The 56069-nt window shown below is 47.6% G+C and carries 66 protein-coding genes (1 of these 66 running past the window's edge); 12 read left to right on the top strand and 54 right to left on the bottom strand.

Annotated elements, in window-relative coordinates:
- The 7 genes from H9L42_RS10600 to H9L42_RS10570 form a co-directional block, all read left to right on the top strand.
- Positions 1–569, top strand: the 3' portion of a protein-coding gene (locus H9L42_RS10600) for a PDDEXK family nuclease (protein WP_187303383.1). It extends 259 nt beyond the left edge of the window; only the last 569 of its 828 coding nucleotides appear in the window; the start codon falls outside the window, past its left edge; its stop codon occupies positions 567–569.
- 608 nt (positions 570–1177) lie between these two features.
- Complete coding sequence (locus H9L42_RS10595) at positions 1178–3097, top strand: aconitate hydratase (protein ID WP_187303382.1); 1920 nt, start codon at positions 1178–1180, stop codon at positions 3095–3097.
- A 13-nt stretch (positions 3098–3110) separates the two neighbouring features.
- Positions 3111–4238, top strand: a complete 1128-nt coding sequence (locus H9L42_RS10590; RefSeq protein WP_187303381.1) for an isocitrate/isopropylmalate family dehydrogenase — start codon at positions 3111–3113, stop codon at positions 4236–4238.
- A gap of 12 nt (positions 4239–4250) precedes the next feature.
- Positions 4251–4931 (top strand): GntR family transcriptional regulator, encoded by a 681-nt coding sequence (locus H9L42_RS10585; RefSeq protein WP_187303380.1) that lies wholly within the window; start codon positions 4251–4253, stop codon positions 4929–4931.
- Between the two features lie 51 nt (positions 4932–4982).
- The gene (locus H9L42_RS10580; RefSeq protein ID WP_187303379.1) at positions 4983–5435 is read left to right on the top strand and encodes an NfeD family protein; all 453 of its coding nucleotides are present in this window, start codon (positions 4983–4985) and stop codon (positions 5433–5435) included.
- 33 nt (positions 5436–5468) lie between these two features.
- On the top strand, positions 5469–6449 hold the full coding sequence (locus H9L42_RS10575) for an SPFH domain-containing protein (RefSeq protein WP_187303378.1): 981 nt from the start codon (positions 5469–5471) through the stop codon (positions 6447–6449).
- A 131-nt stretch (positions 6450–6580) separates the two neighbouring features.
- Positions 6581–7393, top strand: a complete 813-nt coding sequence (locus H9L42_RS10570; protein ID WP_187303377.1) for an EcsC family protein — start codon at positions 6581–6583, stop codon at positions 7391–7393.
- Between the two features lie 423 nt (positions 7394–7816).
- On the opposite strand, the gene clpB is transcribed toward H9L42_RS10570, so the two are convergent.
- Complete coding sequence (clpB, locus tag H9L42_RS10565; RefSeq protein WP_187303376.1) at positions 7817–10408, bottom strand: ATP-dependent chaperone ClpB; 2592 nt, start codon at positions 10406–10408, stop codon at positions 7817–7819.
- Positions 10409–11000: 592 nt separating this feature from the next.
- Between clpB and H9L42_RS10560 the strand changes: the two genes are divergently transcribed.
- The gene (locus H9L42_RS10560) at positions 11001–14879 is read left to right on the top strand and encodes a fibronectin type III domain-containing protein (protein ID WP_187303375.1); all 3879 of its coding nucleotides are present in this window, start codon (positions 11001–11003) and stop codon (positions 14877–14879) included.
- A 605-nt stretch (positions 14880–15484) separates the two neighbouring features.
- Here H9L42_RS10560 and H9L42_RS10555 read toward each other — a convergent pair.
- From H9L42_RS10555 to H9L42_RS10535, 5 genes are read right to left on the bottom strand one after another with little or no spacing between them, the layout of a single operon-like run.
- Positions 15485–15910, bottom strand: a complete 426-nt coding sequence (locus H9L42_RS10555; RefSeq protein WP_187303374.1) for a DUF3842 family protein — start codon at positions 15908–15910, stop codon at positions 15485–15487.
- 26 nt (positions 15911–15936) lie between these two features.
- The gene (locus tag H9L42_RS10550) at positions 15937–16098 is read right to left on the bottom strand and encodes a hypothetical protein (protein ID WP_187303373.1); all 162 of its coding nucleotides are present in this window, start codon (positions 16096–16098) and stop codon (positions 15937–15939) included.
- An 11-nt stretch (positions 16099–16109) separates the two neighbouring features.
- Positions 16110–17405 carry a PH domain-containing protein gene (locus H9L42_RS10545; protein WP_187303372.1) on the bottom strand — a complete coding sequence of 432 codons (1296 nt, stop codon included), beginning with the start codon at positions 17403–17405 and terminating at the stop codon, positions 16110–16112.
- Positions 17402–17899: a PH domain-containing protein gene (locus H9L42_RS10540; RefSeq protein WP_187303371.1), complete on the bottom strand. Its 498-nt coding sequence runs from the start codon at positions 17897–17899 to the stop codon at positions 17402–17404. Before H9L42_RS10540 ends, H9L42_RS10545 begins: the two co-directional genes overlap by 4 nt.
- A 6-nt stretch (positions 17900–17905) precedes the next feature.
- Positions 17906–18433: an FmdE family protein gene (locus H9L42_RS10535; protein ID WP_187303370.1), complete on the bottom strand. Its 528-nt coding sequence runs from the start codon at positions 18431–18433 to the stop codon at positions 17906–17908.
- 484 nt (positions 18434–18917) lie between these two features.
- Between H9L42_RS10535 and H9L42_RS10530 the strand changes: the two genes are divergently transcribed.
- Both H9L42_RS10530 and H9L42_RS10525 read left to right on the top strand, forming a co-directional pair.
- A complete protein-coding gene (locus H9L42_RS10530; RefSeq protein ID WP_187303369.1) occupies positions 18918–19709 on the top strand; it encodes a PDDEXK family nuclease in 792 nt (263 codons plus the stop codon).
- Between the two features lie 55 nt (positions 19710–19764).
- Complete coding sequence (locus tag H9L42_RS10525; RefSeq protein WP_187303368.1) at positions 19765–21120, top strand: aspartate aminotransferase family protein; 1356 nt, start codon at positions 19765–19767, stop codon at positions 21118–21120.
- Between the two features lie 94 nt (positions 21121–21214).
- Here the strand turns inward: H9L42_RS10525 and H9L42_RS10520 are convergent, their stop codons facing one another.
- Entirely contained in the window at positions 21215–21574 is a 360-nt protein-coding gene (locus H9L42_RS10520) for a zinc-binding metallopeptidase family protein (RefSeq protein ID WP_187303367.1), read from the bottom strand.
- A gap of 203 nt (positions 21575–21777) precedes the next feature.
- Here H9L42_RS10520 and H9L42_RS10515 point away from each other — a divergent pair, with 203 nt between their 5' ends.
- The gene (locus H9L42_RS10515; RefSeq protein WP_187303366.1) at positions 21778–25038 is read left to right on the top strand and encodes a hypothetical protein; all 3261 of its coding nucleotides are present in this window, start codon (positions 21778–21780) and stop codon (positions 25036–25038) included.
- A 313-nt stretch (positions 25039–25351) separates the two neighbouring features.
- Here the strand turns inward: H9L42_RS10515 and bioA are convergent, their stop codons facing one another.
- From bioA to H9L42_RS10310, 41 genes are all read right to left on the bottom strand, one after another.
- Complete coding sequence (gene bioA, locus H9L42_RS10510; RefSeq protein ID WP_187303365.1) at positions 25352–26704, bottom strand: adenosylmethionine--8-amino-7-oxononanoate transaminase; 1353 nt, start codon at positions 26702–26704, stop codon at positions 25352–25354.
- 10 nt (positions 26705–26714) lie between these two features.
- Positions 26715–27389, bottom strand: a complete 675-nt coding sequence (gene bioD, locus H9L42_RS10505) for a dethiobiotin synthase (RefSeq protein WP_187303364.1) — start codon at positions 27387–27389, stop codon at positions 26715–26717.
- On the bottom strand, positions 27386–28354 hold the full coding sequence (bioB, locus tag H9L42_RS10500; RefSeq protein WP_187303363.1) for a biotin synthase BioB: 969 nt from the start codon (positions 28352–28354) through the stop codon (positions 27386–27388). The genes bioD and bioB overlap by 4 nt, the downstream gene beginning before the upstream one ends.
- A complete protein-coding gene (locus tag H9L42_RS10495) occupies positions 28351–28941 on the bottom strand; it encodes a biotin transporter BioY (RefSeq protein ID WP_187303362.1) in 591 nt (196 codons plus the stop codon). The genes bioB and H9L42_RS10495 overlap by 4 nt, the downstream gene beginning before the upstream one ends.
- A gap of 146 nt (positions 28942–29087) precedes the next feature.
- Positions 29088–29528, bottom strand: a complete 441-nt coding sequence (locus tag H9L42_RS10490) for a hypothetical protein (protein ID WP_187303361.1) — start codon at positions 29526–29528, stop codon at positions 29088–29090.
- A 61-nt stretch (positions 29529–29589) separates the two neighbouring features.
- The gene (locus H9L42_RS10485) at positions 29590–29910 is read right to left on the bottom strand and encodes an MGMT family protein (RefSeq protein ID WP_187303360.1); all 321 of its coding nucleotides are present in this window, start codon (positions 29908–29910) and stop codon (positions 29590–29592) included.
- 64 nt (positions 29911–29974) lie between these two features.
- On the bottom strand, positions 29975–30316 hold the full coding sequence (rplQ, locus tag H9L42_RS10480; RefSeq protein WP_187303359.1) for a 50S ribosomal protein L17: 342 nt from the start codon (positions 30314–30316) through the stop codon (positions 29975–29977).
- Positions 30317–30402: 86 nt separating this feature from the next.
- Positions 30403–31350: a DNA-directed RNA polymerase subunit alpha gene (locus H9L42_RS10475; protein WP_187303358.1), complete on the bottom strand. Its 948-nt coding sequence runs from the start codon at positions 31348–31350 to the stop codon at positions 30403–30405.
- 59 nt (positions 31351–31409) lie between these two features.
- Positions 31410–31997: a 30S ribosomal protein S4 gene (gene rpsD, locus H9L42_RS10470; protein ID WP_187303357.1), complete on the bottom strand. Its 588-nt coding sequence runs from the start codon at positions 31995–31997 to the stop codon at positions 31410–31412.
- Positions 31998–32015: 18 nt separating this feature from the next.
- The gene (rpsK, locus tag H9L42_RS10465; RefSeq protein WP_187303356.1) at positions 32016–32414 is read right to left on the bottom strand and encodes a 30S ribosomal protein S11; all 399 of its coding nucleotides are present in this window, start codon (positions 32412–32414) and stop codon (positions 32016–32018) included.
- A 12-nt stretch (positions 32415–32426) separates the two neighbouring features.
- The gene (gene rpsM, locus H9L42_RS10460; protein WP_187303355.1) at positions 32427–32795 is read right to left on the bottom strand and encodes a 30S ribosomal protein S13; all 369 of its coding nucleotides are present in this window, start codon (positions 32793–32795) and stop codon (positions 32427–32429) included.
- Between the two features lie 294 nt (positions 32796–33089).
- Positions 33090–33203, bottom strand: coding sequence for a 50S ribosomal protein L36 (gene rpmJ, locus H9L42_RS10455; protein ID WP_160220258.1), 114 nt, complete (start codon positions 33201–33203; stop codon positions 33090–33092).
- Positions 33204–33228: 25 nt separating this feature from the next.
- Positions 33229–33450: a translation initiation factor IF-1 gene (infA, locus tag H9L42_RS10450; protein WP_187303354.1), complete on the bottom strand. Its 222-nt coding sequence runs from the start codon at positions 33448–33450 to the stop codon at positions 33229–33231.
- Positions 33451–33467: 17 nt separating this feature from the next.
- Complete coding sequence (gene map / locus H9L42_RS10445; RefSeq protein WP_187303353.1) at positions 33468–34214, bottom strand: type I methionyl aminopeptidase; 747 nt, start codon at positions 34212–34214, stop codon at positions 33468–33470.
- A gap of 2 nt (positions 34215–34216) precedes the next feature.
- Positions 34217–34861, bottom strand: a complete 645-nt coding sequence (locus tag H9L42_RS10440; RefSeq protein WP_187303352.1) for an adenylate kinase — start codon at positions 34859–34861, stop codon at positions 34217–34219.
- 12 nt (positions 34862–34873) lie between these two features.
- Positions 34874–36151, bottom strand: coding sequence for a preprotein translocase subunit SecY (secY, locus tag H9L42_RS10435; RefSeq protein WP_187303423.1), 1278 nt, complete (start codon positions 36149–36151; stop codon positions 34874–34876).
- 6 nt (positions 36152–36157) lie between these two features.
- Positions 36158–36601, bottom strand: coding sequence for a 50S ribosomal protein L15 (gene rplO / locus H9L42_RS10430; RefSeq protein ID WP_187303351.1), 444 nt, complete (start codon positions 36599–36601; stop codon positions 36158–36160).
- Positions 36602–36621: 20 nt separating this feature from the next.
- Positions 36622–36804, bottom strand: a complete 183-nt coding sequence (rpmD, locus tag H9L42_RS10425) for a 50S ribosomal protein L30 (protein WP_187303350.1) — start codon at positions 36802–36804, stop codon at positions 36622–36624.
- A gap of 13 nt (positions 36805–36817) precedes the next feature.
- Positions 36818–37321, bottom strand: coding sequence for a 30S ribosomal protein S5 (gene rpsE, locus H9L42_RS10420; protein ID WP_187303349.1), 504 nt, complete (start codon positions 37319–37321; stop codon positions 36818–36820).
- A 15-nt stretch (positions 37322–37336) separates the two neighbouring features.
- Positions 37337–37702: a 50S ribosomal protein L18 gene (gene rplR, locus H9L42_RS10415; RefSeq protein WP_187303348.1), complete on the bottom strand. Its 366-nt coding sequence runs from the start codon at positions 37700–37702 to the stop codon at positions 37337–37339.
- Between the two features lie 18 nt (positions 37703–37720).
- The gene (gene rplF, locus H9L42_RS10410) at positions 37721–38263 is read right to left on the bottom strand and encodes a 50S ribosomal protein L6 (RefSeq protein ID WP_187303347.1); all 543 of its coding nucleotides are present in this window, start codon (positions 38261–38263) and stop codon (positions 37721–37723) included.
- A gap of 10 nt (positions 38264–38273) precedes the next feature.
- On the bottom strand, positions 38274–38672 hold the full coding sequence (rpsH, locus tag H9L42_RS10405) for a 30S ribosomal protein S8 (protein WP_187303346.1): 399 nt from the start codon (positions 38670–38672) through the stop codon (positions 38274–38276).
- A gap of 26 nt (positions 38673–38698) precedes the next feature.
- Positions 38699–38884: a type Z 30S ribosomal protein S14 gene (locus H9L42_RS10400; RefSeq protein ID WP_187303345.1), complete on the bottom strand. Its 186-nt coding sequence runs from the start codon at positions 38882–38884 to the stop codon at positions 38699–38701.
- A 12-nt stretch (positions 38885–38896) separates the two neighbouring features.
- Positions 38897–39439 carry a 50S ribosomal protein L5 gene (gene rplE, locus H9L42_RS10395; protein WP_187303344.1) on the bottom strand — a complete coding sequence of 181 codons (543 nt, stop codon included), beginning with the start codon at positions 39437–39439 and terminating at the stop codon, positions 38897–38899.
- 17 nt (positions 39440–39456) lie between these two features.
- Positions 39457–39762 carry a 50S ribosomal protein L24 gene (rplX, locus tag H9L42_RS10390; RefSeq protein ID WP_187303343.1) on the bottom strand — a complete coding sequence of 102 codons (306 nt, stop codon included), beginning with the start codon at positions 39760–39762 and terminating at the stop codon, positions 39457–39459.
- 11 nt (positions 39763–39773) lie between these two features.
- Positions 39774–40142 (bottom strand): 50S ribosomal protein L14, encoded by a 369-nt coding sequence (rplN, locus tag H9L42_RS10385; RefSeq protein ID WP_187303342.1) that lies wholly within the window; start codon positions 40140–40142, stop codon positions 39774–39776.
- 12 nt (positions 40143–40154) lie between these two features.
- A complete protein-coding gene (gene rpsQ / locus H9L42_RS10380) occupies positions 40155–40415 on the bottom strand; it encodes a 30S ribosomal protein S17 (RefSeq protein WP_148396183.1) in 261 nt (86 codons plus the stop codon).
- A gap of 18 nt (positions 40416–40433) precedes the next feature.
- Positions 40434–40637, bottom strand: a complete 204-nt coding sequence (gene rpmC, locus H9L42_RS10375) for a 50S ribosomal protein L29 (protein WP_187303341.1) — start codon at positions 40635–40637, stop codon at positions 40434–40436.
- A complete protein-coding gene (rplP, locus tag H9L42_RS10370) occupies positions 40637–41068 on the bottom strand; it encodes a 50S ribosomal protein L16 (RefSeq protein ID WP_187303340.1) in 432 nt (143 codons plus the stop codon). The genes rpmC and rplP overlap by 1 nt, the downstream gene beginning before the upstream one ends.
- 23 nt (positions 41069–41091) lie before the next feature.
- Positions 41092–41982: a 30S ribosomal protein S3 gene (gene rpsC, locus H9L42_RS10365; RefSeq protein ID WP_187303339.1), complete on the bottom strand. Its 891-nt coding sequence runs from the start codon at positions 41980–41982 to the stop codon at positions 41092–41094.
- A gap of 18 nt (positions 41983–42000) precedes the next feature.
- A complete protein-coding gene (rplV, locus tag H9L42_RS10360) occupies positions 42001–42333 on the bottom strand; it encodes a 50S ribosomal protein L22 (RefSeq protein WP_187303338.1) in 333 nt (110 codons plus the stop codon).
- A gap of 18 nt (positions 42334–42351) precedes the next feature.
- Positions 42352–42630 carry a 30S ribosomal protein S19 gene (gene rpsS, locus H9L42_RS10355; protein WP_187303337.1) on the bottom strand — a complete coding sequence of 93 codons (279 nt, stop codon included), beginning with the start codon at positions 42628–42630 and terminating at the stop codon, positions 42352–42354.
- A gap of 18 nt (positions 42631–42648) precedes the next feature.
- Positions 42649–43482 (bottom strand): 50S ribosomal protein L2, encoded by an 834-nt coding sequence (gene rplB / locus H9L42_RS10350; RefSeq protein WP_187303336.1) that lies wholly within the window; start codon positions 43480–43482, stop codon positions 42649–42651.
- Positions 43483–43499: 17 nt separating this feature from the next.
- Positions 43500–43790: a 50S ribosomal protein L23 gene (gene rplW, locus H9L42_RS10345; protein ID WP_187303335.1), complete on the bottom strand. Its 291-nt coding sequence runs from the start codon at positions 43788–43790 to the stop codon at positions 43500–43502.
- A complete protein-coding gene (rplD, locus tag H9L42_RS10340; protein WP_187303334.1) occupies positions 43790–44413 on the bottom strand; it encodes a 50S ribosomal protein L4 in 624 nt (207 codons plus the stop codon). The genes rplW and rplD overlap by 1 nt, the downstream gene beginning before the upstream one ends.
- Before the next feature lie 27 nt (positions 44414–44440).
- Positions 44441–45076: a 50S ribosomal protein L3 gene (rplC, locus tag H9L42_RS10335; RefSeq protein WP_187303333.1), complete on the bottom strand. Its 636-nt coding sequence runs from the start codon at positions 45074–45076 to the stop codon at positions 44441–44443.
- Positions 45077–45407: 331 nt separating this feature from the next.
- Entirely contained in the window at positions 45408–45719 is a 312-nt protein-coding gene (gene rpsJ / locus H9L42_RS10330; protein WP_160220281.1) for a 30S ribosomal protein S10, read from the bottom strand.
- Positions 45720–46511: 792 nt separating this feature from the next.
- Positions 46512–47045, bottom strand: a complete 534-nt coding sequence (locus H9L42_RS10325; protein ID WP_187303332.1) for a hypothetical protein — start codon at positions 47043–47045, stop codon at positions 46512–46514.
- 95 nt (positions 47046–47140) lie between these two features.
- The gene (locus tag H9L42_RS10320; protein ID WP_187303331.1) at positions 47141–47767 is read right to left on the bottom strand and encodes a lactate utilization protein; all 627 of its coding nucleotides are present in this window, start codon (positions 47765–47767) and stop codon (positions 47141–47143) included.
- Positions 47768–47865: 98 nt separating this feature from the next.
- Positions 47866–48774, bottom strand: coding sequence for a carbohydrate kinase family protein (locus tag H9L42_RS10315; protein ID WP_187303330.1), 909 nt, complete (start codon positions 48772–48774; stop codon positions 47866–47868).
- Between the two features lie 31 nt (positions 48775–48805).
- Entirely contained in the window at positions 48806–50479 is a 1674-nt protein-coding gene (locus H9L42_RS10310) for a nucleoside kinase (protein ID WP_187303329.1), read from the bottom strand.
- Positions 50480–50566: 87 nt separating this feature from the next.
- Between H9L42_RS10310 and H9L42_RS10305 the strand changes: the two genes are divergently transcribed.
- Positions 50567–50764: a DUF378 domain-containing protein gene (locus tag H9L42_RS10305; protein ID WP_243235752.1), complete on the top strand. Its 198-nt coding sequence runs from the start codon at positions 50567–50569 to the stop codon at positions 50762–50764.
- A gap of 40 nt (positions 50765–50804) precedes the next feature.
- On the opposite strand, the gene H9L42_RS10300 is transcribed toward H9L42_RS10305, so the two are convergent.
- The 6 genes from H9L42_RS10300 to H9L42_RS10275 all read right to left on the bottom strand — a co-directional run.
- The gene (locus tag H9L42_RS10300) at positions 50805–50951 is read right to left on the bottom strand and encodes a hypothetical protein (RefSeq protein WP_187303327.1); all 147 of its coding nucleotides are present in this window, start codon (positions 50949–50951) and stop codon (positions 50805–50807) included.
- Between the two features lie 68 nt (positions 50952–51019).
- Entirely contained in the window at positions 51020–51256 is a 237-nt protein-coding gene (locus H9L42_RS10295) for a YdbC family protein (protein ID WP_187303326.1), read from the bottom strand.
- 68 nt (positions 51257–51324) lie between these two features.
- Positions 51325–53340 carry a thioredoxin domain-containing protein gene (locus tag H9L42_RS10290; protein WP_187303325.1) on the bottom strand — a complete coding sequence of 672 codons (2016 nt, stop codon included), beginning with the start codon at positions 53338–53340 and terminating at the stop codon, positions 51325–51327.
- Between the two features lie 60 nt (positions 53341–53400).
- Positions 53401–54144 (bottom strand): TraX family protein, encoded by a 744-nt coding sequence (locus H9L42_RS10285; RefSeq protein WP_187303324.1) that lies wholly within the window; start codon positions 54142–54144, stop codon positions 53401–53403.
- A gap of 113 nt (positions 54145–54257) precedes the next feature.
- Positions 54258–55055, bottom strand: coding sequence for a M55 family metallopeptidase (locus H9L42_RS10280; protein ID WP_187303323.1), 798 nt, complete (start codon positions 55053–55055; stop codon positions 54258–54260).
- 295 nt (positions 55056–55350) lie between these two features.
- The coding region (locus tag H9L42_RS10275) for a C39 family peptidase (RefSeq protein ID WP_207734961.1) at positions 55351–56069 on the bottom strand (719 nt) is incomplete at its 5' end.

Genomic DNA, 56069 nt, shown 5'->3' with positions numbered 1-56069 from the left:
AAATGATAAAGATCTGCCGCCACAACCTCCCCATTCTGGAAAAGACCGCCAACACTTACCAAGCGCTGGACTGCGATTCCCTCATTTCCTCTTTGCCGAAGAAATATGGAGATGTGCTTGCTCTCAGAAAAAAGCAGCAAATTGCCAGACACCAGTCCGCCTTTTACCACAAAGCTCCTTTTGATCCGGAAAAACATATCCATGAAACGCTGGCAGGTATTCTGGTGCGCTCCAAATCCGAAGTGATTATCGCCAACGCGCTGTACAGCTATGGGATTCCTTTTCATTATGAGGAGCAATTCCCCTACCCGGACGAAAACGGTTCTTTTTATTATCCGGATTTTACCATTCCTCTGGCGGATGGCTGCCGTCTCATCTGGGAACATCTCGGCATGCTGAACGATTTGTCCTATTGCACCCACAACGCGCGAAAACTGCACACCTATCAGAAGCACGACTTTTTAATTGGGAAAAATCTGATTCTGACCCAGGATGACAGCCGGGGTAACTGTAGCAGCGTTTTCATTTACCAGGTGATTGAGAAGAATATTGTGCCATACTTTAAATAAACCGTACAAAGCTGGGGGGCGGAAAGCCTGCCGTAACTGCTACCGCTTCCCCCCCTCCCGCGCCCGGCGCGAACATTTCCCCGCCGGGTACTCCCCCAACTGCGCCAGTCCAATTTCCCCTTACCCCTTGCGCGAACATTTCCTCCCGCACATCAATTCTATTGCGTATTCTTTGAAAATTCTCCCTTCAATCCGCTTTAATCCCCTGTAAAATCTGTTTTTGCCGCACCATTTTCCGATATTTAAAGGAAAAGTTCGCGCTAGACGCGAACAACTGCTTTTCCTGTTGCAAATGTTCGCGGGGACCGCAGCAACTTGTGCTTTCGAATTCAAATGTTCGCGGGTCCCGCCTTTTTTTCCCTTTCTCCCCCAAATGTTCGCGGAGCCCGCCACTGGCTGCCGTTTCGCACTTCCATGTTCGCGGTTCGCGCCGGAGCCAGTCCAGTCCTATCCTAACCGACTATCCTGCCGCGCCAGAGCCTCCTTCCCCCTCCCATTGGCCCAGCCCGTCGGCAGCCTGATTCCTGGAAAAACCTCCTTGATCTATCTTCCGCATACTGGTATACTTGTATACAATAGACGTGTTTATTTTAAGGAGGTCAAATAGAATGGGAAAAACACTTGCATATAAGATTCTGGAAAACCACCTGGTGGAGGGCAATCTGACGCCGGGGGAGGAAATCACGATTAAAATCGATCAGACGCTGACGCAGGATTCCACCGGCACGATGGTTTACCTGCAGCTGGAAGCCATGGACATCGACAAGGTTCAGACAGAACTTTCCGTCGCTTACATCGACCACAACACCCTGCAGACGGGATTTGAAAACGCCGATGACCATGCTTTCATCAAGAGTGTGGCTCAGAGACACGGCGTACTGTTTTCCAAGCCGGGCAACGGAATCTGCCACCAGCTGCATCTGGAAAACTACGGAAAACCGGGAAAAACCCTGCTGGGTTCTGACAGCCACACTCCGACCGGCGGCGGGCTGGGCATGATCGCCATCGGCGCGGGCGGACTGGACGTGGCGGTTGCCATGGCCAAAGGCACCTACAGCCTGGTAGCTCCAAAAGTAATTAAGGTAGAATTAAAAGGAAAATTAAACCCGTGGACTTCCGCCAAGGACGTAATCCTCTACGTTCTACAGCAGCTGAGCGTAAAGGGCGGAGTCGGCAAAATCGTGGAATACACCGGCGAAGGCGTAAAATCCCTTTCTGTTACCGACCGGGCGACCATCACCAACATGGGCGCGGAGCTGGGGGCGACCACTTCCGTGTTCCCAAGTGATGAAAACACAAAGGCTTACTTAAAATCCCAGGGCAGAGAAGAAGATTACACGCCCCTGGCAGCCGATCCGGACGCGGTTTACGACCAGGAGCTGATCGTGGATCTGGACAAGCTGACGCCGCTGGCAGCGCAGCCCCACAGCCCGGACAATGTAGATACGGTTGCCAACATCGGCGAAATCAAGGTGGATCAGGTGGCCATCGGAAGCTGCACCAACTCCTCCTACACCGACCTGATGAAGGTTGCCGCGATCCTCAAAGGGAAAAAAGTGCATCCGGATGTAAGCCTGGTTATTTCTCCGGGTTCCAGCAAAATCCTCACCAAGATGGCGGAAAACGGAGCGCTGGCGGACATCATCGCTGCCGGCGCGAGAATCATCGAAAACGCCTGCGGTCCGTGCATCGGCATGGGACAGTCCCCGAAATCCGGCGCGGTTTCCCTGAGAACCTTCAATCGGAACTTCAAAGGAAGAAGCGGCACCCTGGACGCGGATGTTTACCTTGTCAGCCCGGAAACTGCCGCTATTTCCGCGATCACCGGCGTTCTGACCGATGGAAGCAAAACCGGACAGCCGCTGCCTGAAATCGCGGACACGGATTTTGAATTCAACGATAACTTCATCGTTTATCCGGAAGGAACCAACACGGAAAACACGCCGGTAGCCATGGGACCGAACATCAAGCCGTTCCCGAGAAACACCGCTCTGCCGGAAAAAGTGGAAGCCACGGTAACTCTCCACGCGGGAGACAACATTACAACCGACGATATCATGCCCTCCGACTCCAGACTGCTGCCTTACCGCTCCAACATTCCGCACCTTGCCAATTACTGTTTTGAAAAGATCGACAAGGACTTTGCCGGAAGATGCAAGGAAGTGGGAAGCTGCGCCATCATTGGAGGCGACAACTATGGACAGGGATCCAGCCGGGAACACGCCGCTTTGGCTCCGCTGTATCTGGGCGTAAAATTCGTGGTAGCCAAATCCTTTGCCAGAATCCACAGATCCAACCTGATCAACAGCGGAATCATGCCTCTGGTATTTGAAAACCCTGCGGATTACGACGACTTCAAACTGGGAGACAAGCTGGTCATCGAAAACGCTCAGGAGCAGGTAAAATCCGGCGTCATTGAAATCAAAAATGAAACAAACGGCAAAACTTATCGGACAGCCACCAACTTCTCGGATCTGGAGATCGCGCTGATCTTAAAAGGCGGAAAAATCAACTATATGAAAGGTTAATCGGTAATCAACTATGAGCTATATGGAAGCATTTGAAACAATCGTAAAGGATCAGCTCGCGCGTGTAAAGCGCCTCGCGGAAACCTCCGAGCTGACCGACTACAGCAAACTGGATAAAATCATCATCGGAACCATTGACGGCGACGGCATCGGCCCCATCATTATGGATTCCTGCCGCAAAATCCTGGAAAAGCTGCTGGCGGACGAGCTGGCAGCGGGAAAAATCGAAATCCGGGAAATCCCCGGCCTGACACTGGAGAACCGCATCGCTAAGATGGAAACGGTTCCCGCGGATGTGCTGGCGGCAATCAAAGAATGCCATGTCCTCCTCAAGGGACCGACCACCACGCCGGGAAAAGGGGACAATTTGCCGAACATTGAAAGCGCCAACGTGACACTGAGAAGAGAGCTGGATCTCTTCGCCAACGTGCGTCCGGTGGTCATTCCGGAAAAGAACATCGACTGGATCTTCTACCGGGAAAACACTGAGGGTGAATACGCTCTGGGAAGCCGGGGCGTGGACATTAACGACGACATTTCCATCGACTTTAAAGTCACCACAACCCTGGGAACCACCCGCCTTGCTCGCGCGGCTTTTGAATACGCCAAAGCAAACGGAAACAAGAACGTTTCCATCGTAACCAAGGCGAACATTATGAAAAAGACAGACGGAAAATTCCTCAGCCTCTGCTACGACGTGGCCAGGGATTATCCGGAAATCAAGACCGACGACTGGTATGTGGACATTATGGCGGCGAACCTGGTAAACGATCAGATCAACAGCAATTTCAACGTTGTGATCCTGCCCAACCTGTACGGCGATATTATCACTGACGAGGCGGCCCAGATTCAGGGCGGCGTCGGAACCGCGGGAAGCGCCAACGTGGGCGGCCGCTACGCTATGTTTGAAGCTATTCACGGTTCCGCTCCCCGCATGATCGCCGACGGCATCGGGGAATACGCCAACCCGTCCAGCATCTCCCGCGCCGCGGTTATGATGCTGCGCCACATCGGATACAGCGAAAAAGCCGCTCAGCTGGAAGATGCTCTGGACAAAGCGCAAAAGGCTCTGGATCTCCCCGGCGACGGAACGGGCAATACCGCTTCGGACTTTACGGATTTTGTAACGGAGAATCTCTAAAAGGAGCAGGCTATGGTACTTTATAAGCATTCGGACGAACCGAAAGGGAACGCTCCCATCTCCAGCAGTCTCTTTTCGCAGCTACAGAAAGACATTCTGACCGGGAAATTGAAACCCGGTCAGAAGCTGACGGAGCAGGCGATCTGCAAGGAATACAAGGTGAGCCGGACTCCGGTGCGGGAAGCTCTGCGTCAGCTGGAAATGGACGGGCTCGTGGAAAATATCTTAAACCGCGGCTCGTTTGTCATCGGCCTGTCCCAACAGGACTTTGTCGATATGTTCCAGCTGCGCAAAATCTATGAGATCCAGGCAGTCAAATGGGCCATCGAACGGATTACGGACGACGAAATGGACGCTCTGGAGGAAACCTTTGAATTCATGGAATTTTACACGCTGCGCAATGATGTGGACAAAATGCTCACCATCAACGCGGGATTTCACCAGATCATCTATGAAGCATCCCACAACCGGATGCTGCGGCAGCTGCTTTCCTCTTATCAGACCTATTTCAAATACCGGTCGGAAGAAGATATCTACGCGAACAATTACCTGACGGAAGTTCTGGAAGAGCACCGGCTGATCTTCAAAGCCTTTACGGAAAAGGACGTGGAAGCGGGGGCGGAAGCCATGGAGCGCCACATCGACAACTCCAAAAAAAGACGGTGTAAACAGATCGATAATATGATAAAATAAACTCGAAACGTTATTGTATTGTGTATCACTGAAAGAAAGGTGCAGATTCTTATGACGATTTTTGGAATCACCCTGAGCGCGGCTGTTGTATGGCTCATTGCCGCCGCGGTTTTGGCGGTTATCGAGGCCGCGACCCTCGGTCTGACGACCATCTGGTTCGCGGGAGGCGCGGTTGTCGCCGCCATCAGCGCCATGGCGGGCGCTCCTATCTGGCTCCAGGGACTCCTGTTCCTCGTCGTTTCCATCCTGCTCCTCTATTTTACCCGGCCTATTGTGAAAAAAAAGCTGAAAGTCGGCGGAGAAAAGACAAATGTCAACGCTCTGATTGGTAAAGAAGGACTCGTGCTTGAGACCATCCGGCCTTTCAGCGCCGGTCAGGTAAAGCTGGACGGACTGGAATGGTCCGCGGCGGCGGCAGACCCGCATATGACGATTGAAAGGGGCACTGCCGTAAAGGTGGAACACATTGAAGGGGTAAAACTGATTGTCACTCCCTGCGCGTAAGCTCCGGGAGAGGCCAGAGAAAAGGAGAGAACTATGAGTTTTATGTCAATACTTGCTCCGATCATCCTGATTATCATCATTATCTGGCTGATCGTAACCAACATCCGCATCGTTCCGCAGGCGAACGCTTACGTTGTGGAACGGCTCGGCGCCTACCACTCGACCTGGCAGGTGGGGCTTCATTTTAAAATACCACTCATCGACAAGGTGGCGAAGAAAGTTTCCTTAAAGGAGCATGTCATCGACTTCCCGCCGCAGCCGGTTATCACCAAAGATAATGTAACCATTGAAATCGACACGGTTGTCTATTTTCAGATCACCGATCCCAAACTCTACGCCTATGGCGTGGAAAATCCCATGGCGGCCATTGAAAACCTGACAGCCACCACCCTGCGAAACATCATCGGCGAGCTGGAGCTGGACGGTACCCTTACCAGCCGGGAACACATCAATTCCAAGATCCGCCTGGTACTGGACGAAGCCACCGACGCCTGGGGAATCAAAATCAACCGGGTAGAAGTAAAAAATATCAATCCGCCGGAAGATATCCAGATGGCCATGGAAAAGCAGATGCGCGCCGAACGAGAGCGGCGTGAAGCCATTCTGCGAGCGGAAGGAGAAAAGAAATCCGCGATTCTGATCGCGGAAGGAAATAAAGAGGCGGTCATTCTGGAAGCGGAAGCCGCCAAACAGTCCGCCATCAAGGAAGCCGAAGGTCAGGCGGAAGCCATCCGCATGGTGCAGCAGGCGGAAGCGGACGGGCTGCGCATGCTGACCGCGGCCAACCCGTCCCAGGAGATCCTCACCATCAAAAGTCTGGAAGCGTTCCAGGCCGCCGCGGACGGAAAAGCCACGAAGCTGATTATTCCATCGGAAATTCAGGGCATCGCGGGTCTTGCCAGCGCCCTTACGGAGATCGTCAAAGATCCCCAGACACCTGCCGTGCCGAAAATGCCTGCCCAGGCGCCATCGGCACCCCGCCGTGAAGCGCCGCCGCAGGGTCCTGCCAAATAACTTCAAAAGGAAAAGCTGTCTTCAGCAAGGCCTTTATCGTCGCTGCGCCTGAGGACAGCTTTCTTTTATGTGATCGGTTCGGGCAGTTCGCCTGCTCCGATTGCCTGGATACAGAAAGGGGAAATTCTGATATGAGAAAAACTCCGTACGAGAAAGAATGGGACGCGCTGATGCGCAAAGAAACCCGCTATCTGAAAAACAACTCTGAAAAGCAGGAATTTATCCTGAACCGCAAGCTGGAGGAGCGTGTCCCTGATAAGCTGCAGGAAAAGCTGGATCTTGCCTTTTATAAAGGGTTTCAGATTGTGTTTGAAAAGGGGACGGCGGTAATCGAAAAAACCTATTCTAAAGAGAAGAAAGATCATGCTCATAAAGTGGACGCTTATGCCCTGGAGCTTTCCGCAACCCGTAAAAATCTGCGGGCCTTTTCCCGCCGCAGCCGCCTTTCCAACGCGCGCAACCTGGCCATTTCTCTCGGCGAAGGCGTTGCCACCGGAATTCCGGGCATCGGGCTTCCCGATATTCCTCTTTTCATCGGCATGATCCTGAAAAGCATTTACGAAATCGCCCTCAGCTACGGCTTTTCCTATGATACCGACGGCGAGCGGCGTTTCATTCTCTCCCTTATCCGGACTTCGCTTTTAAAAGGCAGGGAGCTGGAATCGGAAAACGCTGCCATCGATCGCCTCATTAAAGACGGAGTTCCCTCGGAGTGCGGCTCGGAGGAGCTTTCCCGCGCCATCCGCTCGGCTTCCGATACGCTGTCGCAGGAGCTGCTCTACCTGAAGTTCCTTCAGGGAATTCCCATCGCCGGAATCATTGGCGGACTTTCGGACGCCGTGTATTTAAAGAAGATCACCGCCTACGCGTCTTTGAAATATTATCGGCGGTTTCTGACGATGCAGAGGGATCCCGAAACAGCCTCTTCCGCCCAGCAGCCATGAGCGGAAACCGTTCCGCAGTCCGAAAAGAGGAATGAATATGCGCGGCTGATTAAAGCTCATGCCTCTTTTCAAGAAAAACGTGTACATTTCCCGCTGAATCATAGGAAGTGTACACGTTTTATTTTATGCAAATCCGGAATTCCGGAAAACGTAGAAATGGTTATTAATTATTTTGCATTTATATTCCCGTTTCGACAAATTTCCACATATTTCGCCTGTGTCTGGCAGAAAACGTTTACGAAAGTGTCCCATGTCATGTGTGCAGAAAGCTATCAGCTCCTGTTCTGTACACATTTTGAGCGGATTTGTTCTCCCCCCCTATCTTGCCATTCCGTAAATATCGTTCTAACGATATTTCCTACATTATAAAAAACGAGCCGCACACCAGAATCAATCTCAGGTGCGCGGCCCACTGAAAATTTTTTATTTCACTTCAAACTTAAGTTCTGTGCCATCCGACGTTACTTCTACGCTGTCGCCGTCTTTAATATTGCCGCGGATGATTTCACCGGCCAGTTCGGTTTCCACATGCTTCTGCAGATACCGTTTTACCGGTCTCGCGCCGTAAGCCGGCGTGTAGGCTTCTTTGGCAATAAAGTCTTTGGCGCTGGCGGTGAGGGTGATGCGGATGTTTCTGTCTGCCAGTCTCCGTTCAATATCTCCCATGGACAGTTCGATGATTCTGCCAATCTGATCTTCCGTCAGCGGCGAGAATACCACGATGTCGTCAATTCGGTTGAGGAACTCCGGACGGAAGTATTTCTTAGTCTCGTTTTCCACTTCCAGTTTCACCGCTTCATCGACTGTGCCGTCTGACCGGATACCGTCGATCAGATACTGGCTTCCGATATTGGAGGTCATAATGACGATGGTATTCTTAAAGTCTACCGTCCGCCCCTGATTATCCGTCAGCCGCCCGTCGTCCAAAAGCTGCAGAAGGATGTTGAACACATCCGGGTGGGCTTTTTCAATTTCATCGAACAGAATTACGCTATAGGGTTTACGCCTTACCGCCTCTGTCAGCTGTCCGCCTTCATCATAGCCTACATATCCCGGAGGCGCTCCCACCAGTCTGGATACGGAGTGTTTCTCCATATATTCGGACATGTCGATCCGCACCATATTCCGTTCGGAATCGAACATGGCTTCGGAAAGGGCTTTTGCCAGTTCCGTTTTGCCGACACCGGTGGGACCCAGGAAGATAAAAGAACCAATCGGACGGTTTTCGGCTTTCAATCCGGCTCGTGCCCGCAGAACCGCTTCGGCCACCGCGTCAACCGCCTCATCCTGACCGATTACCCGTTTGTGCAGGATTTCCGGCAGCCGCAGCAATTTTTCACGTTCCGATTCCACCAGTCTGCTTACCGGAATACCGGTCCAGCCGGCGACCACTTCGGCGATTTCCTCTTCGCCGACTTCCTCTTTCAGCAGGCGGTTTTCCTTGCCTTCATCGGCCTGTTCTTTTTCAGATTCCAGCTTTTTCTCCAGTTCCGGCAGAGTGCCGTATTTGAGCTGGGCCAGCTTTTCAAGGTCGTAATTACGCTCCGCTTCTTCAATCTGCAGTTTGACCTCTTCAATCTGCTGCTTGGTGCCTTTGGCTTCTGTAATGGCTTTCTTTTCATTTTCCCACTGCGCCCGCATGGTCGCGCTTTCTTCCTTAAGCTGGGAAAGTTCCTTATCCAGATGCTCCATTCTCGCTTTGGAAGCGGCGTCCGTTTCCTTGCCGAGAGCCTGCTTTTCAATTTCCAGCTGCATGATCTTTCTGGAGATCTCATCCAGTTCCGCCGGCATACTGTCGATTTCCGTACGGATTTTGGAAGCCGCCTCGTCCATCAGGTCGATGGCCTTGTCCGGCAGGAACCGGTCGGTAATGTACCGATCCGACAAAGTAGCGCAGGCGATCAGGGCGTTATCCGTAATCCGCACGCCGTGATGAATTTCAAACCGTTCCTTGAGGCCTCTCAAAATGGAAATGGTATCCTCTACCGACGGCTGATCCACCATGACTTTCTGGAACCGCCGTTCCAGCGCCGCGTCTTTTTCAATGTACTTGCGGTATTCGTCCAAAGTTGTGGCGCCGATACAGTGCAGTTCGCCTCTCGCCAGTTTTGGCTTCAGCAGGTTGCCCGCGTCCATGGCGCCTTCCGATTTTCCGGCGCCTACAATATTATGGATTTCATCGATGAACAGGATAATCCTGCCCTCGGATTTTTCAATTTCATTTAATACGGCTTTCAGACGTTCCTCAAATTCGCCGCGGAATTTCGCCCCCGCAATCAGAGCCCCCATGTCCAGAGCGAAAATGGTCTTGTCCTTCAGACCTTCCGGTACATCGCCGTTAAGAATACGCTGAGCCAGCCCTTCTACAACCGCGGTCTTGCCGACCCCCGGTTCCCCGATGAGAACCGGATTGTTCTTTGTCCTTCTGGACAGAATCTGAATGGTGTGACGGATTTCGCTGTCACGACCGATAACCGGATCCAGCTTGCCGTCTCTTGCCATTTCCACCAGATCGCGCCCGTATTTGTTCAGCGCGTCGTAGTTTTCTTCCGGGTTCTGGCTGGTTACCCGCTGGTTTCCCCTGACTTTTTCCAACGCTTCCAGGAATTTATTTTTCGTAATTCCGTACTTCTTGAAAATCTTAGAAGATGGTGTCCCCTTTTCTTCCAACAACGCCAGATACATGTGCTCCACACTGACGTATTCGTCTTTAAAATCCGCCGCGATTTTCTCCGCTTTCATCAAAAGCTGGGAAAGCCGCCGGGACGAATACATATTGTCCGCGCCGCCGGTTACTTTGGGAAGCTTTTCCATCTCCTGCTGCAAATCGCCGATGACCGCGCCAACGTTGACTTCCATAAATTTAAGAAGCTTGGGGATCAATCCGTCCTGCTGCATGACAAGAGCAAGATGTAAATGCTCGCCGTCTAACTGCTGATGTCCCTCCTCAATAGCGATATTCTGGCAATCCATGATTGCCCCCTGCGCATTTTGTGTGTATTTATCTAAATTCATTAATCTTCACCTCCGAGCCTGTTAATGTGCATAATTAACAAGGAAATTTTTTCTTACATATCTATTGTAACTCGGTGTAAACAAAAAGTAAAGAACTTTTTTAGCACTCACTTCAAAAGAGTGCTAATAATTTCAGAAACTTTTATTTTAGGTGAAGATTTCACCCCTAACTGCTGTTTCGTCTCCTTCTATTGCTTGCCCAGATTTCATAAGACCCCCATACAAAATAAAACATTCCGGCAAGAAAATATCATACTAAGAGAATATAATGGCTACAGTGAAGGGGAATTAGTATTGGGAAGACTGGTTAAATGATACTGGGGGACAATCACAAAGAAGTTTTACTCTGAAACCTGAAAGGAATCCAATCTTAACGTAAATCTTCACTTGTTTTTAAGAGATGATATGGAGAGGGAGCACGTTATGTGTTCCCTCTCTGTCCGTGTCTGTCGCTCTTAAGAAAAACAATTTATTACAAAATCTCTTTTCTGTCTCCCGCAATGCAGGATAATTGTAAATTATCCTGCATTGCGCAGGTAACCGTCCTTCTATGAAAAACCAGTATAATTTAACATGACAGGAGGAGTAAAACATGAAAAAGAAATTGATTGCTGCCCTGACCTCAGCGGCCATGGTAGCAACGATGGTACCGGCGACTGCCTTTGCGGGTACTGCTGTTGTGACGGCGGATAATACGCCGGTAAAAGCAGCCGCGACAGTGAAGGCTGCTGAGGATACCTCTGTATCTATCGAACTTCCAAGCTATACAACGCTACAGGATAGTAAGATGGCACAAGAATATCAAAAAATAGCCGGGGAAAAATTAAATGCACAAGTGAACACCCCAACTGCTAGCAGTGATGGAGTTGTGAAGCTTAGCGGTACTTTGCCATATGTGGAAGATTATTGGGCATACGGTGGTTGGACGGGGGAGGATGATCCTCTAATACCGTCAGGAGAAAAAGAGAAAGCGCAAAAACTTGTGAATGGAAACTACATGGCAATTACGCTTAATGTGGATCCTGGTTCATATGGAAAATGGGCATATGGATGGACGGATGAAGGTTTAGTTGAATATGAAGAAACTGCTGGAACGAATGTTCTAAAGCTAAAGAATGATGCCACTACTGCAACTGAAATTTTGAAAGTTACAGGAAATAAAGAATTAACCTTCACCATTTATTATGGGAAGGATTTAGAAATTGAGAATCCTGGCAGTTACAATAATGGAACAGGCGCAACGATTAAGGAAAGCAGCGTTGAAAAAACCGAAAAGATTACCATTGATAAAAGCGCCCTGACCTTGCAGACAAAAGATCAGAAAGACATCGCGAATGTAAAAGCTTTGGTAAGCAAGATTCCAGCTTTAGAACAAATTACAGCAAATGATGCTAACACAATCAAAGCTGCGGCGGAAGCATATGAAAAATGCTCCAGTGCCGCGAAACGTGAACTGACTGCAGAATATGATACCATTACTGCAGCACAGGATAAGTTGGCAAGTCTTACAGATTCAGCGAAGGCTCAGGACATTATCAAAGATATCAAAGCACTTACAAAGCCGATCACAGAAGATATTGTTGATAATTATAAGACTTCCAAGATTGATCCCATCAAAACTGCGTATAACGAGTTAACTGACACTCAGAAAGCATTGGTGACCAACTACTCTGATTTGGAAGATGCCGAGGCTGCAATATTCGCTGTCACTTCAATCAAGGATAACAGAGTGAATGTTACTGCTGCAACGTATGCAAATGGCACTGCTCAAAAAGCAGTAAAAACAATCGAAACTGCTTATAACAAACTAAGTAACAGCGCAAAAGAATGGGTTGGCAACTACAGCATATATACTGATATGACAAAGGCGATTGCTGCATTTGACAAAGAAGTTGCGGATGCCGATGTCGTATTCGCCAAAGTTGCCGATATGCTTGGCAAAGTAGAGGTAACGCAGACTTCGATCGATCAGGCAAAGGCGATTGCGCAAGACGCACAGGACATTATTGATGAATGGGGAAGCAATGCGTCTGTTCTTTTAAAGAAACTGAAAAATGGAAACGATACAACACTTACAAACCTGAACAATGAAATTAAAGACGCAGAAACGCAGTTGAAAGATCAGGCGACAGCAGACATCGTTATTCAAAAGCTCAAAGCGCTCCCCGCTCCTGCAGATATCACAATCAACAATATGTATGAAGTAAAAGCTGCAGAACTGGCATGGAATGATGATAATCCTGGAGCCATCACTTTGATGGTTGGAAGTCCGAAATCGGTTAAAGACCTTGTGAATGAAGCCTTTAATGGAAATGCAGGTGCTGTTGTAAAAGCTGCAGTAGATGCTCTAAAAGAGGAACTGAAAACTGCAAAAGCCGAAGATATCGTTGCAGCTTATAAAGCAATTGTTGATAAGATTCCGGCTGAACCGACTCTGGCTGACGAAGAGTTAATTGCTATTGTAAAAGCACTAGCAGCGGAATTAGACGGAAGTGATGGGGATTCATATGTTGAAGCTAACGTATCTGACGTTATCAAAGCAGATACTACTTTCAAAAATGCTAAGGAAACTATGAATGCTGCAGTAGCAAAGATTAATAATATCAAAACAGCCAATGAGGATGCGTTTACTAAAGTAAAAGATAATGTACAGAGCAAATTCTATCCAGAAAATCCAACGAATAGTGGCAAGCATCCAATGAAGGAAATCACAGCATCTGACCGTCAAGATATCGAAGCAGCGAGAGCCGCTTATGATGCTCTGACCGATGATCAAAAAGCATACGATGATGGTACGAGCGCCAATGCTGTAAAGGTTTATGACGAAACAGGGCAGGCCGATGTCGATAAAACTGTAAAAGATGCTCTGGAGGCAGTCGAAAAAGCTCTGGCACAGATTGATGCAGATGCGGCAAATAGAGTGGCTGCTAATGCACTCCATAAAGAGATAACCGCTTTAATGCCCTCTGCCGATCTGACTCTGGAAGATCAGATTATTGTAGAGGAGGTAAAAGCTGACTTTGATGCAGCAGACAAAGGTGTCAAAGATCTTTTAGCTACATCTGCATATGACATCACTGACGGCACGAATGGTCCTATCAAGGCTGAAACAGCGTTAAACAACGCGGTTGATCAGATCAACAAACTGCTTGCAAAAGAAGTTATGGATCAGATTGATAAATTAACAGCGCCAGATGCAACGAGCAAAACTTCCATTGACGATGCAATCACCGCTGCAAAGAACGCGCGTGATGCTTATGCGGCTTTGGCAGCAGAGCAACAGGCAAAGGTAACGAACCTGAACAAACTGGAAAGTGTAGAAGCCAGCATCAGCGAAGCCAAAGTGACTTACACCAACACTCAGCTGGAAGCAGCCTCTAAAATCGATCCATCTGACATGACCGAAGCGGAAGCGGCGCAGCTGGCAGAAGCCAAAGATCTGATGGATACCTGGCTGACCGAAGAGGAAAACGCGAAACTGAACGCGGATACGCTGAAAGCTTTCAACGATACTTACAACAAATATGAAGAAATCTCTATGGATCTGGCAAACGCCAGAGCAGCTGCTATTACAGCGCAGACTTACACCGGCAAAGCCATCGAACCAGAGGTTGTCCTGTCGGATATCGGCGGAAAGACCATTGATACCGCAAACTACCATGTGGAATACAAGAACAATGTAAACGCCGGAAAGGCAACGATTGTTGTAACAGGCGAAAACGGTTACACCGGCAGACAGGAAATCGAATTCACCATCAATCCGGCAAGCCTGACCAACGCAACCATCACAGTCGCCAACCAGACCTACACCGGCAGCGCTCTGAAACCGGCTATAACGGTAAAGGTTGGAGATAACACCGTAGCAGCTGGCGATTACACCGTAGCCTACAGCAACAACACTAACGCCGGAACCGCGACCGTAACGGTTACCGGTAAAGACAACTACACCGGAACCGCAACGAAAACCTTCACCATCGCAAAAGCGAACATCAAGGGAGCGAAGGTAACCGGCGTAGCAAACCGCTACTACACTGGCAAAGCCAGAACTCAGGCAGGTCTGAAAGTGGCTGTTGCAGGAAAAGCACTGAACAAGTCCGACTACAAGGTAGCGTACAAAAACAACAAGAACGTAGGAAAAGCAACCCTTACAATCACCGGACAGGGTAATTATACTGGTACAATCACAAAGACCTTTATCGTAAAACCTCGGAAGGTGGCAAGTGTTAAGGTAACCAAAGGAAAGAAACGCGTTACAGTGCGTTACAAGAAGCAGAACGGAGCCAGATACCAGATCTACTACAAGACAGCTGGAAGCAAGGCAAAGACTGTAAAGACGACAGCTGTAAAGCGGACCATCAAAAAACTGAAGAGTGGCAAGACTTACACCATCAAGGTAAGAGCTTACAAGAAGATTGGAAGCAAGACTTACTATGGCAAGTACAGCGCAGCTAAGAAGGTAAGAGTAAGATAAGCAAACACCACTATACACCTGAAGAAATACGAAGCAGAGAGGGAGCACGTTATGTGTTCCCTCTCTGTTTTCTGCATGGTAGGAATTCAGCATTTGTCCAAAACCAAAATTTTAAGGATTTTGGACACGTTTTTTAATGATGCATGTTTATAAATGGGGACAAAACCGGCGCATTGGCAAAAATGGACACGTTTTTTTGGTTCAAAAAGGCTGTCGCTGGTATCTCGGCTCTCATCCGGCCAGACCTGCGATAAAAAGCGTGTCCAATGGACCTCAAAAACAAAAAAGAACACATTTTACTAAAAGAAAAATACATAAAAACAAATAAATATAAAATCGCTATTTTCTATTAGGGAGGAAATCTGAGGGTTCCGTTTGCGAATGATAAAAACTCCGAAAAAAGAAATAGATTCTTTCATTCGGAGCTAATTAGTTTTCCACAAATATGAAGCAATGTAAGATAATTTACAATTATCCTTCTATTTACAATCACAGATTAAATATACCACCCTTTTCCAAGCTTGTCAATCCTATGAAGCTACGGATTTTCAAAAAAATAGTCTCCATAATTTCCCAATCCTCAAAATTCGGGTATTCCAACCAGATCAGCCTCTGTGCTCCGCAATGACTTTTTTTATTACCGAAACAGCATTGTCAATGTGCCTGCCAAGAGAGGCTTCTTCCACGCTGACCACATGAATGCCGCATCGGTTTATCGGAAGCAGCACTTTTTCCGCAGAGCTTGCGCCGATGGCTGATGCCATTGCAGGCGTCAGTTCTCCCATCATAGCATTGGCGTTTAAAATTCCGATAACGCCTGTTACAATATCTACCTGCTTCATATTATGCACGATCGCGTTCTCTCCGGTGGCCCCGTCATCCGCGCCGCCTTTTAGCATCTGACCGGTTGCCACCGCGTTGGTTCCCAGGGCGATAATCCGCACGTTCCCCTTGGGGAATTCTGTTCGCAGCCGCTCTACGATGGATTTTCCAATGCCTCCCCCTTGTCCGTCTACTACTGCAATGATCATGATTTTCTCCTCTCAACATTTAAACTTTAATAAACCAGCTTTTCCCTGGCGTTTTCAAATACTTCCAGTCCCAGATTTCGCACTTTATGATTCGCAACTTCCTTTGGAGCCAGAATACCGACACCGATATCGGTGAGTCTCCTTTTTCTCCGCTTTCTCAGTGACGCCGTTTCTTCGATCGTTTCCACCTTGTCCGTCTTTAGCAGGACCTTCTTTTTCGTATAGCCGCCTCCAATAAGAAGAAAACTTTTTCCCCGGCAGCAAGGGCGGTATTTTTAAATTCAAGGACTACTGAGCCCGCTGCTGCCAGTAAAATCAAAGTTCCCAGCCCTTTCAGACCTGCTGTCACTGCCGGATATGGCATCGGAACAAGCCACATGGCAAAAAAGAATACTGCGGCAAAGAAAAACCTCGGGCACAGAAAAAACCACGGAAAAGCTCCGGGCCGCGTCTTCACCGGCTTCTGCGTGTCCTGAAATTCCGGCAGAAAGCGCTCTAGAAAATCCGGAAGTTTTTCCCTCCTGAGAATCGGATAAAGGAGCGCGATTTCCTTTTCGTCATTTTCATCCGATCCTCCGTATCCCGCCGCGAATACTTCCACAGTTCCCCGCCGGAACAGCCTCATAACAAAAGGCTGGTTATAGGAAATACCGCTGATTTTTTCTTTCATTAATGTATAGGTTCTGCGGGTAAGCAGTCCGTATTCAATAAAGAGAGATTCTTCTCTGTCCGTAACCCGAAATCCGTAATATTTCACCATAGTCAGGAGAACACTGACTATGACACTGATCAGGTACAGCGCCGCGAGCAGAATGAAAACCAGCAGCGGTACAGACAATTTCATCAGACTTGCCTGCAGCACCTGGTCTCCGTCAATATGCGCCCTGGTAAAAATCTTGTCTAAAATGCCGACAGCCGCGCTCCCATAAGCGATCATCTGAACCGCGATCAAAATCTGGGAGCGTGAGAGACCCATCAGAACCAGTTCTCCTGGGGAAGCCATAACCGTATTGCCGCTGATTTCCTCAGAGATGCGCTCCTCTCTAAGATCCTGTTGTCGCGCCAGCAGCAGCTTTTTTACAAAAACCGCGTCCTTTCCGTTCAGTACCATTTTCACCTGGCCGGAATCTCCGCTGCCGATGCTGCTGTTTGTATCCACATGGACGGCGTAAACACCTGCCATTTGAAAAATCAGAGACTGGGTGAAATCAACAGTTGTAATGTTGGCCAGAGGAAGTTCCCGTCTTTTCTTCTGAAACAGTCCGGACTCTATGATCAACCGTTCCCCGTCAATACTGTATCTGGTAGTCAAATACTGGATCAGGCGCAAAACCGGCGCGATCAGAACCAATACCACAAGATTTCCATTTTCCAGCAAAAGCTGAAAATCTCCCAAAAACAGACATAGGACAAGCGCCGCGAGCAGCAGACCGAAATCACGGAAAAAACGTTCAAAAATCGCCATCACATGTCCGCGTCTTGGACCAAACTTCATCGCGGCTCCTCCATTTCTCTCCTGCTGAGCCGTGTATACAGCTTTGCCTTCAGATTTTCCGAAATTTCATCTGCCGTTTTCTTGGAAAGACATTCAATCTCAAAGCTTCCGCTTGCCAGAGACAGCTCCACATCATAAAGCCCCAGCTTCCGGTTTATCGGTCCCTGGCTCACTGTGATATGCTGGATGCGGATAATCGGGATAATGGTGTTCGTAATAAAAAACAGTCCATGTCGAATATCCACTTTATCTTCCGTGATGTAATATCCCCACTGGCGGTACTCGATCTGTGGGTATAGAAAAAGCCCGACGAGTTTGTACACGGTTAACATTCCCAAAATGAAATACGCGATCCAGCGGTAGGGCTCCGCTTCATGCCAGAAGGAAAGGCCTGCCGCGATTCCCGTAAAAATCAGCAGCATTACTGCCAGAGAGATCAGTCTTCCGATCCGCCAGCTTGTAATCGCCTTTTTATCCAGTTTTTTATATTCCATTCCTGCCTACCATCCCCTGCTGTAATCGTGAAAACATTCCAGGCAGACCTTTTTTCCATCCTGAATCCGAATCTTTGTTTCCGGCGCCCCTTCTCCGCAGACTTCGCAGATAATCGTCTCCAGACTGCGGGCCTTTTCCGGAAGCTCGTACCGGGTTTCTGTCACATCGAAGATCTCCTCCAGGGGTCCGCTGAGGACAAAGTCAATATAGTCTTTTCCTTTTCTGCCTCCTGGCTTTTTCGGCCTGGCGATCAGGCGAAAGTTCTCACCTGTTGTCCGATTGTAAAAGTTAAAGGCCATCTTTCCCGTTCCATAATAAATCAGATTCCCTTTCCCCAGAGTGCAGCCCAAAATCGCCTGCACCGCGTCCACTCCGCAGGCGTCGTTTTCCGTTACACAGACCAGATCCTCATCCTCGGAAAAGGTGATTCCCAGACGGTCGATGGCTTCCATACACGCCCGGACTCCCAGGGCGATTCCTCCGCATTCGTGGCCGTGAAAGGAAACCGCTTTTTTCCATAATGTATTCCTCATATTTCTCCCTCTTTTCTCGCCGCGCCCGGCTCCCGTTCTGACAGACGCCGCCGCAGACCCGATATAAACTTATTATACTTTCTTTCTCCTTGTTTGTCATTGATTTTCCGGTTTTATCAAAATGTGTGCAAGTTTCCGCATTAAGTCAGATTGTACACAGTCCATAGGCGAGCGATTGGGTACTTCCACGGAAATCGTTGTCTTATTTTGTCAAATAGCGTCGAAACACAAATGTTTAATCATAAAATCGAATAAGTATTTGTCTGACAGCTTCCGGACCCTGCTCCCGGGCGCCTTCGATGTGTACAAACTGTACACGCCAAAATATCTGTACACAATTTTACTGAATTTCTCAAAGAAGCATTCGCTTCCCACGGAAATTTTATACAGACGGAAAAGAAAGCGTCTTCATTTGTAATTTTTTAGTTGTATTTTTTTGTAAATATTGTATAATAAATGAAAATCATAAAAGGAGGTTCCTCGAATGTACAATGCGAATGAATTTTTACATGAATTGTTAAGACGCTATCGCCAGATGGAAAAAGAGCAAAGAAAAGAACTGGAAACGCTCCCTGAAGGACAGTTAACGATTCGCAGCAGTCAGGGCCGCGTGAACTATGTACAGCTGATTCCCGCCTCCCCTGGGGAAAAGCGCATTCGCCGGGGCATTACCAACAATCCGCCGCTGCTCCGATCCCTGGCAAGGAAAAAATATCTGCAGCGTTCCCTTGCGATTCTGGAAACGAATATCCCCGCTTTAGAAGCGCTTTTACATGTACATCAGGAGCCGACTCCGGACGCCATCCTCCGCCAGCTTCCCCATTCCCTGCAGGCCCTTCCCCCGGAATTTTTTCTTCCGGAACAGCGCAAAAAAAATCAATGGGCGACAGCGGAGTACGAAAAGGATCCGAGCCGACCGGAGCAAAAGTCGCATGTTACTTCCCGCGGACTGCGCGTCCGCTCAAAATCGGAGGCCATTATCGCGGAGCATCTGGATGCCCATGGCATTCCCTACCGTTATGAACAGGTACTCTATATCGAAAACCGCCGTTTCAGTCCGGACTTTACAATCTGGAGGCCCGATGGGCTGATGTTCTGGGAGCATTGCGGCCTTGTAAACGATTCCTCCTACATGAAACATCATAAATGGAAGCTTTCCATGTATGAACGCGCGGGTATTGTTCCCTGGAAAAACCTGATTGTTACGTATGATGATGATTTCGGGAATCTGAATATCGCAAGAATTGAAGCGGAAATCACAACCCTCCTTTTATAATGGTATTCATTGAACGATTTCTATGATAAACTATCCGTAAAAGGAGGTCTTTTCCATGGAAACAACCATTTTTAACAAAACAGAAGGCGACATTAATCTGACAGAGGAACGCGCCAGATGGCAGCAAACCTTTCTGAGCCCCCGCGCAAAGGAGCTGCTGGAAGAGGACAGCCGTTATTTTCTTCATCAGGCCCTTTCCACGCCATGTCTGGACCCGATTGCGGGAGCGGAGGGAATTTATCTGATCGATGAGGACGGCAGAAAGATTATGGACTTTCACGGCAACAGCGTACATCAACTGGGGTATCATCACCCTGCCCTTGTCCGCGCCCTGCAGGATCAGCTTTCCCAGCTTTCCTTTTCGCCTCGCCGTTACTCCAACCGTACTGCTACGGCTCTGGCGAAAAAGCTGTGCGGCCTGATGCCCGGAGGAAAGGGCTGGAAGGTACTCTTCACTCCCAGCGGCGCGGCTTCCAACAGCATTGCTCTGAAGCTGGCCAGAAAGGCCACCGGGAAACATAAAACCATATCCCTCTGGGATTCTTTCCATGGAGCGAATCTGGACACCATTTCCATCGGAGGGGAAGCCCACTTTCGCAGTGGAATCGGCCCGCTTCTTCCCGGCTGCTGCCATGTGTTTCCCTATAATTCCTATCGCTGCATTTTCGGCGACTGTACGGACTGCGGGCTGAAATGCGTGGATTATCTGGAATATGTCTGCCGCTGTGAAGGCGATATCGGAGCGATTATTATGGAACCGATCCGCTGTACGGATGTACAGATTCCTCCCCAGGAATACTACCGGAGGATTCGCGGAATCTGCGACGATTACGGTATTCTGCTGATCTTCGACGAGATCCCGACGTCTTTCGGACGGACCGGGACCATGTTCGCCTTCGAAAACTATGATATTGAGCCGGATATCCTCGTTACCGGCAAAGGACTGGGCGGCAGCCTTTATCCGATTTCCGCGGTAATCGCCAAAGAAAGCCTCGATGTGTGCCAGGATATCTCCCTCGGTCACTACACCCATGAAAAAAGCCCGTTGGGCTGCGCCGTCGGGCTGGCGCTCCTTGAGTATATTGAGCAGGAACATCTCCTGGAGCATGTAGCGGACCTGAACGCTCTCATGGAAAGGCGCGCAAAAGAAATGAAAGCTTCCCTTCCCGCGGTGGGAGACGTGCGCCTGATCGGAGCGCTGCTGGGAATTGAACTGGTTCGGGATCGCGAAACCAGAGAAAAGGCTGTCGATGAAGCGGAAAAGATTCTCTATCGCTGTCTGGAGCAGGGGCTGAGTTTTAAAATCTCTCAGGGCAATGTGCTGACTCTGGCTCCGCCCCTGATTATTTCAGAAGCGGAGCTTTCCCACGCCCTGGATATTGTAGAATGTGGGATTAAAGCTCTGACATAAGCAGGGTTCTGGCAGAAATATACCCGCACTGTCACCTCCCGCCGTACCAGAAGGGAGACGGATATTCACCGTCTCCCCTGGCTCATATTTTTCCTTATTTCATCATTTCAGTCATTATTTCCAAGGCTGCTGTTTCTCTCTCAATCTGCTGCTTTAGTATCGGATTCAGACGCTCGACCTCTGCATTGTAGGCTGCAATAGCCTCTGTGTATTTGCTGTCCGCTTTGCCATGGTAATTATCTCCACATGGATTTGCAATCGAATGCGTTGTATTATAGATCTTTGTCCATCCCTTCATAATTGGATACCCTGAGTCTTTCATGACTTTGGCTACACCAGACACAATGGCAACTGCCAGAGAATCATCCTGGAAGCCATAGAAATACTTGTCATAATGTCCAGCCAAAAGAATCTGCTGTCCTGTATTTCCTGTTCCTTCTATCATTCTAATCATAGATTCGCTTCCCGCCTTTGCGGTAACTTCATTATCAACATGCAGAGATACCTGCTGTTATTTTCCTGCATCACTCCGAATTTTTTCCCGTTCTTTCGCCCCGCCGCAATGCAGGATAATTAGGAATTATCCTGCATTATGGGATAGGGAAGTCCTTCTAAGAAAAACCAGTATAATTTTACATGACAGGAGGAGTAAAAAACATGAAAAAGAAATTGATTGCTGCCCTGACCTCAGCGGCCATGGTAGCAACGATGGTACCGGCGACTGCCTTTGCGACAACAGCAGATGCACCGCCGAAAGCTGAGGTCAAGCAGACACAGCAGGCAGCTACGACATATGCTGAAACTCAGCAAAATGCTTTCACGAAGGCGTTAAATGCAATCCCTGATATGACGAATATGACCGAATGGACAGCGACTATCGATGCGCTTGTAACTGCAGCATGTGAAGATTATGATGCGCTTACTGATGATGATGTAACTGAGATTGGGGAGAACGCAATAAACGATTTTAAATCGAAAGTGACGAAGCTGTGGGAACTGCGTCTTGCGGAAGTAAAGGCTGCACAGGAAAAAGTTGACGATGAAGTGATTAGTACGAATAATCTTGAATCGGTTACGGCTTTTGAAGCGGTATATAATGATTTCCTGGCAGGCACAAATACGGATATCGTATACACTGTAGCTAACACTACTGCCGTAACCGGGGGTGCGGCAGGTTTAAGCCTTGAAATTCTTACGCAAGTAAATGAAGCTGCTACTGCAGCTGCGGCTGTAAAAACTGATTTAGATAAGATTGTATCTGTTGTTGAATCCATCGATGGGATTGAACCAGTGACCGATCAGAATTATTCCACCATTGATTTAACCACTGCAGCGAACGCCTATAATGACCTTGATGCGGGACTCCAGCCAAGAGTAGGAAACTATCAGTGGCTTAAAGATTGTCAGGAGGAAGTGGCGAAACTGAAGGATGAAGTTAGTAAAGCTAATGCCGCACTTGCCGAGATCGAGGAATCTCCTTCTACACTGACTTCAGCCACGATAGGCGCCTATGAAAAAGCCTACAATGATGCAAAAGCGGAATACGATAAACTTCTTCCAGGACAGCAGGAAGACTCTGCCTTAACAAACAAAGGTAGATTGGCAACAGCAGAAACAAATATTACCAACTATTATGCTGGTGTAGAAAAAGAAAAAGCAGTAAGAGAACTGATTCAGAATCTTCCGGAAGCAACTCTTGCAAACGCACTGGAAATAATGGAGGTAAATTCGGCATTTGAGGCGTTAAGTGATGGTGCTATTGGCACCATTGCGAACCTCGCAAACGGATTCCGAGGCAATATCAGCAATGAACTGCGAGGAAAACTGACTGATAGTGTGGCCACACTCACACAGCTCGCAACTGCGGATGATGATGCTATTAAAGAAGTAACCGCGCCAGTCAAAGAAATGATTGAAGCACTTCCAGATGCAGATGCAATTACAGTAAACGATAAGGAAGCAATAGAAGCTGCAAGGACTGCATACGATGCAGTGATTAAGATTGATACGAGTGTTGCTATTAAAAATGAATTGGCAACAGCACTCACTACGTTGCAAGCGGCGGAAAACGCATTAGGGGAAGCAAAGACAGCAGCCGAGGCAGCTGACAATGCTGCAGTTAAAGTCTTTACAGATGCCGTTGATGCCATTGGTGTATCTGTTCCAAGTGGTAGTGATAAAGATGATATTGCTGCTGCAAATGAAGTTGATGATAAATATATTAACTTAGTTGCTGCCGCTAATTCAGAATATCTCAAATTGACAGAAGCACAGAAAGAAATTTCGGATGCAAAAGACGCTTACGCGATGTTGCAGATCGCTCAGGCAAATGTAGATGCTTATAATTCACTGACTTCACTTGTACCGGATATTACATCAATTCCGAATGCTGCTGATATTGATACTTCCGATACAGCAATGGTACAGAAAGTAAAAGATACTTACGCCGCTTATAATGCCCTTCCTACAGGAGTGAAAGCGCAGGTTGGAAGTGTTTTCCTCGTGACTCCGGCTCAAATTGAGAATCTGGAAGCGGCATATGAAGCTGTAACAAAAGCAGAAAATCAAACGGCTGCGGAAGCGGTTGTCAGCGCAATCAATGCACTGACCGAGTTGCCGGAAGCGTTCACTTCAAAGGCAGATATCGACAGCATAAATGCAACAATTAAGCAGATTAAAACAAATTATGGAAATCTGACAGGAGCCCAGAAAAAAGAAGTAGGTAATTATCAGGCACTGGCAAACTATGAAACTGCATTTGATGGGTTGGTAAAAACTTATGCTAATGACCTGTATGATGCAGTGAAAGATGTGGATACCACACAGGAACTGAGTGCTGAAAATGCAGGAAAAATAGCAGAATTAGTAGCATTGATTGATGAGGGATATGTAGAGGCATCTACCAGCGACATTACGAATTATGTGCCAGCTACCTATGAAGCACTGAAAGAAGCACTCTCCGCCTTCCAGGAAAAAGTTGGGAACCTAGCAAATGCTAGCGTAGATGCCATTGCGTCTCAGACTTACACCGGCAGTACGATTGTTCCGGCTATTGTAGTAAAAGATGCCACAGGGACTGCGATTGATGCAGAACAGTATACTTACATCTGCGAAAACAACGTAAACGTAGGCACCGCGAAGGTTACAATCTTCCCGACCAACGGAAGCGCTTACACCGGAGTTGCAACTGCGACCTTCGAAATCACAGCAGCCAGCATCAATGGAGCGACTATTGACGTGGACAACCAGACTTACACCGGTTCTGCCCTGAGACCTGCGGTAACCGTAAAAATCGGCGACAATACCGTAGCGGCAGCCAACTATGATGTGGCTTACAGCAACAACACCAACGCCGGAACCGCGACGGTAACGATCACTGGTAAAAATAACTATACCGGAACCGCAAGCAAGACCTTTACCATCAACAGAGCAAATATCCAGAACGCAAGCGTAAGTGGAGTCGCAAACCGCTTCTATACTGGAAAAGCCAGAACTCAGACCGATCTGAGAGTTACGATGGCAGGAAGAACTCTGAGCGCGTCAAACTACAGCGTAAAATACGCGAACAACAAGAACGTAGGAAAAGCAACCCTTACAATCACCGGACAGGGTAATTATACTGGTACAATCACAAAGACCTTTATCGTAAAACCTCGGAAGGTGGCAAATGTTAAGGTAACTAAAGGAAAGAAACGCGTTACAGTTCGTTACAAGAAGCAGAATGGAGCCAGATACCAGATCTACTACAAGACAGCTGGAAGCAAGGCAAAGACTGTGAAGACAGCGGCTGTAAAGCGGACCATCAAGAATCTGAAGAGTGGAAAGCGTTACACCATTAAGGTAAGAGCTTACAAGAAGATTGATGGAAAGACTTACTACGGCAAGTACAGCACTGCTAAGAAGGTAAGAGTTCGTTAAGCAAACACCACTATACACCTGAAGAAATACGAAGCAGAGAGGGAGCACGTTATGTGTTCCCTCTCTGTTTTCGCGATAGGAAAAGCTTCAACCGGAAAAGCCGAGAACTTTTCCGGTTGAAGCACAGTCGTTTTTATTCACCAGTATAGATTGTCCCCTCTCCGAGAATATCGGAGAAAACAAGATCTTCGGAGCAATATACCGCTTCATCAAACTTTATAAATAGAAGATAATTCCTAATTATCCTTCTATTAACAATCACAAACTAACTATACCACCCTTTCCCAAGCTTGTCAATCATGTGAAAAAATTTTCATTGATTTTTTCTTTTGTAATTTCCAGTTTTTTCCTTGTGCTGTACAGTTTCGATGCTGAGCTTGCAGATTTCCACAGCTCGGTCGATTTCCTCCCGGGTCATAGTCAGGGGCGGATTGAAATACGGAATATTGCCGATGGGGCGCAGGAGCAGGCCGCGGCTTATCGCTTCCCTCGCGATCTTCCATCCGATACGCTGTTCCGGCGCGAAGGGCCTTCCGGTTTCCCCTTCTTCCACCAGTTCAATGGCGTTGATCAGACCAATGCTGCGGATTTCCCCTATGTTGGGATGTCCTTCCAGAGCCTGCCGCAGGGCGCGGTTCAGATAATCGCTTTCCATCCGCTCCAGAATCTGCTCTTCCTCAAATAGCTTAAGAACTTCCACTCCCGCCGCGCAGGCCATGGGATGTCCGCCGTAGGTGGTGCTGTGGAGGAAGGCTTTTCCGTCACTGTAATCCGCGTAAAAGGCGTCATAGATCCGCTTTGTTGTAACGGTAATGGCCATGGGGAGATAACCTCCCGTCAGACCTTTGGAAAGGCACATAAAATCCGGAGTAATCCCCGCGTGCTCACAGGCAAACATTTTTCCTGTACGTCCAAAACCCGCCGCGATTTCATCAGCAATCAGATTTACCTCGTACCTATCGCATAGCTTTCGTATTTTTTTCAGATAAATTGGAGAATAAATCCGCATCCCCGCCGCTCCCTGCAGGACAGGCTCTAAAAGAAAGGCGGTTGCCTGCCTGCCATGCTCCGCGAATGCCTTTTCAGCCTTCTCAATACATTCTGCCTGGCAGGTTTCCCTCTGATTTCCATATGGACACCGATAGCAGTCAGGCCCCTTTACATGAACGGCCTCTGCCAAAAGCGGGCGAAACATCTGCGAATATTGATCCATACCTCCCGCTGCCAGAGCACCCAGGGTCTCTCCGTGATAGCCTCCAGCCAGAGCCATAAATTTCTGCTTTTCCGGCTTTCCCTTCTGGTGGTGATACTGGAAGCTCATTTTCATGGCCACCTCCACCGCGCTGGAGCCGTTATCCACAAAATAGAATTTTTCAAGCCCCGCAGGGAGCACCGCGGCCAGTCTTTCACACAGCTCTTCCGCGGGCCTGTGGGTAAAGCCCGCGAAAATGACATGCTCCATTTTTTCCAGCTGTCTTTCCACTGCCCTGTTGATGCGGGGATTCCCATGTCCTAAGAGGTTGCACCACCAGGAGCTGATTACATCCATATACGCCTTCCCCGCCTCATCATAAATATAAATGCCTTTCGCCCGTTCTGCCACAATCGGCGGAAAGGTTTCGTGATCCTTCATCTGTGTACATGGATGCCAGATATAATCTTTCATTTTTTCCTCCTCATCGGTATAAGGCAGCCAGCCTTTCCGGCTCTATGTCCAAATCCCGCGCGTTTTCTTCCGCGCAGGCGATGACCGGAACTCCTGTATATTCTTCTATAAACCGCAGATTATCCTCTTCCATAACGTCTCCTTTGTGAAACCAGTTGAGGATCACCCCTGTTACTTCAATCTTCCTGCTCCGCGCGTACTCGATGGTCAGAATCGTATCATTAATGGTCCCCAGCCCTGCCGGCGCGATGATCAGCACCGGACAGTCCAGTGCCTTTATGATATCCTCCATCATCAGCCTGTTTCTCCGAACAGGGCACAGAATTCCGCCGCTTCCTTCGACCGTAATATAGTCAAAGCTTTCGCAAATTCGGTGGAAATCCTCTGTTACAATGGAAAGTTCCACTGGATTTCCCTCCAGCTCAGAAGCCAGATGCGGAGAAACAGCGGCTTCATATATGTAGGAAACCATTTCTTCCGCCGCGGGTTCCAATCCTGCCACACGTTTCACATACGCGGCATCTCCCGGAATCAGCCGCCCGCCCTTTCGCTCCGCGCCGCTTAATGCCGCCTTGTAATATCCCGCGTTCCGACCTGCCTGGCGCATTTTTTTCACAAGCAGCGCCGTAATATAGGTTTTTCCCACATCCGTACCGGTCGCGGTTATAAAGAGTCTCTTGGTCATTTTTTCACCACCTTGAATCCAAGTTTTTTTATCATCGCCTGATCCGCCTCAATGCCAATTCCCCCAGTGGTCAGCATATCTCCTGTAATTGCCGCGTTGGCGCCGGATCGGAACGCGCTTTCGCCCCGGTCCGGCAGCAATCCCCGTCCTCCCGCCAGGCGAATCGCCGCGTCCGGAAGAGCAAAACGAAAAATCGCGACCGTCCGATCCACTTCCTCCGGAAGCAGCGGTTTCTGGTGTTCCAACGGGGTTCCCGGAATCGGGTTGAGAAGATTGAGCGGTACGGAGCGGATCCCCAGATTTCGTAGAGCCAGTGCCAAATCGATGCGGTCTTTCATCGTTTCTCCCATACCGATGATACCTCCACTGCAGACTTCCAGCCCCGCTCTCTGCGCTGCCTGAATTGAGCGGACCTTATCTTTAAAACGATGGGTAGTGCAGATTTTTGGAAAAAAGGATTCCGACGTTTCCAGATTATTGTGGCAACGGCTTACTCCAGCCTCCCGTAGTCTGCGAAACTGCGCTTCGCTCAAAAGTCCGAGGGACGCGCATAAGGAAAGATTGCCTTTCGTGGCGATTCGGCGGTAGGTTTTGCACAGAATTTTCAGTTCGGTTTCGGAAAGACGCTTGCCGGATGTTACAACGGAAAAGCGCATCACCCCTTTATCCGCGTGATACGCCGCTTCCTGCATAATTTTTTCTTCTGGCAGCAGCGGGTATTCGCGGATCTCCGCTCTATAACAGGCAGACTGGGCACAGTATTTGCAATCCTCGCTGCAGCTCCCGCTTTTTCCGTTGATAATCGCGCAGAGATCAAAGGCATTTCCGCAGAAAATTTCCCTGAGGGAATCCGCTGCCTGTCGCAGCTGCAAAAGGGGTTCCTCTGCCAGGAGATTCAGTTCTTCCGCGGACAGGAGCCGTCCATTGCGCAGCGTTTCGACCGCTTCCCATAGCCTTTTTGTCATGTGTTTTTTCTCCTTTCCAGATACCTGCCCGGTGGCGGACTGTTCCGTCTCAGTGCCACAAGCATCCGTTTTCCCAGGATCGCACATAGAATGCAGAGAACCAGATCGCCGGGCACTGCCAGCAAAAAGCAGTATAAAACCAGCGGCCAGAAAGCAATGGGTGTTCCCAGAACAAATTCGCAGATCAGATAGTAATAGAGCATTCCGATACTGTAAACAACCGCCAGGCCGGCAAGTCCGGCTCTCAGAAGCCGTAAAAAGGATGGTCCGCTCCTTTCTGCCAGCTTTCCTGTGAGAAATGCTCCCGCCGCGAACCCGATCAGATACCCAAAGCTGGGAACCAGCACATAACCCGGACCACCGCCCTGGGCGAAAATCGGAAGCCCCGCAAGTCCCAGCGCGAGGTAAACCAGTACACTGGCCATGCCAAGACGCGGACCGAGTAGCATGCCCGCCAAGGTTGTAAAGAAAAACTGGAGTGTAAAGGGTACCACCGGAACCGGAATTCGGATAAACGCGCCAACCGCGATCAGCGCGGCGAACATCCCACATAGGATCCTGTTCTGGATAGAAATAGATTTTATCATTGCTCCCTCCCGTAAGGCGAATTCCTTATTATACTATATGAACCCAACCTAATTGTCAACTATTATTTTTATTATAGTTGACAATTATGATAATAAAAAGCAGGACCTGAGACGCAGCTATCGCGGGACAGATCCTGCTTTTTCTATTACAGATACGGTTTGAACCGTTCTACGTTGCTTTCTTCAAAATTTTTCAGATGTTCCATCAGCTCCAGAATATCCGGTTCGGCTTTTCCCTGATATTTGTGGATGTTTTTAATCGCGTCAATCACTCCCATATTGCTTCCCACCATCAGCATTTCCGCGATATGAGACGTGGAATCGTCATTCAGTGTCTGGAAGTTCACCATCAGGTAGGTCCGTATCTTTTCAAAGGCAGACAGCCCTTCCTCATTAAATCCGTTGGTTTCCAGCATCTGCGCCGCTTTATCGTGGATGCTCCGGTATTCCTTCAGCTGGGCGTGTAAATGTTTTTTAAAATTTTCATCTGTGGAAATATCCAGCAGCTGAGTGATGGTATCGACCCCCATCTGGGAGTTCTGATAAATAAAATTTAAAAGCTCCGCGTTCTGATTTGTTTCATTCATCCTGTTCACACTCCTTTGTTGTTAGTATGAACCGGTCGCCTGCTTTTTATCCGCAGGGCATTCATTCGCCAAACCACATATATTCTTTCATTACAACTCGCCCGTCCGATGTGAATTCGACGCCTTCTTCTTCTAAAAGAATCCTCTGCTCATGGATACCGTCGTGCTCAAAAACTGCCGCGAGCCTGCCTTCCCGGTTGACGACTCTGTGGCAGGGAAGTCCCTGCGGGCTTTTATTCAGAGCATATCCCACTGCCCGTGAAAGCCTGGGATTTTCGATCATACGGGCAATCTGCCCGTAGGTCGTTACTCTGCCGCGGGGAATCCTCGCGACGATTTCGTATACTTTTTCAAAGGTGTTTTCCTTCCAATTCTGAACCAAACTGTACTCCTTAGAAAAAAACGGATACCGCTTTTCCGCAATATCCGCTTTTCATATAAATTTGCTATACTAATTCTAAAAATACAACCTCAGCGCAGTCTCCGCGTCTTGGTCCCAGTTTTAAAATCCGCGTGTATCCGCCGTTTCTGTCCGCATAGTTCGGCGCGATTTCATCAAACAGCTTTGTAACCACATCTTCGTCATATACGTACGCGAGCACCTGTCTTCTTGCATGGAGATCTCCGCGTTTAGCGAGAGTAATCATCTTTTCAGCCTGACGTCTGGCTTCCTTTGCTCTGTGCTCAGTTGTGGAAATCCGGCCTTCTCTCAGAAGATCCGTAACCAGATTTCTCAGCATTGCCTTTCTGTGAGCAGTAGGTCTGCCTAGTTTTCTATATCCCGGCATCGCTAAATCCTCCTTTGTTTTATATTCTGTAGATGGCCGCTTTATGCGCCAAAGGCGTATAAAGACCGGCCTGCCATCGGATTTGGCTATTCGTCACTTTGCCGCAGTCCGAGGCCCAATTCTTCTAGTTTGTGTTTTACTTCGTCCAAAGATTTTTTACCAAGGTTTCTGACTTTCATCATGTCTTCTTCTGAACGGTGGGTCAGTTCTTCCACTGTATTGATGGCGGCACGTTTGAGACAGTTGAAGGAACGAACAGAAAGTTCCAGTTCTTCAATGGTCATTTCCAGCGCTTTCTCTTTCTGATCTTCTTCTTTCTCTACCATGATCTCCATCGTATCCGTGCTATCCGTCAGCTCAATGAACAGATTCAGATGCTCCTGCATAATCTTAGCGCCGATGGATACCCCTTCGCTCGGTGTGATCGAACCGTCGGTCCAGATTTCCAAAATCAGCTTGTCATAGTCAGTTACCTGCCCAACTCTGGTATTTTCAACAATAAAGTTAACCTTTCTGACTGGTGTGTAAATCGAATCCGTCGGGATCACCGCGATCGGCGTGCTTTCCGTTTTATTCTGGTCCGCGGAAACGTAGCCCCTGCCTTTTGCCAGGTTCATTTCCATAACCAGAGTAGCATTCTCCTCCAGAGTGGCGATATGCAGATCCGGGTTACAGATTTCCAGATCGGAATCCCCGATAATATCCGCCGCTGTCACTTCCTTAGGTCCGATTGCGTTAATCAGGACTTTTTTCGTATTTTCTCCGTTCAGCTTAACCGCTAACTTTTTCAGATTTAAGATAATCTCTGTAACGTCTTCTTTGACTCCTGGAATGGTTGAAAACTCGTGAAGTATTCCATCGATTTTCACTGATGTAACCGCAACGCCCGGAAGAGAACTTAAAAGAATTCTTCTCAGGCTGTTACCCAGCGTCGTGCCGTAGCCTCTTTCCAAAGGCTCAATCACGAATTTCCCATAATTGGGATCTTCGTTTGAAAATACACATTCAATTGTTGGTTTTTCGATTTCTATCACTCAAAACCCTCCTTTTTCCCCAAATAGTCAACTAACAAACGTCTTTATTAATCAACTAATTACTTGGAATACAACTCAACGATCAGATGTTCTTCAATAGGAGTATCAATTTGATCTCTGGTCGGATCAGCCAGTACTGTCCCTTCCAGCTTATCTCTGTCAACGCTGAGCCATCCAGGAGTACCCACAGTCATTTCCTTGATTTCCTTGAACTTCGGAGACTTCATGCTCTTTTCTCTTACTTTGATTACATCTCCCGGTTTTACCTGATAGGACGGAATGTTTACTTTTTTCCCGTTTACGAGAAAGTGATTGTGTACAACCAGCTGTCTTGCTTCTCTTCTCGTTGTGGAAAGTCCCATACGGTAAACAACATTATCCAGCCGTTCTTCCAGCATAATCAGCAGGTTTTCACCTGTGATTCCTTTTTTCTTGGCGGCTTTCTTGAATGTGTTCCGGAACTGTTTTTCCAGAACGCCGTATATGAATTTCGCTCTCTGCTTCTCACGAAGCTGGAGTCCGTAATCGCTCATTTTTCTCGTGTTTCTCTGCGGAGTTCTCTTAGACTCCTTGAAAATGCCCATGTGGCTTGGGTCGATCTGAAGGGATCTGCATCTCTTCAGAATAGGGTCTCTATTTACTGCCATAATTTTTTCCTCCCTTCATCAAACTCTTCTTCTCTTCGGCGGTCTGCACCCATTATGCGGAATAGGTGTGATATCTTTAATCATCGTAATTTCGAGTCCTGCACTCTGGAGCGCCCGGATCGCGGCTTCTCTTCCGGATCCCGGTCCCTTTACATAGACTTCAACCGTCTTCAGGCCATGCTCCATAGCGCCTTTAGCTGCTTCTTCAGCCGCCATCTGAGCAGCGAACGGAGTGGATTTTCTCGACCCCTTGAATCCCAGCGCGCCTGCGCTGGACCATGATAACGCGTTTCCGCTTAAGTCTGTAAGCGTTACAAGCGTATTGTTGAAGGTAGACTGGATATGCGCCTGGCCTTTTTCAACGTGCTTGCGCTCTCTTCTCTTTTTTCTAGCTGTTTTCTTCACCGCTTTAGCCATTGTTCTACCTCCTTACTTCTTCTTTCTTCCTACGGTCTTCTTCGGACCTTTGCGAGTTCTGGCGTTTGTTTTTGTCTTCTGTCCTCTTACCGGAAGACCTCTTCTATGTCTGATTCCTCTGTAGCATCCGATTTCCATCAGGCGCTTGATATTCAGAGAAACGTCTCTTCTCAGGTCACCTTCTACTACATATTCCTGGTCAATGATCTTACGGATCTTACCAGCTTCTTCTTCGGACAAATCCTTGACTCTTGTGTCTGGATTGATCCCTGCCTTTTCCAAAATCGCGTTTGCCGTCGGTCTGCCAATACCGTAAATGTATGTCAGGCCAATTTCAACTCTCTTCTCTCTTGGTAAATCGACACCGGCTATACGAGCCATATTTCCCTCCTGTTCCCATCTTCCGTCACGCAGCCTTTCATATCTCACGACATGGGGCGTAATATAAACGGGATGTTCTTTTGCGTCATGCAAATAAAAATAACTACTATCTATTGAAAACCGCCAGCCCAAAAAACGCAGCCGCCCGGCCGGCGAGCCTTCACCAACTTAAAATCCGTCACTAACGAAACGCTCCGTCCCTCTTTCCACTACACTTGTCTAGCGGAAATGTTCTTGCGAAGGCAAACTCCGCAGCCCACCGGGCGAGGACCTTGCCGGAGCAAAACCTTTCCGCTAGCCTTGTCTCTGCTTGTGCTTCGGGTTTTCACAGATAACCATGACTCTCCCTTTGCGTTTAATCACTTTGCACTTTTCGCAGATCGGTTTTACGGAAGCTCTAACTTTCATTTCGCAATCCTCCTAACCTAATTGTCTATGCCTTTCCTCTCCATGTAATCCTGCCTCTTGTCAGATCATAGGGGGATAACTCCACCTTTACCTTATCGCCCGGCAGAATCCGGATAAAGTTCATTCTTATTTTTCCTGAAACGTGTGCAAGCACTTCGTGTCCGGTTTCCAACTTCACAACGAACATCGCGTTCGGCTGTGCGTCGATAACCGTTCCTTCTGCTTCAATGACGTCTTTTTTCGCCATAATAACACCTCTCTTTTTTACAATGTAAGCAATTCCGGCTCACCATCCGTAATTACAACCGAATTTTCATAATGAGCCGCCAGCTTTCCGTCCAGAGTAACAACGGTCCAGTTATCAAGAAGGGTTTCCACTTCATAACTGCCCTGCGTAATCATCGGCTCGATGGCAAATACCATGCCCCTGGCAAGGCGCGGTCCTCTGCCCGGAGCCCCGAAATTGGGGATCTGGGGGTCCTCATGCATCTTTCTTCCGACGCCGTGTCCGACAAAGTCCCGAATGACACCAAAGCCTTCACTTTCCACTTTTTCCTGAATGGCGTGGGAAATGTCAGAAAGCCGGTATCCGACCCTGCAGAACTTCAGTCCTTCAAAAAAGCTGTCCTTTGCTGCGTCAATCAGACGCTGCGCCTCCGGATCGATCCTTCCCACCGCGTAGGTTCTCGCCGCGTCGCTGACGTAACCTTTATATGTGGCACCAGTGTCTACGCTGACAATATCGCCTTCCCGCAGCTTTCTCTTTGCGGAAGGAATTCCGTGAACCACTTCCTCGTTAACGGATACGCAGGCGCTGGCGGGAAAGTCGTACAGTCCCTTAAAGGATGGAACCATATCATTTTTCCGGATGATCTCTTCCACAAACCGGTCGATATCCATGGTGGATACCCCCGGTTTTATGAAGTCCTTCAGCTCTTCCAGTATCTTTGCCGTCACCTTCCCCGCTGTGCGCATTATGTCAATTTCCTGATCGGATTTGATGATGATCATATTTACTCACCCAGAACACTTACAATGCTGTTGAACACATTTTCCAGTCCGATGGCGCCGTCAATATGCGCGATGTTACCGGCTTTCTCATAATATTCAACCAGCGGCATTGTCTGCGAATTATATACTTCAATTCTGTTCTCTACGGTTTCCGCCGTATCGTCGGCTCTCTGCATCAGCTCTTCGCCGCACTTATCACATACGCCCTCTTTTTTGGGAGGCATATTTTCAATATGATAAGTCGCTCCGCATGCCTTGCAGACCCTTCTGCCGATCAGTCTCGTCATCAGTTCTTCTTTTTCCACGGCAATGTCCAGGACCTTATCGATCTTTTTGCCATGTTTTTTCAGGAATTCATCCAGCTTTTCCGCCTGATAAACCGTTCTCGGAAAACCATCCAGCAGAAAGCCGTCTTTACAGTCATCCTCAAGCAGTCTGGAAGTCGCGATTTCGCATACCAGATCATCGGGAACCAGCTCGCCCTTATCCATGTATTCCTTTGCCTTTTTCCCCAGTTCTGTTCCTTTTTTGATATTCTCTCTGAAGATATCACCGGTGGAAATATGCGGAATATTGTATTTTTCAACAATTTTTACTGCCTGGGTGCCTTTTCCCGCACCCGGAGGGCCTAACAAAATCAGATTCATTTCCTTACCTCCCTACTTAAGGAATCCCTGATAGTTTCTCATAACCATCTGGTTTTCAAGCTGTTTCATTGTATCCAGGGCAACACCGACCGCAATCAGCAGCGATGTTCCTCCAAAATGAAGGTTCAGTCCTGTATACTGGCTGACTATGGTCGGCAGCACCGCTACCGCCGCCAGGAAAACAGCCCCTACAAACGTAATTCTTGTCATTACTTTGTTTAAATATTCAACGGTCGGCTTACCCGGCCGAATGCCTGGGATAAACCCGCCGTTTGCCTTCATATTCTGGGCAACTTCCGTCGGATTAAATGTAACCGCTGTATAGAAGTATGTGAAAAACATAATCAGTATTACGTTAAACACAGCGTATACCCAGACGCCCGGAGAGCCCTGCGGAGAAAGCCATTTGGTAATCCACTGGGATGCCGAGCTGTCAGACGACATGAAATACGTAATCGTCAGCGGAAACTGCAGAAAGGACATGGCGAAGATTACCGGAATAACCCCTGCCTGATTTACTTTCAGCGGTATGTGGGTCGACTGACCTCCATACATTTTCCTTCCTACTACCCGCTTTGCGTACTGTACCGGAATTCTTCTCTGTCCCTGCTGGACTTCGATGATTCCGATAATCACGATAATCGCGAAGATCGCGAACAGCACCAGTGAAATCAGACTCATTGTGCCGTCTGTGTATCTGAGCCATATTTCATGGATTCCGCTCGGCAGTCTGGCAATGATTCCTCCGAAAATAATCAGAGAAATTCCGTTGCCGATTCCGCTTTCGTTGATCTTTTCACCCAGCCACATGAGGAACGAGGTTCCCGCGGACAGGACTAAAACGATTACGGCTACCGAGAAAATATCGGTGCTGATCAGAGCCTGGCGGAACATACCCACCGACATGCCGATGGCCTGAACCAACGCCAGTACTACGGTCAGATAGCGCGTATACTGCGCGATCTTTTTTTGTCCTTCCGTGCCTTCCTTTGCCAGGCGCTCCAGTCTGGGAATCGCGATGGTCAAAAGCTGCAGGATAATGGACGCTGTAATATACGGGGTAATGCTCAGCGCGAAAATTGTAAAGTTGCTGAACGACCCGCCTGAAAACAAGTCAAAGAGCGCAAACAATCCACCCTCAGTATTCATCACCTGGTCGAGATACGTTCTGTCAATGCCAGGAACCGGAATATTTGAGCCAATGCGGAAAATCACCAGCATCAGAAGTGTAAAGATAATCTTCTTCCGGATATCAATGATTTTCCACGCTTTGGTGATTGTTTTGAACATCTCCATTTAAATCACCTCTGCCTTTCCTCCGGCAGATTCAATTTTTTCAATCGCAGATTTACTGAACTTATGCGCCTGGATTGTGATGTTCTTTTCCAGTTCCCCGTTGCCGAGAATTTTAATTCCACCATTTTTCATCTGTTTTACGAGTCCGCTCTCTTGCAGCAGCTCCGGCGTTACTACCGTGCCTGCCTCAAAACGGTTCAGATCGTCAACATTCAGAATGGAATATTCGGTTCTCCAGATATTTGTAAAACCTCTTTTCGGGATTCTTCTGTAAAGAGGCATCTGTCCGCCTTCAAATCCCGGTCTTGTTCCGCCGCCGCTTCTGGAGTTCTGTCCATTCATACCTCTTCCGGCAGTTTTACCCTGACCGGTAGCGGTACCGCGGCCCTTTCTCTTGGGTGCCTTTTTCGCACCCGGAACCGCTCTTAATTCATGCAGTTTCATTTATGCTCGCACCTCCAATCCTATAGCTCTTCTACAGTCAAAAGATGCTTTACCTTATTTACCGCTCCCCAGGTTACCGGCGAGTCAATCAGCTCTACTGACTGGTGCATCTTCTTCAGCCCTAACGCTTCTACAACTTTTCTCTGCTTTGGGGAAGCGCCAATAACACTTTTTGTTAAAGTAACTTTAATCATTTTCGCCATTGTCTCTTCCTCCTTATCCTAAGATTTCGTCTTCTGTCTTTCCTCTCAGACGAGCGACCTTTTCCACAGTCATCAGGCTCTTGAGCCCTTCAATTGTGGCGTAAGCCATATTTCCGGTATTGTTGGAGCCGATGGATTTGGCGCGGATATCCTTTACGCCCGCGGCTTCCAGCACGGTACGTACGGAAGACCCCGCGATAACTCCGGTACCTTCCGCAGCCGGCATCAGGAGAACTCTTCCCGCTCCGAATACGCCCAGAATTCTGTGAGGAATTGTTGTTCCTACTGTCGGAACCTTGATTAATTTTTTCTTTGCATCTTCTGTTGCTTTTCTTACCGCTTCAGGAATTTCCTGAGCCTTGCCGAGACCAACGCCCACGTGACCTTCTCCGTCACCTACTACTACGGTTACGCTGAATCTCATATTTCTACCACCTTTAACTGTCTTCGCTACGCGTCTGATGCTGACGATCGTTTCGTTTAAGTCCAGTTTGGAAGCATCAATTGTATTACGCATTCCTTTTACCTCCTGTTAGAATTTCAATCCAGCTTCGCGGGCTCCGTCCGCAAGTTCTTTCACGCGTCCGTGATAGAGGAATCCGCCTCTGTCAAAAGCGACCGTTTCAATTCCCTTCTCCAGCGCGCGTTTGGCGATCGCTTCTCCGACCTTCTTCGCGGCTTCTTTGTTTCCGCCGTACTCGATCTGGCCTTTCAGTTCTTTATCCAGTGTGGAGGCGGACGCCAGGGTCACTCCATTTACGTCGTCGATAATCTGAACCGAAATGTTCTTATTGCTTCTGAAAACGCAGAGCCTCGGTCTTTCAGGAGTTCCATGAAGGTCTTTTCTGACTCTCTTATGACGTGCCAGACGTCTGTCGTTTCTGCTTTTGTTTGCCATCTTACTTCACTCCTTTCCTTATTTCGCTCCGGTTTTACCTTCTTTTCTGCGGATATATTCACCTGCGTAGCGGATACCCTTGCCCTTATACGGCTCCGGTTTTCTCCACGCGCGAATGTTCGCAGCGTAATTTCCGACAACTGCTTTGTCAATTCCCTTTACAAGGACTTCTGTCGCGGAAGGAGCTTCTGTTGTAATGCCTTCCGGATCTTCCAGCTCTACCGGATGGGAATATCCCAGGCTTAAAACCAACTTTTTACCCTTCTTTTCCGCTTTGTATCCTACACCAACCAGCTCCAGTTTCTTTTCATAGCCTTCGGTTACGCCTGTCACCATGTTCTGGATCAGACTTCTTGCCAGACCGTGCTGTTCTCTGTGGGCTTTCGCATCAGACTGTCTGGAAACTGTTACAGTGTTATCTTTTACTTCTACTGTTAATAACTTGCTGACCTGCTCGGTAAGTTCGCCTTTTGGTCCCTTTACGGTCACTGCATTCTTGTCATCTACTTTGACCTCAACGCCAGCAGGAAGATTAACAGGTTTGATACCGATTCTCGACATTGTTTACCTCCTACCAAACATAACAAACTACTTCGCCGCCAACGCCCAGTTTTCTGGCTTCCTTATCGCTGATTACACCGTTGGAAGTGGAAATAATCGCGATTCCCAGTCCGCCCAGAACTCTCGGAACCTCATTCGCCTTTGCGTAAACTTTCAGGCCCGGCTTCGAAATCTTTTTGATTCCAGTGATAACTCTTTCTTTGTCAGGGCCGTATTTCATCTGCACGCGAATGGTTCCCTGCTTATTGTCGTCTATAACATCAAATCCCTTAATGTAGCCTTCTTCCGTTAAAATCCCCGCGATGGATTTTTTCATCCTCGACGCCGGAATATCAACTGTGTCATGACCTACAGTATTGGCATTTCTGATTCTTGTCAGCATATCTGCTATTGGATCTGTCATTGTCATTACAGTATTTCTCCTTTCCTGACGTTTTACCAGCTTGCTTTTTTTACGCCCGGGATTTCTCCCTTGTAAGCAAGCTCTCTAAAACAGATACGGCATATTCCATACTTTTTCAGTACGGAGTGCGGTCTTCCGCAAATCCTGCATCTGGTATATGCCCGTGTCGAATACTTCGGTTTTCTCTGCTGTTTTACTTTGAGAGATGTCTTTGCCATAGTTCCCTCCTATTATTTCTCAAACGGCATTCCGAGAAGTTCCAGCAGCGCAGCCGCTTCTTCGTCTGTTTTAGCCGTTGTGGTGAATACAATGTTCATGCCCTTAATCATGTCAACCTTGTCATAATTGATTTCCGGGAAGATCAACTGCTCCTTGATCCCCAGGGAGTAATTGCCTCTTCCGTCAAAGGAATTCTTGCTGACACCTTTGAAGTCTCTTACTCTCGGAAGAGCGATATTGATAAATTTATCAACAAAGGTGTACATGTTCTCGCCTCTTAAAGTAACTTTTGCTCCAACCGGCATACCCTGTCTTACTTTAAAGTTAGCGATTGACTTCTTTGCCTTTGTCACAACCGGTTTCTGTCCCGTGATAAGCGCAAGCTCTTCTACTGCGCTTTCCATAATTTTGGCATTGTCTTTCGCTTCGCCCAGTCCCATGTTAATGGTTACCTTTTCCAGCTTTGGAACTTCCATTGTATTCTTGTAGGAGAATTTTTCCATCAGCGCTTTGAACACAGTATTGTCATAAGTTTCCTTTAATCTTGCTGTCAAAATCGTCTCCTCCTTTCTTAGTCGATTACCGTTCCGGTTTTCTTCATAACTCTGACTTTTTTGCCGTTTTCGATCTTATAACCAATCTTGCTTGCAGTCTTTGTCTTTGTATCGTAGTACATAACGTTGGAAATATCCAGCGGTCCCTCCTGATGCTTGATCTCCGCAGGCTCTTTCGGGGTCTGCTTCTGATGCTTTGTCTGCATGTTGATGCCTTCTACGATGACTCTGCCTTCTTTCGGCATTGCTTTAATCACTTTGCCCGTCTTGCCTTTATCTTTTCCAGTAATTACAATTACTGTATCGTCTTTTTTAATCCGCATCCGATCGCCTCCTATAATACTTCCGGCGCCAGGGACACAATTTTCATGAAGCTTTTTTCTCTGAGCTCTCTGGCTACTGGCCCAAAGATACGGGTCCCGACCGGTGTCATATCCTCTTTTAAAATTACAGCTGCGTTCTGGTCGAATTTTACATAGCTGCCGTCGACTCTTCTGGCACCTTTTTTCGTTCTTACCACAACCGCTTTCACAACGTCGCCTTTTTTTACAACGCCGCCCGGTGTTGCGTCTTTTACTGCGCAAACGATTACATCTCCGATGTTCGCATACTGACGGCTGGTACCGCCCAGAATACGAATACACAGAAGTTCTTTCGCACCGGAGTTGTCAGCGACTTTCAGTCTTGTTTCTGTCTGAATCATTCTGGCGCCTCCTTATTTAACCTTCTCTACAATATTCACAAGTCTCCATCTCTTGTCTTTTGAGAGAGGTCTTGTCTCCATAATTCTAACTTTATCACCAATGTTACATTCGTTGTTTTCATCGTGCGCTTTTACTTTTTTCGTTCTCTTTACAGCTTTTCCATAAAGGGAATGTCTTACGAAGTCTTCCAGCGCAACGACAACAGTCTTATCCATCTTGTCGCTGACAACAACGCCAACTCTTGTCTTTCTCAGGTTTCTTTCAACTGTCATATTACATCCTCCTTTCTGTTAGCCGCGAGCCTTTTCAAGCTGCTTTTCTCTGATAATGGTCTTAACCCTCGCGATGTCTCTCTTTGTATCTCTCATTTTAATCGGGTTTTCAAGCTGTCCGGTTACGTGCTGGAATCTCAGGTTGAACAGGTCCTTCTTCATTTTTACCAGTTCCGCGTTGAGCTCTACTTCCGACATTTCTCTCATCTTTTTCAGTTCCATTATGCTTCACCACCCTTTGCTTCCATTTCCTTGATGGCAAATTTACATTTAACAGGCAGTTTGTGAGACGCAAGACGCATCGCCTCTCTTGCCTGAGCTTCTGTTACACCTTCGATTTCGAACATTACTCTGCCCGGTTTTACTACCGCTACCCAGTACTCCGGAGCACCTTTACCGGAACCCATACGTACTTCGGCAGGCTTCTTTGTTACCGGCTTGTGGGGGAAGATTTTGATATAAACCTTACCACCTCTTTTTACGGATCTCGTCATGGCGATTCTGGCCGCCTCGATCTGGTTTGAAGTAATCCAGCCGCATTCTGTAGCTACCAGGCCGTAATCACCGTAAGTTACTTTATTTCCTTTGGTAGCTGTGCCTTTCATTCTGCCTCTGTGGACTCTTCTGCGTTTAACGCGCTTTGGCATTAACATCAGCGTTTCCTCCTCTCTATTGTCTATTCTTCCGCAGCCGTTTCAACAGCTTCGGTGTTCTGTGCTTCGTTAGCCTGCGGTTCTGCCGCTTCTACGGGAGCAGGTTCCGGCTTCTTCCGGATTCTCTGGTTTACAGCCTTTGGAATTTCCGGCTTGTTGTCCATACGTCTCCTGTCGTTTCTTCTTCTGTCGCCGTCTCTTCTCGTTCTTCTGTCGCCGTCTCTTCTTCTCTTGCCGTCTCTTCTGCCGCCTGCTTCCTCCGGAACCGAACTCTTTAATCCCTTATCCAGGATTTCACCATGGTTGATCCATACCTTTACGCCGATCTTTCCATAGGTCGTATCTGCTTCGGCGAATCCGTAGTCGATGTCCGCTCTCAGTGTGTGAAGAGGAACATTGCCTTCGCTGTATTTTTCCGATCTGGCGATTTCCGCGCCGCCCAGTCTTCCGGAAACGAGGACTTTCACGCCCTTAGCTCCGGCTTTCATGGTTCTGCCGATAGCCTGTTTCATGGCTCTTCTGAAAGAAATTCTTCTTTCCAGTGCCTGCGCGATGCTCTCCGCTGTAAGCTGCGCGTCCAGTTCGGATCTTCTCACTTCTTTGATTTCAATCGTAATCTTCTTTTTCGTCATCTTTTCCAGCTCGCCCTTCAGCTCGTCGATGCCGTTTCCGGATCTGCCGATTACCATTCCGGGTTTCGCAGTCAGAATGATGACTTTCAGCTTGTTGTCCGCCTGACGTTCCAGAACGATTTTGGAAACGCCCGCAACATACAGTTTTTTCTTTACAAATTCTCTTACTTTGTTATCTTCAATCAGATAGTCCGCAAAGTTTCCTTTATCTGCATACCATTTGGAATCCCAGTCCTTGATGATGCCCACTCTTAATCCGTGTGGACTTACTTTCTGACCCATTAAATGAACCTCCTATCCTTAATTCTTTTCCTTCAGTGTAACGCCTACATGGCTGCTTCTTTTCAAAATGATTGAAGCTCTTCCCTGAGAACCGGCTCTCCATCTCTTCATGGTCGGTCCCTGGTTGGCGTACACTTCAGCTACATATAAGTTATCAGTGTCCATTTCCTTTACGTCAGCGTTTGCCAGAGCGGACTGAACAACCTTTTCTACGATTTCCGCACCTTTGCCAGGTGTAAATTTTAAAATAGTAAGCGCCTCAGCCACATCTTTTCCTCTTACAAGATCTGCAACAGGCTTAAGCTTGATCGGAGACATTCTTACATATTTTGCAACTGCTTTTGCTTCCATTTTTCATGTTCTCCTTTCTTACTTTACTTTTGATGATTTATCTGCAGCGTGACCTCTGTAAGTTCTGGTCGGAGCAAATTCTCCAAGTCTGTGACCTACCATATCTTCTGTGATATATACCGGTACGTGCTTTCTTCCATCATGCACTGCGATTGTATGTCCCACCATCTGAGGGAATATTGTAGAGGCCCGCGACCATGTTTTGACAACTTTCTTTTCGTTGGCTGCGTTCATGTCATCAATTGCTTTCAGCAGCTTTTTTTCGACGAAAGGGCCCTTTTTCAGTGATCTACCCATTAATCTATGCTCCTTCCTTTATTTCTCATTTCTTCTCTTAACGATATACTTGTCAGAAGCCTTGTTCTTCTTTCTTGTCTTATATCCGAGAGCAGGCTTGCCCCAGGGTGTAACCGGGCTGACACGTCCGATTCCGGCCTTACCTTCACCACCGCCGTGAGGATGGTCATTGGGGTTCATTACGGAACCTCTTACCGTCGGACGGATTCCCATGTGTCTTTTTCTTCCCGCTTTTCCGATCTGGATATTCGCATGGTCCGCGTTGCCGACTTCACCGATGGTCGCTCTGCATTCCAGTCTGATTTTTCTTACTTCCCCGGAAGGCAGTCTCACCTGAGCCTCTTTTCCTTCTTTCGCCATGAGCTGAGCGCCGTTTCCCGCGGATCTTACCATCTGTCCGCCCTTGCCCGGCTTCATTTCAATGTTGTGGATAATGGTACCGACCGGAATGTTTGCCAGCGGAAGAGCGTTTCCAACTTTGATATCCGCTTCCGGTCCGGATACGATTACATCGCCTACCATCAGTTTTTCCGGAGCGATGATGTATCTCTTCTCACCGTCGGCATAGCTGATCAGCGCGATGTTGGCGCTTCTGTTGGGATCGTATTCGATGGTCTTAACCGTTCCCGGAATCCCGTCTTTGTTTCTCTTGAAATCGATGATTCTGTATTTCGGTCTGTATCCGCCGCCTCTGTGTCTTACGGTAATCTTTCCTCTGGAGTTTCTTCCCGCATGCTTTTTCAGCGTTACAGTCAGGGATTTTTCCGGAGTCGTGGATGTGATTTCTTCAAATGTCGAAACCGTCATTCCTCTTAAACCAGGCGTAGTCGGATTGTATTTTCTAATTGCCATTTCTACTGCCTCCTATCTTATAAGCTCTGGAAGAATTCGATTTCCTTACTCTTTTCGGTCAGAGTAACGATTGCCTTCTTGCTGGCGGCAGTCATTCCTACGGTTCTTCCCATTCTCTTTTTCTTTCCTTTAACGTTCATAATGTTGACTTTTTTAACTTCCACTTCAAAGATTTCCTCTACGGCGTGTTTCACTTCCGTTTTATTGGCGTCAACCGCAACTTTGAATGTGTATTTTTTATTCTGCGCATCTTCCATACTTTTTTCGGAGATGACAGGCTTTAAAATGACATCGTAAGCCGTTTTCATTATGCGTACACCTCCTCGATCTTGTTAATCGCGTCTTTTGTAACAATGAAGTTTGTGTGGTTGAGGATTTCGTAAACGTTCATGGTTGTTACCAGCGCGGTTCTCACTCCCGGAATGTTCGCCGCGGAACGGATTACGTTTTCATCCTTTTCCGCCATTACGATGAGCGCCTTTTTCTGCGCTTTTACGTTTTCCAGAACTTTTACCATTTCCTTTGTCTTTGGAGCGTCAAATTTCAGCTCGTCCAGAACAATAATTTCTTTTTCCTCCACCTTTGAGGAGAGTACGGATTTCATCGCCAGTCTCTTTACTTTCTTGGAGACTTTATATCTGTAATCTCTGGGCTTTGGCGCGAATACGATTCCGCCGCCTACCTGGGACGGGTCTGTGGAGCTACCCTGTCTGTGGCGTCCGGTTCCTTTCTGACGGAAAGGCTTTCTGCCGCCGCCTCTTACTTCCGCTCTTGTTTTCGCTGACTGTGTGCCCTGTCTCTGGTTTGCCAGGTAGTTTTTCACTACTTCGTGCACCGCATTCTGGTTAGGCTCGATTCCGAAGATTTCATCGTTCAGTTCGATGGTTCCGGCTTCTGCTCCAGTCATGTTAAGCATCGTTACTTTTGCCATTTTACTTCCTCCCTTCCTGAAGTCTTCTTATTTGTCCTGACCTTTTACTGCGCTCTGAATGCGAACCAGGCCGCCTTTGTTACCCGGTACAGCACCTTTAATCAGCATCAGGTTTCTGTCTTCAATAACTTTTACTAAAATGACGTTCTGTACGGTTACGGTATCGCGTCCCATTCTTCCGGACTCTTTGTTTCCTTTGAAAACTCTTCCCGGATAGGATGCGCCCGCCTTACCGCCAGGCAGTCTCTTATGCTTGGAACCGTGGGTCATCGGGCCTCTTCTGTGGCCGTGCCGTTTGATTTCACCCTGAGTTCCTTTTCCCTTGGAGGTTCCGGTTATGTCCAGCTTCATGCCTTCTTCAAAATCAGCGACAGTAATGGTCTGTCCGATTTCATAGGTTTCGCCGTCTTCCACTCTGAACTCTGCCAGGTGTTTTTTCACCGGAATATCGTTCTTCGCGAAATGTCCGGTCATCGGCTTGTTCACTCTGTGCGGCTTTGTATCTTCAAAGCCCACCTGAACCGCGTTGTAGCCGTCTGTTTCAACCGTCTTAATCTGAGTCACTGTTTCCGGACCCGCCTCGATCACCGTTACAGGCACTACTTCGCCCGCGTCCGTAAAGATCTGAGTCATTCCAAGTTTTTTCCCTAAAATTGTTTTCATATTTTTCCTCCTACATTCTTACAGCGGATTGCTCTGGTTTGGAAGCCTTGCCTATATCTTCGATATAGCGCGCAAGCCTCCTGCAACGATTCCCCAAAACTTGTTTTTGGCTGGAATCAACTGCTGGAAGCCCTATCCCAATTTGCGGAGCAAATTGATGGAAGGTCTCCCGCAAGAAACGCCCAAAACTTGTTTTGGCTGCGTTTTACTGCGCCGCAAAGACCTTTTCCTTAGCTATCCCTCTCATGCAATCTTACTAAGGGGAGTTCCCTTGTCATTTTTTCTGGCTTTCGCCATTTTCTGCTTGCGGGGAGTTCACTTCTCTCCGAATTTACAGTTTGATTTCGATGTCTACGCCTGCCGGCAAATCCAGCTTTGTCAGCGCGTCTGTCGTCTTGGCTGTCGCGCTGGTGATGTCGATCAGTCTCTTGTGAGTTCTCTGTTCGAACTGCTCTCTGGAATCTTTGTACTTGTGTACCGCTCTCAGAATGGTAACAACCTCTTTTTCGGTTGGAAGCGGAATCGGTCCCGATACTTCCGCGCCAGTTTTCTTGGCAGTTTCCACAATTTTCGCCGCACTCTGATCCAGCAGCGCATGATCATAAGCTTTTAACTTGATTCTGATTTTCTGTAATTCGCTCATCTTATCCTCCTGATTTTTCTGTACTGTTTTCGCTATGCTCGTACAAGGGGTTCTAAAGCCTGATTTTCCAAGCGTGCTCCCGTACCTATGCACGTTTTGTTTTGCAGGCACACGGCTCCGTGTGTTTCTTTATTTTTTACACAAAACAAAAGCCGGCGAATCCCTTCGCCCCCATCTGGTGGGGACAATTCTCCGTAGAAATTATCCTATAGCCAGGTAACTTCCTACTTCATCGCCTTACACAAGCTTTTGTAGTATATACCACTTTATCGAAAAAAGCAAGGGTTTTGGTGAATTTTTTTGGTATTTTTTTGACTTTTTTCTGAAGTAAAACGTGTGTGTTTTCAGGCCTTCCAGGTCTCGCCCTTCTAACACGTATCCTGGTGTTTCTTTTCTGAATAATCAAGCACCAATTCTCCCCTGATTCAGCCGCTTTGCCGTTTGTCAAGCAGGCAGAATCCACCAGCTTGCGAGTCCGTATAAGCACCCCTTTGCGCTAACCGCGAACATATCCTGAATTCCAAAAACAAAATTGCGGTTTTATTGCATTTCATCGCATTTTCAACAAAGTATTGCAGCTATTTTGCTAAAATCCGCATTCTTTCTTTATTGCCCTATCCGTTTGTTCGCGCACAACGACTTCCCTCACAAAAATCTAGTGATTTGTTCGCGCATTGAAAGTCGCCTTTCTATTCGCCGCTCCCGCCTTATACAGCAAAGCCGCGGGCAGCCTGTACATCTTAAAAAGTTTAATTTTCTTGTTGACAAAAGCAATTGTTTTTTGTACATTATTTAATAAGAAATGGGTTTTATACCGTATAGCGATTGCTGAGGCGGGGTGCTCGTTTCTTTTTTTATATTTACTATATCATACAAGTATAATTTCCCATTTGCCGCGTACCTTATCAACATCTGCGCAGAAAAAATATTCATTCGTTCCATATTTCCCTTTTCATTATACACAGGCAAGGCAAATCTAGTATTATATCGATACCATCCATACTTCGCATCTAATTTGTGTTTTTCTTTATAATTAGGAGTATACTGTGTTTTTTCCGCAATCTGTATCAACTGTGGGAGATTTTGTGCTGCATTTGCTTTTGCTTTTGCCAAGGTTCCTTTTAAACTTGCTGTATACTCAGAGTTTGCATATTCATCAGGAAAATCCTTGCCGATATGTATTCTATTTTTATTACTTTCAACAACATAGCATGTTCCAATGTATTTTTTCAGATAAATTTCCACAGCATGCCAATCAATTCGCCTTTTCCCCTTAAATTGAATCTTTGAAATTGCGACGATTTTCTTATTATCTCCGTTTCTCATAGTTTTCTCTCATCCCTGTCCCATCTTATACAGTAAAGCCGCGGGCAGTCTGCACAAACCCGCGGCTCTTTCGTTTTATTCGTTCCTTTTCAGCTTTAGTACCCCAGTACTTCGTTGACTAAAATCACATGTACCCGATCCGGAATGGAATTAAATCTCGTTGTCACTGTATAAGAACAGATCGTCTGTCCCGGAGTCAGACACTGTCCGCACTTTCCGGTAAGCGCACAAGGCGTCTGCTTGTCCAGACGAATACAGTTCGGCGGGCAGGCATCGGTTTTGATGCGCGCGATGGCAGCCTCTTCATTTTCCACAATTTTATTCGCTCCCGCAACTACGATCACTTTATTCGGGCCAAAGCACATCGCTGCCACCCGGTTGCCCACGCCGTCAATATTGACCAGTTCTCCGTCCATAGTAATGGCATTGGTGCTGGTCAGATATACATCGGCGGTCAGTGTTCTGCGCCGTTCTTCATAGGCCCGTTCCGGAGGCGCGGCCATTGCGTCGATCACATTGGAAAGGTCCTTTTTGATACCAATCTGATCCAGCGTCGTGGATCCGCCCCAGGAAACAACATCCTCATCCCGAATCATAGCGCGGATCTGTCTCCGCGCGTCTTCCGCTGTTTCACAATAGTAACCTATCATATTCCGTTTTTTCAAATTTCTTATAAGCAATTCGATTTTCCGTTTGTTCGCTTCTTTCACATTCTGTTCCATCTTCGACCTCCTGTTTTCCTTTTTCAACCTTCCCCGATTCGAGTCGTACGCGTCCGCGCCACATAAAAGTTGAATTTCCAGCGCTACACTGTTCAAGTTTATTCGCCGGAGTCCATTTTCTCCCGACTCATAGCCGGATTTACCGCGGCTTTGCACTCAAGTGTAATCTCAGCAGCTTTCATCCCGTATGCCGCTAACTGTTCTATGGTCATACCACGAATCGCGCCATCCAGAACTGCCGCGGAAAACGCGTCTCCCGCTCCTCGCTCATTCTGCATAGGAAGCATCTCATTCGGCCGCAGGATTCCTTCTGAGTCGCCTTCCTTATAATAAACTCCCCCTCCGCTCATCGTGATAAAAATCCGCTTCACACCCTGATCCGCAAACCACTTCCCGGCTTCTTTCAGCTGCTCTTCACTAAAGATTTCCTTTCCGCAGAGTACAGAGGCTTCTCCTCTGTTGGGCTTTATCATATCAAACGCGCCGATAAAATCTCTTACTTTCTCCGCGTCCTCTTCCCTATGAGGGTCTAAAAAGAGCGGGACTTTTATCGTCTCAATCAGATGCCGCAGCACCTCTTCACTCAGACTTCCATCCACACACACAAATTCGGAAGCGTTCAAAAGTTCCTCCGCTTCATCCACAGTTTCCTTCGTAATACAGCCGTATATCTTTTCATCATTCATAATCATCTGCGGATCGCCAATAATATTGAGGACTTCTATCCTCGCAGCTGTACGCTGCCCTTCCTCAAGGCGCAGAAACCGCGTATTGACTCCCGCCTTCTCCATTTCCTGCCGCAGCGCTCTGCCGCTGAAATCATCTCCCGCAGCGCTTACGAAAGCCACATCAGCACCTATACGCCCAAGGTTTTCCGCAATATTATGCCCTGTGCCACTGAAGGACGCAAAAATTTCCCCCTCGTTTTCCTGCTCTGCCATAATCTGATCAAGGGCATTTGCCGTGATCTGCTGTCTTGCTCCGCCGATTACTGTAATTTTACTCATTTTCGTCTCCTTTATGTCTTCTTGTTTTTATCTACAGATATTCCGAAAAAATGCTGCCGCCAATGAACTCCCGCAGGATCGAATTGTTGGGAATGATTGACTCATCTTCAATTACCTCAAAAAAATTCAAAAAGCTGAGAAGCCTCTGGGCATCACTGTATTCAGGTTCTGAGCGCTCGATGGCCTGCAGCAAGGGCTGCGCATGTTTTTTCAAAATTGCCAGCTCATACGCCAGCGCAGAATTAAACAGCACATCCGCTTCCCCATTAAACGGGAAAATATTCTTGTCCTCACCTTTGCGCACTTTCGGCCATGCGGCGATTGTCATCTGCGCTGTATGGCCACGGTACAGATAGTCCCGCACCATTCTCCGGAGCATCCTGGCATCTGTCGTCGGAACCCGGTTGTGACTGTCCACATTGAGCTGCGTAAAGGGGCTGATGTAAATTTTAAACTTTTCTTCGTCCCTTATATATCGGGTAAGCTTTCCGTTCAGCGCATGGATCCCCTCGATCAGAATCGGCTGATATGGTTTTATGGACGTAATCCTCCGCCCAAACGCCTTAGTTCCATTGATAAAGTCGAAAGTAGGAAGATCTACCGTCCTGCCGCTGAGAAGATCATTCATATTACGATTGAACAGATCGATGTCGAGGGCTTCCAGATCTTCATAGTTCGGCTGCCCGTCCGCGTCAAGAGGCGTATCCTTCCTCTCTACAAAGTAGTCATCCGTACCCAGATACAACGGGTCCACTCCATTGACCTTCAGCTGAATACAAAGTCTTCTGGCAAATGTGGTTTTTCCGGAAGAAGATGGGCCTGCAATTAGAATGATACGCTTCCGTTCTTTCACAATCTGATCGGCGATAGCCGCCACTTTTTTTTCATGAAGCGCTTCCGACAAAAGCACCAGTTCCTTATATGCTCCATCTCGCACCTTCTCATTCAAATCCGCCAGATAGGAAACATGCGTAAGCCTGTGCCACTTTTTCGCTTCACCAAAGGCCGCGCACAGCTTTTTCTCATCTACATATTCCGGAATCCGATTCGGATCAGAAGGATATGGGAAACGGAGAATCACACCTCTTCTATATTTTCGCAATTCAAAATAGCGAATGTATCCGGTGGAGGGAACCATATCCCCATAAAAGAAATTTTTATATCCCTCCAGGCTGTAAAACGTTGCCGCTTCTATCTCCGGATGATTTTTCAGAAGGCGGTACTTTTCATCGTATCCGTTTTCTCTTAAAAAATCCACAGCCTCTGCCCACGGCACTTTTTCCTTCTGAATCGGCAGATCCAGTTGGACCAGTTCTTTCATTCTACGTTCCACAGCGCAGACCTGTTGTTCTGTAATGGCTCTTGGAGTTTTTACTTCCGTATAGAGCCCCTTATTGAGAGAGTTCTGTATTTCCACCGGAACATCTCTTCCCAAAACATCCCAGATCGCTTTCAGATAAATCAGGCAAAGGCTGTACTGATAGATTAAATTTGCCGCCTGTGTCCTCATATCCAAAAATTCCACACAGCAGTCCTCAGAAAGCACAGTCGTCAGTTCTTCAACCTCATTATCCACTTTTGCCGCCAGAATCGTATATGGCAGTTCTTTTTCATACTGTTTCAGAAGGGTCTCAATCGTAATCGGCGAATCCAACTGCAGATCAACAACCGACTCTTTCGGTCCCTTTTTTAATTTTATATTCAAATCACATGCCTCCTTAAAGCATTACTGATCAGTATATCATATTTTATGCGGGAATGGACAAAATACCTGTTGAAAGGAGTGATATCTTTGAGGAATTTAATTCTCGCGCTCATCATCATCGGCGCAATCAACTGGGGCCTGATCGGTTTTTTCCAATATGACCTTGTTTCCAGTATTTTCGGTCCAGATCTCCAGATCATCAGCCGAATTATCTTTGCCATTGTCGGTCTGGCCGGACTTTATGCGATTTCATTTTTCTTCCGCAATGGAAAAAATTCCGTCTGACATTCAGACGGAATTTTTACGGAATTAACATGAAAAAGAATTAGCAGTCACACGCCGGCTCACATGTCGATTCGCAGCAATCATTTCCGCATCCGACAATCCCCGGCCGGCAGAATATCATCACAAGGATCAGAAAGAAAAACAGCAGCGATGGATCCATTCCATCTTTTTTGTCATAACATCTCATATGGATATACCTCCTGAAAAGTCTTTTTTCTATCACTATATGCATTCTCTCTGATTCTGTGCCGGGACTCAAACCTCCCGGTCTTCAAGAAGTCTTAGAATTTTCCGCATTTCATCAGGGCGAAGCGTAATACCTCTGGACATGTGTTCATGCTCCGGATCCCAATCCCTTATATCGTACTTGACTGGGTTTCCATTCCACGACACCAAATTCAGTTCCCTGTTCCATCCGGTCGGGTAAGGCTTAATCACGCCAATCTTCTCTTTGATTGTAAATTCAATTTCATTCCTGTCATAATCGCTCATCTCGTATGTATCTCTCCTTTCCCAAAATGATTGCAGGCCCCTTTTCTTCCTGCAACCATATTATATCTTTATTGTAAAAAAATGTCAACTATTTTTTGAACTTCATCCAAAGAATGAACGACCTCGCTGCATACGTGATTTTGACAGAAATAAAAATCATTTCCTTTTTCCGGAATTGGATAATCTTTCAGAAAGGGTGCGAGCTTTTCTATTTTTTCTTGACAGCCCCTCGTTTTTATCAGTATATCCAGATTCAGAGACGACATTTTTTCATCCCGGATCGATTCTTCCCCGACGCCGATCAACTGGCCCCGCCGTTCCTCCTGCAGTACATGTAAAAAGAATCCATGCCCTGCGGGATGAAAGGCTTTCTGCAAAAAGAACTGCTTTTGCTTTTCCCAGGCCTCTCTCCATTTCTGTTTTCCGGTAAAAAAGGACAGTCGCCGCATTACAAGCGCTGCCACGGAATTTCCCGAAGGCATCGCTCCATCATGAATTTCTTTTGGCCGAAAAAGCAGCGTCTCGCTGTCCCGCCCATATAAAAAGCATCCGCCCTTTTCCCAGTCGAAGAACTGCTCCAGCATGCGTTCTCCCAAAAGCTCCGCTTTTTCCAGATATTCAGCATCGTAACAGGCCCCATAGCATTCCAACAGGCCCCAGATAAAAAACGCATAGTCATCCAGTATCCCCGGATACTTGGCTTCGCCCTGCCTCCATCTTGCCATAATCAGACCGTTTCCCATGTGGATGTGCTCCCATAAAAAACCTTCGGCTCTTTGGGCGGCTTTCAGAAATCGGGGACGCTCCATTATGACCGCGGATCTTGCCAAAGCCGCAATCATCAGGCCATTCCAGCCGGTCAGAATTTTATCATCCGTGCCCAGAGAAGCCCTCTCCCTGCGGTAAGCGGACAGCCTCTCCCTAACATCCTTTCTTTCCTGGCGCACATAATCATCGGCTCCAATCAGATTAGGAATACTTTTTCCTTCAAAATTTCCGCCCGCAGTGATATCAAACCGACTGCAGAACTGAAGGCCGTCTGTTTCTCCCAGCACCTGACAGACTTCTCCCGGTGAAAACAAATAAAAAAGGCCCTCTCTTCCGTTGCTGTCCGCATCCTGTCCGCACCAGAACCCGCCTTCCGGATCGGTCAGTTCCTGCTCGATATATTCAAAGATCTGTTCTCCGACCTGTCGGTAAAACGGATTTCCCGTCAGGCTATATGCCTGGGCATACGCCGCAAGCAGCCATGCATTATCATAAAGCATTTTTTCAAAATGAGGAACCAGCCATCGTTCATCCGTCGAGTATCGACAGAACCCGCCTCCGATATGGTCAAAAATTCCGCCTCGGTACATCTGAACCAGCGTCTTTTCCGCCATCTGCATACAAAGCGGATCCTTTTGTCCCATAAGAAACAGCAGATTATGAGCGGACGGAAATTTGGGCGCCGGCCCGAATCCGCCCCATGTTTCATCAAAATTTTTAAAAAACCATCCTGCCGCGGCGTGAAGAAGTTCTTCCTGATCCCAAGCGCTGTCCCTGGCCTTCTCCCCGTTTTCTTGGAGAAACGCCACAACCGTCTGACTATCCGCCTGCAGCCTGCGGCGATCCTGCCTCCAGCTTTTTTCAACAAAAAGAAGAATCTCTATCAATCCTGCAGTCCGCCCGTTCCCTTTTTTCGGAAAATAAGTTCCCGCAAAGAAAGGCTCCTTCTCCGGCGTCATAATGATCGTCAGCGGCCAGCCTCCCGATCCTGTAAGAGCCTGACATGCGGCCATATAGACCGCGTCGATATCCGGTCGTTCTTCCCGATCCACTTTCACAGGCAGGAAGCTCCTATTGAGAATTTCCGCGACTTCCGGATCTTCAAAGGATTCTTCCGCCATCACATGGCACCAGTGGCAGGTAGAATAACCAATACTGAGGAAAACCGGAATGTCCTTCCGACGTGCCTCCAAAAAAACTTCCTCCTCCCAAGGACGCCATTTCACCGGATTGTAAGCATGCTGAAGAAGATAGGGCGACTTTTCATCAATCAGCTGGTTAGCAGCGAAATCTGCTTTGCGATTCTGTGTTTTCATTTAACTTCTCCTTTCCTGAAAATAGAGTTTCCATTTCATGAAAAGGTTATGCATCCCAGCCTATCTCGTAAAATACATTCCTACTACCGCGCACGTCCAGACACACAATGGGTAGCAGGCATAAAAGAACCATTTCGCAAAGCCTCTGTTGGGACCGGATCGTCCGCCATAGAAAAGAATAAAGGGCAGAAGACCAATAATCGACCAATCACAATTTTCCGTAAAAAATAGATTCCAGTCAATGGCGCCGGAAGGAGTGTAGGCGATACTGTTAAAAGCAAGTACTGCGGAAATAGCAATCAACAGCAATGAGATCCACAGCTTTTTGCCATGGAAGAAAAATCCAATCAGAACTACAGGAATGACACAGAATCCACTTTCGGCAAACATCATTGCCAGAATACTGAGCACCGCTCCCGCTGTAATACCGATCATGCGGCTTTCAAGAGAATATCCGTCTTCTCTAACCCAGTTAAAAACCCACATCGCGCCAAATCCGGCAGCCAGAGTCAAAAACATCCCGTATTCCAAAGGCAGATTATTCCCTGTCAGATACGCTACCAGGTGATTCCCCGCATACATGACAACTCCCGCAATAAGAAGGCGTACCAGATACTTGATCCTGCTTGACGTATGATAAAATCCTTCCGTCAGCACAAACGCAAATAAAACCGCGGAAATCCGAAAGAAAATCCGGTAATAAGGAAAAATCTCTCCTCCTAAGACAAGCGGCACACTGCCCAGTATCATAGCACAAAATCCGATTATTTTCAGAGCAAATGAAGTCAGCCCTTTTTTCTCCATATCCGCATCCCCCTCTTTCGAAAGTTTTCTTTTTTTATTCTATTTAACAAATCTTAAAAATTACACGATAAAAATCTTAACAAAAGTTCTTCTTTTCTCTTTTAGGCCATCGGTCAGCATAAAAAAGAAATCACCCGCAGCACCTCGAAATAGTCGCGGGACGAAAATACGACCGTATTATCGTCTCTTTTTTGAACTCCCGGAAAATATGAAAATTTTTCCGCGTCAGAGGTCTTTTTATAGCAGATTTCAAGCTCATATGTCTGAGGCAGGTTCGGCAGCGCAGATCGCAAGTCCTGGTTCAGCGCCGTCTTTACCCCCTCTTTGATCCATTTCAAAACTGCTTTTGGATTGTAATTAACGGTAGCTCCGCCGCAGCCTTCTTTTACCGGACAGGTAACCAGCCGCGGATGCAGTCCTTTGCTGGTTTCACACAAATTCTTGTCTCCGGAAAGAAATACAGAAGGCACTCCTTCCAGCGCCGCCGCATAGCTGTAAAGCAAAAATTCGCTGGCAAGGGCTCCGTTCAGTTTGACGGAAAGAGGGTTCAGGCTTTCTGTATGAGAAAGAGGATTCCCTTCGCTGGATGCCGCAGAATGATAGCCGATAAAAATCGCCGCGTCAAAGCTGGGATCAATTCCATATACCATGGAGTACGGATGACCGGACCAGCCCCGAATCAGGGTAACGTTTTCAGGAAGCTTCCAGATATCCAGATTGTTCCCATCCTCGTGGGCATCCCGCACTACAATTTCCGAAGCCCCGGCTTCACTGGCAGCCTCACAGGCAGCGATTACTTCCATGGTCATCTGCTGCGCGTGCAGTCTGTAATCTTCGCTCCCTTTTTCCGTTTCCGGCCACAGGGTTGTCGTTGCGACGCCTTCAATGTCCGCGCTGATAAAAATTTTCATATCCGTTCCCTCCTGCCGCTTTCCATAAAGGGTCCTGCTTAACGGACCGCAAAATTTTATCCATATTTTACAATTTAGCACCCGCTATTGTCTTTGTCAATCCGCTTTTGGAAAATTAACCGCCCGCAAACGTACATCAAAAAAGAAAAACCCGCCAGACGCCTAATTTGCTGCGCCTCAGCGGGTTTTCCACCTGGAGCGGATGAGGCCTTTCGCTTTTTAGTCACGTTACACCTATATAAATAGGTAGTTTTTTATAGCAATAATAAAAGCCCCGGTCTCCCGGGGCGGATTATTACTTTACTCTGACCTTGTATTTTGTCTTGGCGCAGATCCAGCCGGAAGGAATTTTCAGCCAGATATAGCTGCCGTTTTTCTTAATTTTCTTTACTGTGACTTTTGTCCCCCTCTTCAGTACGGCATTTGCGCTGGCCTTTGTTTTTGTTGCGTGTTTTTTTCCGCTTGCAGTCAGTTCCCGAACCTTCTTAATCCGATATTTCTTTCCGGCTCCCGTACGCACGTTGACATTGCATTGCAGTTCGTAAACTCTTCCCACCTTATATGAGGCGCTGACTGGCTTCCTCGCAGATGTTTTCTCTTTTTTTAGATAACATGTCCACAAGACTTTAATTAACCCTCTCATGGTCGTTTCGTAGCAGTGCCAACCATCATTTTTCCTGGCTCCAGGATCACGCATGTACAGATAATGCTTGCCGTTCTTTTTCTTGTACGCAGTTGCCGCTAAATAATGCCCGCCGGAAGTCCATGTGACACCGCCTCGTGTGCCGGCGCGGAACAGGATGATGGCATAGCGATTACCCTTTTCCATTTCTTTAAAAAATGAGGTCATGTTGTCGTGACGTGTTACTTTAAATCCGTAACGTTCCAAGCAGGTATCAATTCCGTCCCACGCCGTTCCGTTTCCGGCGATGGCATAATCATTTTTAATCATAAATGCCCGAGTGCTGTTCGGTGTACGATGTTTATGTTTTTTATTATTCACGATAATATCCG

Source organism: Zhenpiania hominis (assembly GCF_014333425.1).
GTDB lineage: Bacteria > Bacillota > Clostridia > Peptostreptococcales > Anaerovoracaceae > Hominibacterium > Hominibacterium hominis.
This window is presented reverse-complemented; position numbering and strand designations above follow the sequence as displayed.

What these genes read in the sequence shown, in the direction of transcription:
- H9L42_RS10545 (WP_187303372.1), bottom strand. Translation starts at nt 17,405, where the DNA reads ATGAAGTTTGGTCCAAGACGCGGACATGTGATGGCGATTTTTGAACGT.
- H9L42_RS10560 (WP_187303375.1), top strand. Translation starts at nt 11,001, where the DNA reads ATGAAAAAGAAATTGATTGCTGCCCTGACCTCAGCGGCCATGGTAGCA.
- H9L42_RS10295 (WP_187303326.1), bottom strand. Translation starts at nt 51,256, where the DNA reads ATGAGCGATTATGACAGGAATGAAATTGAATTTACAATCAAAGAGAAG.
- rplF (WP_187303347.1), bottom strand. Translation starts at nt 38,263, where the DNA reads ATGTCGAGAATCGGTATCAAACCTGTTAATCTTCCTGCTGGCGTTGAG.
- H9L42_RS10400 (WP_187303345.1), bottom strand. Translation starts at nt 38,884, where the DNA reads ATGGCAAAGACATCTCTCAAAGTAAAACAGCAGAGAAAACCGAAGTAT.
- rplQ (WP_187303359.1), bottom strand. Translation starts at nt 30,316, where the DNA reads ATGCCGGGATATAGAAAACTAGGCAGACCTACTGCTCACAGAAAGGCA.
- bioD (WP_187303364.1), bottom strand. Translation starts at nt 27,389, where the DNA reads ATGACCAAGAGACTCTTTATAACCGCGACCGGTACGGATGTGGGAAAA.
- rplX (WP_187303343.1), bottom strand. Translation starts at nt 39,762, where the DNA reads ATGCGGATTAAAAAAGACGATACAGTAATTGTAATTACTGGAAAAGAT.
- H9L42_RS10325 (WP_187303332.1), bottom strand. Translation starts at nt 47,045, where the DNA reads ATGAGAAACGGAGATAATAAGAAAATCGTCGCAATTTCAAAGATTCAA.
- rplN (WP_187303342.1), bottom strand. Translation starts at nt 40,142, where the DNA reads ATGATTCAGACAGAAACAAGACTGAAAGTCGCTGACAACTCCGGTGCG.
- rpsQ (WP_148396183.1), bottom strand. Translation starts at nt 40,415, where the DNA reads ATGACAGTTGAAAGAAACCTGAGAAAGACAAGAGTTGGCGTTGTTGTC.
- infA (WP_187303354.1), bottom strand. Translation starts at nt 33,450, where the DNA reads ATGGCGAAAAAAGACGTCATTGAAGCAGAAGGAACGGTTATCGACGCA.
- H9L42_RS10525 (WP_187303368.1), top strand. Translation starts at nt 19,765, where the DNA reads ATGGAAACAACCATTTTTAACAAAACAGAAGGCGACATTAATCTGACA.
- clpB (WP_187303376.1), bottom strand. Translation starts at nt 10,408, where the DNA reads ATGAATTTAGATAAATACACACAAAATGCGCAGGGGGCAATCATGGAT.
- H9L42_RS10315 (WP_187303330.1), bottom strand. Translation starts at nt 48,774, where the DNA reads ATGAGTAAAATTACAGTAATCGGCGGAGCAAGACAGCAGATCACGGCA.
- rpsS (WP_187303337.1), bottom strand. Translation starts at nt 42,630, where the DNA reads ATGGGTAGATCACTGAAAAAGGGCCCTTTCGTCGAAAAAAAGCTGCTG.
- secY (WP_187303423.1), bottom strand. Translation starts at nt 36,151, where the DNA reads ATGTTCAAAACAATCACCAAAGCGTGGAAAATCATTGATATCCGGAAG.
- rpsK (WP_187303356.1), bottom strand. Translation starts at nt 32,414, where the DNA reads ATGGCTAAAGCGGTGAAGAAAACAGCTAGAAAAAAGAGAAGAGAGCGC.
- H9L42_RS10495 (WP_187303362.1), bottom strand. Translation starts at nt 28,941, where the DNA reads ATGATAAAATCTATTTCTATCCAGAACAGGATCCTATGTGGGATGTTC.
- H9L42_RS10285 (WP_187303324.1), bottom strand. Translation starts at nt 54,144, where the DNA reads ATGGAGAAAAAAGGGCTGACTTCATTTGCTCTGAAAATAATCGGATTT.
- H9L42_RS10575 (WP_187303378.1), top strand. Translation starts at nt 5,469, where the DNA reads ATGAGTTTTATGTCAATACTTGCTCCGATCATCCTGATTATCATCATT.
- bioB (WP_187303363.1), bottom strand. Translation starts at nt 28,354, where the DNA reads ATGACAAAAAGGCTATGGGAAGCGGTCGAAACGCTGCGCAATGGACGG.
- H9L42_RS10300 (WP_187303327.1), bottom strand. Translation starts at nt 50,951, where the DNA reads ATGAGATGTTATGACAAAAAAGATGGAATGGATCCATCGCTGCTGTTT.
- rplB (WP_187303336.1), bottom strand. Translation starts at nt 43,482, where the DNA reads ATGGCAATTAGAAAATACAATCCGACTACGCCTGGTTTAAGAGGAATG.
- H9L42_RS10570 (WP_187303377.1), top strand. Translation starts at nt 6,581, where the DNA reads ATGAGAAAAACTCCGTACGAGAAAGAATGGGACGCGCTGATGCGCAAA.
- H9L42_RS10515 (WP_187303366.1), top strand. Translation starts at nt 21,778, where the DNA reads ATGAAAAAGAAATTGATTGCTGCCCTGACCTCAGCGGCCATGGTAGCA.
- map (WP_187303353.1), bottom strand. Translation starts at nt 34,214, where the DNA reads ATGATCATCATCAAATCCGATCAGGAAATTGACATAATGCGCACAGCG.
- rpmD (WP_187303350.1), bottom strand. Translation starts at nt 36,804, where the DNA reads ATGGCGAAAATGATTAAAGTTACTTTAACAAAAAGTGTTATTGGCGCT.
- H9L42_RS10540 (WP_187303371.1), bottom strand. Translation starts at nt 17,899, where the DNA reads ATGGAATATAAAAAACTGGATAAAAAGGCGATTACAAGCTGGCGGATC.
- rpmJ (WP_160220258.1), bottom strand. Translation starts at nt 33,203, where the DNA reads ATGAAAGTTAGAGCTTCCGTAAAACCGATCTGCGAAAAGTGCAAAGTG.
- H9L42_RS10555 (WP_187303374.1), bottom strand. Translation starts at nt 15,910, where the DNA reads ATGATCATTGCAGTAGTAGACGGACAAGGGGGAGGCATTGGAAAATCC.
- rplC (WP_187303333.1), bottom strand. Translation starts at nt 45,076, where the DNA reads ATGAAAACAATTTTAGGGAAAAAACTTGGAATGACTCAGATCTTTACG.
- H9L42_RS10590 (WP_187303381.1), top strand. Translation starts at nt 3,111, where the DNA reads ATGAGCTATATGGAAGCATTTGAAACAATCGTAAAGGATCAGCTCGCG.
- rplO (WP_187303351.1), bottom strand. Translation starts at nt 36,601, where the DNA reads ATGAAACTGCATGAATTAAGAGCGGTTCCGGGTGCGAAAAAGGCACCC.
- rplP (WP_187303340.1), bottom strand. Translation starts at nt 41,068, where the DNA reads ATGTTAATGCCAAAGCGCGTTAAACGCAGAAGAGTCCACAGAGGCAGA.
- rpsJ (WP_160220281.1), bottom strand. Translation starts at nt 45,719, where the DNA reads ATGAGCGAATTACAGAAAATCAGAATCAAGTTAAAAGCTTATGATCAT.
- H9L42_RS10535 (WP_187303370.1), bottom strand. Translation starts at nt 18,433, where the DNA reads ATGAGGAATACATTATGGAAAAAAGCGGTTTCCTTTCACGGCCACGAA.
- rpsH (WP_187303346.1), bottom strand. Translation starts at nt 38,672, where the DNA reads ATGACAATGACAGATCCAATAGCAGATATGCTGACAAGAATCAGAAAT.
- rplV (WP_187303338.1), bottom strand. Translation starts at nt 42,333, where the DNA reads ATGGAAGCAAAAGCAGTTGCAAAATATGTAAGAATGTCTCCGATCAAG.
- H9L42_RS10320 (WP_187303331.1), bottom strand. Translation starts at nt 47,767, where the DNA reads ATGGAACAGAATGTGAAAGAAGCGAACAAACGGAAAATCGAATTGCTT.
- rpsM (WP_187303355.1), bottom strand. Translation starts at nt 32,795, where the DNA reads ATGGCTCGTATAGCCGGTGTCGATTTACCAAGAGAGAAGAGAGTTGAA.
- rpsE (WP_187303349.1), bottom strand. Translation starts at nt 37,321, where the DNA reads ATGCGTAATACAATTGATGCTTCCAAACTGGACTTAAACGAAACGATC.
- bioA (WP_187303365.1), bottom strand. Translation starts at nt 26,704, where the DNA reads ATGAAAGATTATATCTGGCATCCATGTACACAGATGAAGGATCACGAA.
- H9L42_RS10595 (WP_187303382.1), top strand. Translation starts at nt 1,178, where the DNA reads ATGGGAAAAACACTTGCATATAAGATTCTGGAAAACCACCTGGTGGAG.
- H9L42_RS10490 (WP_187303361.1), bottom strand. Translation starts at nt 29,528, where the DNA reads ATGAATGAAACAAATCAGAACGCGGAGCTTTTAAATTTTATTTATCAG.
- rpsC (WP_187303339.1), bottom strand. Translation starts at nt 41,982, where the DNA reads ATGGGTCAGAAAGTAAGTCCACACGGATTAAGAGTGGGCATCATCAAG.
- H9L42_RS10580 (WP_187303379.1), top strand. Translation starts at nt 4,983, where the DNA reads ATGACGATTTTTGGAATCACCCTGAGCGCGGCTGTTGTATGGCTCATT.
- H9L42_RS10520 (WP_187303367.1), bottom strand. Translation starts at nt 21,574, where the DNA reads ATGATTAGAATGATAGAAGGAACAGGAAATACAGGACAGCAGATTCTT.
- rplW (WP_187303335.1), bottom strand. Translation starts at nt 43,790, where the DNA reads ATGAAAACGGCTTACGATGTCATTTTAAAGCCTGTCATCTCCGAAAAA.
- rpsD (WP_187303357.1), bottom strand. Translation starts at nt 31,997, where the DNA reads ATGGCAGTAAATAGAGACCCTATTCTGAAGAGATGCAGATCCCTTCAG.
- rplD (WP_187303334.1), bottom strand. Translation starts at nt 44,413, where the DNA reads ATGGCAAAAGTAACGATGCTTAACATGACTGGAGCAGAAGCCGGAACC.
- H9L42_RS10440 (WP_187303352.1), bottom strand. Translation starts at nt 34,861, where the DNA reads ATGAATCTGATTTTGTTAGGCCCTCCGGGTGCGGGAAAAGGCACCCAG.
- H9L42_RS10585 (WP_187303380.1), top strand. Translation starts at nt 4,251, where the DNA reads ATGGTACTTTATAAGCATTCGGACGAACCGAAAGGGAACGCTCCCATC.
- H9L42_RS10290 (WP_187303325.1), bottom strand. Translation starts at nt 53,340, where the DNA reads ATGAAAACACAGAATCGCAAAGCAGATTTCGCTGCTAACCAGCTGATT.
- rplR (WP_187303348.1), bottom strand. Translation starts at nt 37,702, where the DNA reads ATGGCAAACAAAAGCAGAAACGACAGACGTCTGGCACGTCATAAGAGA.
- H9L42_RS10280 (WP_187303323.1), bottom strand. Translation starts at nt 55,055, where the DNA reads ATGAAAATTTTTATCAGCGCGGACATTGAAGGCGTCGCAACGACAACC.
- H9L42_RS10530 (WP_187303369.1), top strand. Translation starts at nt 18,918, where the DNA reads ATGTACAATGCGAATGAATTTTTACATGAATTGTTAAGACGCTATCGC.
- rpmC (WP_187303341.1), bottom strand. Translation starts at nt 40,637, where the DNA reads ATGGAACTGAAAAAGATGAGAGAAATGTCGGAAGTAGAGCTCAACGCG.